Consider the following 57,420-nt stretch of genomic DNA (forward strand, 5'->3'; position numbering starts at 1 on the left):
GAGGGTATGGGGCGGGTACTGCGCTCCTTGTCGTTCTGGTCGGTCGTGGCTGGCTTGCCGTTGATCAGCGGCGCGGCCCGCCAGACACGCGCATCGGCTTCGCGCATGCCCTTGGCAAGCGCGTCCAGTTCGCGCACGTCCGACAGATCGATGCCCTTGGCGTTCGGGCGGCGTTCGCCGTACAGGTCGTGCGGGAGCGGGATGCGTGGGTGCTGCGCGCTCGTCTGCTGCTCGGCCGCTGTGACCGGGTCGGCCACGATGTCCTCGACGGGTTCATTCTCGTCGACGAGACGATTCACGAATGAACTGTTCGCGCCATTCTCGAGCAGTCGCCGTACGAGGTAGGCCAGCAAATCCTCATGGGCGCCGACCGGTGCATAGATACGACAGGCTGCGGGCCGGTCGCCTTTCTCCACGATTTCCTCGTACAGGTCTTCGCCCATGCCATGCAGGCGCTGGAACTCGAAGTCGGTGCGGTCGCCGGCGGCCTGGCGGATGTAGCACAGGGTATGTGCGTTGTGGGTCGCGAACTGGCCGTAGAAGACGTCCGATGCCGCCAGAATATGCTGGGCGCAGGCAAGAAACGAGACGTCGGTATTATGCTTGCGCGTGAATACCGGATAGCCGTCGACTCCGGCTTCCTGGGCGCGCTTGACCTCGGTATCCCAGTACGCGCCCTTGACCAGCCGGATCATGATCCGCCGATTGTGACGGCGGCCCAGATCGGCCAGCCAGTCGATCACGTCGAGCGCGCGCTTCTGGTACGCCTGCACGGCAAGACCGAGGCCCTGCCAGTTGGCGAGATCGTCTTCCTGCGAGACGCAGGCGAACAGTTCGAGCGAGAGATCCAGCCGTGCGGCTTCTTCGGCGTCGATTGTCAGATTGATGTTGTGTTTGGCCGCCAGCCGCGCGAGCTTGAGCAGACGTGGCAGCAGCTCACGATGCACGCGCTCGCGGTGCGCCAGCTCATAGCGCGCGTGCAGTGCGGATAGTTTCACCGATACGCCCGGCGACTTCTCCGGCCCGCGGCCGCGGCTGGCTTCGCCGCAGACCTCGATGGCATGCCAGTAGTCGTCGAAGTAGCGTTGCGCATCCTTGTCGGTACGCGCCGCCTCGCCGAGCATATCGTAGGAATAGGTGTAGCCGCGTTTTTCCAGTGATCGGGCGTTGCTGATCGCTTCTTCGATCGTGCGGCCCATCACGAACTGGCGCCCCATGATGCGCATCGCCTGGCTCACCGCCTGACGAATGAACGGTTCGCCACTACGCTTGACCAGGCGTTGCAGTACGCTCCGGAAATTACGCTGCGGCGAGTCCTCGTGACGCAGTATTCGCCCGGTGAGCATCAGCCCCCAGGTCGAGGCGTTGACGAACCACGACTTCGACTCGCCCAGATGCGATTCCCAGTTGGAGCCGCCGATCTTGTCGTCGATCAATCGATCGACCGTCGTATCGTCCGGTATACGAAGCAGTGCCTCCGCCAGGCACATCAGCACCACGCCTTCCTGGCTCGACAGCTCGTACTCGTGCATGAACGCATCGATGCCGCTGCCGTGCGAGTTCTTCTTTCGTACGGCCTGCACGAGACGCGCTGCTTCCGATTCCACCCGGCGGTTGGTATGCGGCGCCAGTCGCGCGATCTCTATCAGGCGATTGACCTGATCGGCTTCGTTGCAGCGGTAGCGTTCGAGAACCGCTCGGTAGGTCTGGTCGTCGATCTGGCTGGGCCGGGAGTAATCCATACTGAAATATTGCTTGGCGGGGTTGCCATGCAATTTAGCGCGGGCCTTGGCGAGGTGTCGAACCGCATGCGGCGAAGGCAACGATTTACATAAGTATCTCGGCACTGGGATGCGGATACTCACATGCGCGTTCGGCATGCACAGTGCTTTTCAAGCAAGCGCTTAGCCGCGGGGCGGGGCGCCTGGCGCAAAGAATGCGCCGCTGAATATGCGGCGAGCGCTTATCGCTGCGCGATCCCGGGTGTGCGCTGTCCGGGAAGGTTCTCGAGATGCGTGATTGCTGCGATCCGATACGGGATCGGCTTACACAGGCGCCGGCCGGCGTGCTGGTCGATTCGGTGCACGGCATGCAGCCGTCCAGCGAATTCAAAACGTCTGCGTAAATGAGTTGGGGCGTGCAAAGCCGGAAGATGGTGGGCGGTACTAGGTTCGAACTAGTGACCCCTGCCGTGTGAAGACAGTGCTCTACCGCTGAGCTAACCGCCCGGTTCGCTTTGCGAGCGCAGAATTCTAGTGCCGCTGCTCGCCCGGGTCAACGAAAACCGATGACGTCTGGCCGGGCGTCGTTCAGCGAGCCGATGCTAGAATTCGCGCGATTAATTTAACGAAGCCTTTGAACCGGGAGTCCGGATGCAACTCATCGACCTGCAAGCCCAGTATCAGCGCATCAAGCCGGATGTGGATGCACGAATCCAGGCGGTACTGGACCACGGCCGTTATGTGATGGGGCCCGAAGTCGAGGCGCTCGAGGCGCGCCTGGCCGAGTATGTGGGCGTCGAGCACTGCATTGCGCTTTCGAGCGGTACCGATGCGTTGCTTGTGGCCATGATGGCGCTCGACATCGGGCCGGGCGACGAAGTGATCACCACGCCGTTCACGTTCATCGCGACCGGTGAGATGATCGGCCTGCTCGGTGCGACGCCGGTGTTCGTCGACATCGACCCGGACACCTATAACATCGACCCTGCACTCATCGAGGCGAGGATCACCGAGCGCACCAAGGCGATCGTGCCCGTCAGCCTGTTCGGCCAGATCGCGGACATGGATGCGATCAACGCGATCGCTGCGCGTCACGATGTGCCGGTGATCGAAGACGCCGCGCAGAGCTTCGGCGCCACATACAAGGGGCGCCGCTCGGGCGGGGTGTCGAGCCTGTCGGCTACGTCGTTCTTCCCGGCCAAGCCGCTGGGCTGCTACGGCGACGGCGGGGCCGCGTTCACTACCGACGCGACGCTTGCGCAGCGCATGCGCGAGCTGCGTAATCACGGTCAGAGCGCGCCGTATTATCACCCGCGCCTGGGTATCAACGGTCGGCTCGACACAATCCAGGCCGCTGTTCTGCTGGCAAAGATGGAGGTGTTCGACGACGAAGTGGCGCGCCGCGCCGCCGTTGGCGCACGTTACGAAGAGCTGCTCCAAGGCGTGGTCAAGACGCCGACGGTCGCCGACGATTGCACGAGCGTCTACGCGCAGTACACGATTCAGGTCGACGACCGAGACGCGGTGCGGGCGGCGCTAAATGACGCAGGCATACCGAACGCGGTGTACTACCCCGTACCGCTGAACCGTCAGCCGCCGCTCTACTCGGACGTGGCTATTCCCATCTCCGAACGCGCGGCCGAACGCGTGCTGAGTCTGCCCATGCATCCGTACCTCGAGGCAGCGGACCAGGAGCGCGTTGCCGAGGCCGTACGGGCGGCGGTAAAAAAATAATCGATACAGAGGTTGGCAAGGCCGTACCCAATCTCTATAATTCGCCCTCGCTGCAGATCAGGGGCCATAGCTCAGCTGGGAGAGCGCAACACTGGCAGTGTTGAGGTCGGCGGTTCGATCCCGCCTGGCTCCACCAAGACTGTCCCCATCGTCTAGAGGCCTAGGACACTGCCCTTTCACGGCAGCGACAGGGGTTCGAATCCCCTTGGGGACGCCATTACGGCAGAAGCCGCCAGCCCGCCGGGTTGGCGGCTTTTTTTATGTCTGCTCGATCGGGTGTTGGCTCGCATCATCGCGCCAGCTTGCGCATAATCTCGCGCGTTCAGAAACGATTCTCGACAGATCAGCAAGGGGTCAGTGTGCGCATCACGATTTTCGGTACCGGATATGTTGGCCTGGTGACGGGCGCGTGCCTTGCCCAGAGCGGCAATCACGTCATGTGTGTCGATATCGACGCCGACAAGATCGCGCGCCTGACACGGGGCGAGATTCCGATCTTCGAGCCGGGGCTCGAGCAGATCGTGCACGAGAACGTGCGTAGCGGTCGGCTGCGTTTCACCACCGATGCCGCCGAGGCGGTCGCGCACGGCACATTGCAGTTCATTGCGGTCGGCACGCCGCCCGACGAGGATGGCAGCGCCGATCTTCAGTATGTACTCAAGGTCGCCGAAACGATCGGCGCGCATATGGATGAATATCGCCTCGTGATTACCAAGTCGACGGTGCCGGTGGGTACCGCTGACAAGGTAAAGGCACAGCTTGCCAAGGCGGTCGCCGCGCGCGGCGTGGACGTCGAGTTCGATGTCGCTTCCAATCCCGAGTTCTTGAAGGAGGGCGCCGCGGTCGAGGATTTCATGAAGCCGGACCGTGTGGTCGTCGGCGTGGACAGTGATCGCGCGGCCGAGCATCTGCGCGCGCTGTATGCGCCGTTCAATCGTCAACACGACCGAACGATCGTGATGGACATTCGTTCCGCCGAACTGACCAAGTACGCCGCCAACATCGTGCTGGCGACCAAGATTAGCCTCATGAACGAGCTGTCCCAGGTCGCCGACCGCGTGGACGCGGATATCGAGCAGGTGCGCAAGGCGATCGGCGCGGATCACCGTATCGGCTATCACTTCATCTATCCCGGCTGTGGCTTCGGCGGCTCCTGTTTCCCCAAGGACGTGCGCGCACTCGCGCAAACGGCGGGGCAGCTGGGCTACGACACCGAGATCATCAACGCCGTCGAGCGCGTCAACAACCGCCAGAAGAACGTGCTGTTCGAGAAGCTGCAGGCGCATTTCGGCGATTTGTCCGGCAAGACGATCGCGCTCTGGGGGCTGGCGTTCAAGCCGAACACCGACGACATGCGCGAAGCGCCGAGCTGCACGCTCATGGAATCGTTGTGGGCGGCTGGCGCAACCGTGCGCGCCTTCGATCCCGAGGCCATGAACGAAACCCGGCGCATTTATGGCGAACGGGCCGACCTCACCCTATGCGAGAACGCAGAACAGGCGGCAGAAGGGGCAGATGCACTGGTGCTGGTTACGGAATGGCATATTTTCCGTACGCCGGATTTCGCGGATATCGCGAGCCGTATGAAACAGGCCGTGCTCGTCGATGGCCGCAACATCTTCAAACCGTCCTACGTCGCGAACGCCGGGTTCACGTACTACGGCATCGGGCGCTCGGCAGCCAGTGGCGCCACGCGCGGCGTCGTATAAAATACGCGCCGTTGCCGATTCCCGAGGGGGTTTGCCATGCCCATTTATGAATATGTCTGCCGCAGCTGCGGCCATGAACTCGAACAACTCCAGCGCCTTTCCGACGATCCGCTGACCCAGTGCCCCGAATGCGCCGAGCCGCAACTCAAGCGCAAGATCTCTGCGGCCGGTTTCCGGCTGTCTGGCGGTGGCTGGTACGAGACGGATTTCAAGTCCGACGGCAAGCGCAATCTGGCCGGCTCGGACGATAAATCCGGTACCGCGGGCAGTGCGTCCAAGAAAGAGGGCGCCAGTACCTCGAAGGCTTCCGACACGGCGAGCAAGAAAGCCGACAAGCCCAAGGAAAAGAAGGCAGCGAAAGCCGACAGCAAGCCGGCTTCGAACACGAACAGCTAACGCCGCGCCCCGGCGCCTGTACTCATAGGCGCCGGGTGCATCGGTCTACGCCAGGGCGATTACCGGCAGGCCAGCGGGTCTTGCTAGACTCGCGCTCTTTTGCAACTCCCTCGAAAGGCGAAAGCCATGATGCGATCCCACTACTGCGGCGACGTGAATGCCGCCGCGATCGACAGCGAAATCACCGTCTGCGGCTGGGTGCATCGCCGCCGCGACCACGGTGGCGTGATCTTCGTCGATCTGCGTGATCGCAGTGGACTGCTCCAGGTCGTGTTCGACCCAGACGAGCCGTCGATCTTCGAAACCGCCGAGCGCCTGCGCGGCGAGTTCGTGATTCAGGTGACCGGTCGGGTGCGGGCGCGCCCGGAAGGCACGGTCAATGCCAATCTCGCCTCTGGGGAGGTCGAGGTCTACACGACGTCGCTTACGGTGCTCAACGCATCCGAAACGCCGCCACTGCAACTGGACGAGACCGAAAACGTCGGTGATGCGGCGCGCCTGCGCTATCGCTATGTCGAACTTCGCAAACCGCGCATGCAGCGCCACATGCAGCTGCGCGCGCAGGTGACGCGTGCGGTGCGCAACGCGCTGGACGATCTGGGTTTTCTCGATATCGAGACGCCGATTCTCACACGGGCCACGCCGGAAGGCGCGCGCGACTATCTGGTGCCGAGCCGCACCCAGCCCGGCCATTTCTTCGCGCTGCCGCAGTCGCCACAGCTGTTCAAGCAGCTGCTCATGGTGTCCGGCATGGATCGCTACTACCAGATTGCGCGCTGCTTTCGCGACGAGGATCTGCGCGCCGACCGCCAGCCGGAATTCACCCAGATCGATATCGAGGCGTCCTTTGTCGACGCCGACGACATCATGTCGATCAACGAAACCATGATCCGGTCGCTGTTTGCCGACGTGCTGGACGTCAAGTTGCCGGACCCGTTCCCGCGCATGACCTATGAAGAAGCCATGCGCCGTTTCGGTTCGGACAAGCCGGATTTGCGTATCGACCTCGAACTCGTGGACATCGCCGACCTCGTCGCGGATGCCGATTTCAAGGTGTTCTCAGGCCCCGCGAACAGCGCCACCGGCCGGGTGGCGGTCATGCGCGTGCCGAACGGCGCGAGCCTCACACGCAAGCAGATCGACGGTTATACGGAGTTCGTCGGCCGCTACGGCGCCAAGGGCCTGGCCTACGTCAAGGTGAACGACGTCGCCAAGGGCCGCGAAGGGCTGGCCTCGCCAATTCTCAAGTTCCTGTCCGACGAGGCTGTCGACGGCATCATCCAGCGCAGCGGTGCGGCCGACGGCGATCTGCTGTTCTTCGGTGCCGACAAGGCCAGCGTGGTCAACGACGCCCTCGGCGCGCTTCGCGTGCGCCTGGGTCATGATATGGATCGCGTGGAAGGCGACTGGGCGCCGCTCTGGGTCGTCGACTGGCCGATGTTCGAGTACGACCCCGAGGCCAAGCGTTGGGACGCGCTGCACCACCCGTTCACGGCGCCTGCCGTCGACGACCCGGACGCGCTGCGTGACGACCCCGAACACGCGCTATCGCAGGCCTACGACATGGTGCTCAACGGCACCGAAATCGGCGGTGGCTCGGTGCGTATCCATACGCCACAGATGCAGCAAGCCGCATTCGACGTACTCGGCATCAGCCGCGAGGACGCGGAAGAGAAGTTCGGCTTCCTGCTCGAAGCGCTCAAGTTCGGCGCGCCGCCGCATGCCGGCATCGCGTTTGGGCTCGATCGGCTGGTCATGCTCATGGCCGGCGCGGACTCGATTCGGGAAGTCATCGCGTTCCCCAAGACGCAGACGGCGACCGATCTGCTCACCGGCGCGCCTGGTCTGGCTGACAATGCGCAGCTCAGGGAACTGGGTATTCGCTTGCGCGCAACCGATAAGAGCGAGAGCCCCGGGAAAAACTGATCGCGGCGCTCGTCATCGGGCAGCCCCTTCTGCTAAAAGCCGGCGCCGTTTCCCGCGGTCGCCGGTTTTGTTGTACCTGACATCCGCTTTTGACGCCGCACGCGCAACCAGAGAATCTCTGGTGACAGGCATTGGGATAAAAGTCCTAATTGCGGGAGGCGCGCCCATCGCGCTCAATAGAAGGGGTAAATCATATGAAGATTTCGAGTTCGAAAGGAGCTCGACTGCGCCAGCAGGTGCGCATCGCGCTTCTTGGTACGACCTTGGCCGTCACGGCGCCTGGCGCCATGGCTGCGACGATCACCGTCAACTCAACGGGCGATATGTCAGGCGAAGGCCAATGCACGCTCCGCGATGCGATCACGGCTGCGAACGGCAATACGGCGACCGCCGGTTGCACGGCTGGGGATGATAACAACGACACCATCATGTTCGGCGAGAGCGTGGCAGGCAGCACGATCACGCTCGGCGGCACCGCGCTGCCCACGATCATGTCCGGCTCCACGCTCGTGATCGACGCGATGGCGAGCGAAGACGACGACAGCACTGCCGGCGTCACAATCGACGCGAATGAGCAGAGCCGGATTTTCATCAATCAGGGCGAACTCACTCTGAACGACCTGACGCTGATCAACGGTGTGGCCGATACGGCAGACGACGACGACACTAACGGCGATGCCCGCTTCGACCGCTCAGGCGGCGCGATCCTCAACCTTGGCGGTACGCTCATTGTTAGCGGCGGCGCCATGAACAACAATACCGCAGATCGCGCGGGCGGCGCGATCGAAGTGGCTACCGGTGGTACCGTTGAAGGTGACGATTCGGCGATCGATAATCTCCGAGTGACCCTCGACAACGTCAATTTCTCCGGTAACAACGCAGGCGTGAACCCCGGCAATGGCGGCGCGCTGCACGTGTCCGGCGCTGGCGATATTCAAGTCAACGGCGGCACGTTCAGCAATAACATCTCCGAAGAAGGCGGCGCGCTGTGGAACAATCAGGGCACGATGACCGTTTCCGATGCGACCTTCACTGCGAACGTCGCTAACGGCGCGGCCCCCGCTTCAACGCCAGCAGAGGGTGGCCTCGGTGGCGGCGCGATCTTCGGCCAGGTTGACGGTGCCAACGGCACGATCGTGATCACAGGCTCCATGTTCACCGGTAATATGGCCGGTAACGAGGAAGACGGCGAGGGCGACAGCTCAGCTTCCGGTGGCGCGATTCTTGCCGGCGACGGCACCACGCTTGATGTCACGAACTCGGTGTTTCGCGACAACAGTGCGCGTCGTGCCGGTGGCGCGATCGAAGTGCTTCCAGGCAGCACCACCACGCTGGACAACGTCACCGGGACCGGCAACGACGCTGGTCAAAACCCGGGTAACGGCGGCTTCCTTCATGTAACGGGCGACGGCAACGTGGCGGTTACCGGCGGCAGCTACGCACGTAATACCGCGGTTGAAGGCGGCGCGTTCTGGAATAACCAGGGCGAGATGACGCTCACCGGCGTGTCGATCGTCAATAACGAGGCGACCGGCGCGGAGGCGACCCAGGGCGGCGGCGGTATCTACGCCGAAGGTAACGCCGAGGGCGATAGTGGCACGCTGACGATCAGCGACAGCCGTATTGCCATGAACAAGGCATCCGGTACCTCCGGCAGTGGTGGCGGTATTCTGGTCAGCCCGAATGCGACCGCGAACATTACCAACACCCGTATCGAGGCCAATCAGGCCAATCGTGCCGGTGGCGGGATCGAGAATGCCGGCGGTACGGTCACGCTCGACGGCGTGACGCTGGGCGGCGAGAGCGACGCGCAGGGTAACGTCATCGCCCCGAATCCGAATCCGGGCAACGGCGGCGGCCTGCATATCGGCGGCGCGGGTTCGACCACCATCACCAATACCGCGGTCGGCTACAACCAGGCCGTCGAAGGTGGCGGTTTGTGGAACTCGGCCGGTGGCGCGCTGAGCGTGACGAATACCACCGTGTCCGACAACAGCGCCGATACCGGCGCCGGTGTCTATCAGGACGGTGGTGACGGCGGCAGCGTAACGGGTGAAGGCATCTCCCTGAGCTACGCCTCGGTGGTCAACAACAACGGCGTGGGTGTGGATGCCGGCAACGACGCCGCGCCCGAAGACGCGTATACGATCACCAACAGCCTTATTGCCGCTAACGACACCAACCTGGGCGAGGGTATCGATGCGTCTGACGAGGACGGCAACGTCGTCGGTGACGCCTCGCTCCTCGATGGCATGTATCGCCTGTATGGCGGCCCGACCGCTACCCAGCCGCTGGCTATGGACAGCGACGCCGTGGACACGAACGGCGCCTGTAGTTCGACGGATACGGACCAGCGCGGCGCCGATCGTGATTTCGATGTGCCGGATGTCGACAACGGCGGGACCTGCGACTCGGGCGCCTATGAACTCACCGACGACCCGGTCGTACAGGTGGCCATGCTCGATCTCGGCGATGTCGTGCTCGGCGAAGACGACACCGAGGCTGCTGTGCTCGGCTTCACGCTCACCAACAACGGTGAAGAAAGCGTGACCGTCGGCGGAATTTCGGGCTATGTCGATCGTGACGACATGCTGCCCGCGGGCGTGGATCTGACCGAGTTCGACCTCACCGTCTATGCCGACAGCAATGACAACGGCAGCTACGACAGCGGTAGCGACATGAGCGTCGGCAGCGGTTCGCTTGACGACAACGGCTCCACCTTCACCATCGACTTCAACGGTGGCGCGGGTGAGTCCATCGGCGCCGGCGACAGTGTGAGCTACTTCCTCGTGGCGAGCCCGAGCGGCGACAGCCAGGCGCCGGCAACGGTCGGCGTGACGGCCCTCGATGGCGATGCACTCAAGGCAGTCTATGCCGGCGGTGCGCTGCTGGCCCTGCTGAGCCTCGTATCGGTGGGCGGCATGCGGCGTCGTACCCAACTGCTGCTGATCGTGGCCGCGCTTGCGCTCACGCTCACCGCCTGCAGCGATAGCGACAGCGACGACGATCGCAACGTCAATATCGGCCAGCCGGACAACGATGCGATGGGGCAAGGGCAGGTGAGCTTCACGCTGCGCCAGCTCAACGTCGTGGCCGGTGGCACCGGAATCGTGATCGGTGACGGACTGCCGGTGTCCGGCCCGGTGGTGTCTTTCGAGATGCCCTCGGACGACGACTCGATGTCCGACGACGGCTGATCCCGGGCGCTATAGCCACAGCCATGCCGGACCGGGCTTCACGCCCGGTCCGGTTTTTTTGCTTGTTCATCCAGCTTTGTGCGACGTCTTGAGGCACGAGTCGCCCTTAGACATTCAGCGCGGTTTCGTTTTTGTCCAAGACGCACGCTCCGCGCGTTCAGTAGCGTCGTCGGCCTGACGCCGATCGCGCATTGCCTTGCCACGCAATAGCACTGTGGCCCACGTTCGCGCATCGACGTCGACACGTGCCGTGGGCCGCTGCGACGACTTCGTGCGCCTTGGCCGTGGCGCAGCGCTGCGGCGTGGCCGCTGATCCAACGCTCTGCCCCGGCTCGAATGTACGGGCGCCACGCCGCAGCCGTGGACGGCGCGACGCATCCTGGGGCGCAGCGCCATTGCCGGCGCTGCTCGATCAATCGATAAGCTGCACGCGGGTCGCGGTGTTGATCTCGCCGCCGTTCGCCGGCCCGGTGATCGTTACGCGCTGGCCGCGGGTCGCCCGCGCCGCGAAGGCGGTGGCGTTAATCTTCTCGCCGTTGGCACCGTAGTACAGGGTTCGACCGGTCTGCGTGCGTGCCGTGATGCCCGCGATGACGACGGTAGGATTGGGCGCCGCACCGACCACGCGTTCGACGGGGCCGATGAGGGCCGCGTCGATTCCGTCGTCGGAACGGGCACGCTGAAGAGCACGCGCGGTCAGTCGCTCACCGCTATCAAAGATATCGAGGCGTACGATATCGCCGACCGCGAGGTCGTCGATGCGTAAAGACCGATCGCCGGACGTACCGGAGGCTGCGGCTCGGAGCGGCCGATACCGCGTGTCCGGGGGCACGTCGACGGTCACGCCGAGTAGGGATATACGGTCATTGTCGGCATCGACCGTGTCGATCGGCCCCTGGATCGTGGCGCTTGAGGGCGTCTCGGCCTCGAGCGTACTGGCCTGAATACGGCCGTTGTCGAACGTGCCGCGCACGCTGACCATGACGCCGGGCCCGAGGCCGAGCGCGCCGTCGTCCACTCGCTCGGCGTCGCGGGCGTCGATGCGCCAGCCGCCGGCAATGAAATTGTCGAGGCCGTTGTAATCGCGTATCGCGGCTTCAACGAACATGCGCCGGCCGTCTTCGGTCGTCTTCACGTCGAGTACATTGATCTCGTCAGCGATCAACGGGTCGCCACGATCGGCACCGCGTGATCCGAACGCCTCGATCGCCTGACCGGCCCGGAGCGCGGTCCGGTTCGGGCTGACGCGTGCATTATCGAAGCGTATTAACTGGTTGCCGACAGTCAGCTGCGTACCGTCGACGGTATCGATGTCGCCCTCGATTTCCAGACGTGAGCCGTTAGGAACGAAGCCGTCATCGTTGCGACGGATCGATTCGGCGTGAAAGAGATTTGAATCGATGACGAAACCGCTCACGGCAATCAGATCGCCGGGGTTGAGCGCGTCGGCGGATAGATTGACGAATGTGGTGTCTTCGTCGAAGCGCACGGTCTGCTCGAGCGCGACCAGTTCGCCGCGCTCGCCGTTCATTTCGATCGACTCGACCGGGCCATCGAGCGTGCGTTCGAACACGATACGGCGCGCGCTGGCACGATCGTCATTGTCGACCGTTCCGCTCACGCTCACGATATCGCCAACGCTGAGAGCCGATTCGTCGACGATGTCGCCGACGAACAGAATCTCGGCGTTCGTGGTCTCGAACTCGATGCCGTCCACGTAGACACTGCCAAAGCCCGATACGATGCCGGTGCCTTCGATGCCTGCCGTGCGGCCGTCGTCCCCGCCGCCGGAGCCGCATGCAACCAGTGCCGCGGTGCCCAGCGTTATGGAGAAACCGCTCAGCCAGCGCTTTGCCGTGTGGCTACGCCTCATCGTTTTTGTCCCCCGGATGCGCTGCATCCTCGAAATAGTAAATGCCGACACCGGCTCGCGAAGCCGGCGCCTGCGGGTTGTCGTCATCGATCTCGTGGCGCTCGAGCCAGTCGTCGAAGACTTCCAGCAGGTGTTGGGCCTGCTGCGAAACCAGGCGATGGAATACGGGCAACACGCGCGGATCGACGCGCGTATTGAACACCGAGCGTTGGAAGTAGGGGCGCGCGTCACCGGTGCGCGACACGTTGTGTTCGAGCGTGGACAGCAGATCGTGCGCCGCGGAGCCGAGCATGCGCACGCGCTCGGGATCCCCCACGCCGGGCACGTAGGCGCGGTTGAGTACGCTCACCGTGCCATCGGGTTCTCGGCGTACCGAGTGGACGCGTTCGAGCTCGTCGAGAATCGCCACCGTGGGGATATCGCCACTGTAGCGGCGTACCAGCTGTGTGAACTCGCTCTTGTCGCCGTCGAGCGTGAGACGGCGGGGGGCGCCTTCGGCGTCGGTGAAATCCGGGTCACGATGCCAGCCCGAGAGCACGCGCGTGGCGCGATTCGCGCCGCCCCAACCGGTTTTGTCGTAGACGCCGTCGGCTTCCTCGCGCAGACGCTTGACTTCCTTGCGTGTCAGGCCGGTCACGATCGCCACATGCGAATCGGTGGGGCGCTTGCCGGCCGGCGCGAAGGACTCGCGCGCGACCTCGGCATAAACGGCGCGCACGACCGCGTCGAAGTCCTTGTGGGCGACACCGTGGCGCAGCATGATGCGCACCAGCGGCCGCAGCAGGCGGTGACAGGCGCGGGCAAGCCACTGGTGGTCGTTTCCCTTCATGGATACATTATATCCCCTGTGGGCGCGGCAGGGCTCGATCGCGCGGGTGATGTGCGGGTTTGTGGTACATTTTCCGGACTATTCGCCGACGCTTAGCTCCATGTCTGCAACCGCACTCGCCTTGCAGGATTTCGCCCGCTACGACGACGCCACCTGCGATGCGCGCATCCGCGCCGCCAAGGCGGCGCTCGGCTCGCGCTGCGCGATTCTCGGTCATCATTATCAGCGCGATGAAGTCTTCGCGCATGCCGATTTCTCGGGCGATTCGCTCAAGTTATCGGCACAGGCCGCAAAGTCTGATGCCGAGTTCATCGTCTTCTGTGGCGTGCACTTCATGGCCGAAGTCGCCGATATCCTGTCGCGCGACGACCAGACCGTGATCCTGCCCGACATGGCGGCCGGCTGTTCGATGGCCGACATGGCGAACCTGCGCAACGTGGAGCGCGCCTGGCGCGAACTGTCCGAGGTGCTCGAGCCGGACGAACAGGTCACGCCGGTGACCTATATCAATTCCGCGGCCGACCTCAAGGCGTTCTGTGGCCGACATGGCGGCATCGTGTGCACGTCGTCGAACGCGCGCGGTGTGCTGGACTGGTCGTTCTCCCGGCGCGAAAAGGTGCTGTTCTTTCCCGATCAGCATCTCGGGCGCAATACGGGCTACGACATGGGTATCCCGCTCGAGGACATGGTCGTGTGGGATTACGACAAGCCCATGGGCGGCCTGACCGCGGAGCAGATCCGTGGCGCGAAGATGATTCTGTGGAAGGGGTTCTGTTCGGTCCACCAGATGTTTCACCCGAACCACATCAAGAAATTCCGGGAGGAGAACCCGCACGGCAAGGTGATCTCGCATCCCGAGAATGCGTTCGAGGTCTGCCAGGCGTCGGATGTCGTGGGTTCCACCGAAACCATCCTCAAGCACGTGCGGGCCAGCGAGCCCGGCAGCCACTGGCTGGTGGGCACCGAACTCAACCTCGTGAACCGGCTGCACCATGAAATGGCGCCCAAGGGCGTGAAGGTTCAGTTCATGTCGCCCGTGGTGTGCATGTGTTCGACCATGTTCCGCACTGACCCGCAGCATCTGGCCTGGGTCACGGAAAACCTGGTGGAAGGGCACGTGGTCAATCAGATCAAGGTCGAGCCGGAGGAGGCGCGCGAGGCCAAGGCCGCGCTGGACCTCATGCTCGAGATCACGGCCTAGCCGGGACGAACCTCGGTATCTTGCCGGGGTTCGCGACCGGTCTGCGCTACACTATGCGCCCTTACAAGCTTCGAAAACGTGTCGGCGAGCGCGACGCGCGACGCCGACGCTGTGCCTTTTTCGTACTTCAACCCGAGCATTCGAACATGTTTGATTCTGCCCAGCGCATCGCCGAATTCGACCCGGAGCTGGCCGCGGCCATTGCCGACGAAGACCAGCGCCAGGAAGACCATATCGAACTGATCGCGTCCGAGAACTACACCAGCCCGCGCGTCATGGAGGCGCAGGGCAGCCTGCTGACCAACAAGTACGCCGAGGGGTATCCGGGCAAGCGTTTCTACGGCGGCTGCGAATTCGTGGACGTGGCCGAACAGCTGGCCATCGACCGCGCCTGCAAGCTGTTCAATTGCGACTATGCCAACGTCCAGCCGCATTCCGGCGCCCAGGCCAACGCCGCGGTCTATCTCGCGCTGGTCAAGCCGGGTGACACGATTCTCGGCATGAGCCTCGACGCGGGCGGGCATCTGACCCACGGCGCGGCGCCCAACTTCTCGGGCAAGAACTACAACGCCGTGCAATATGGGCTCGACCCGGAAACCGGGGAACTCGATTACGACGAAATCCAGCGTCTGGCCAGCGAACACAAGCCGAAGATGGTCGTCGGCGGGTTCTCGGCTTACTCGCGCCATATCGACTGGGCGCGCATGCGCAAGATCGCCGATTCCGTCGGCGCATGGCTGCTTGTGGATATGGCGCATGTGGCCGGCCTGGTCGCCACCGGCGCGTACCCGAGCCCGCTGCCGCACGCGCACGTGGTCACCACGACCACGCACAAGACGCTCCGCGGTCCGCGCGGCGGTCTGATTGTCTCGGCGGCCGGCGACGAGAAGCTTTACAAGAAGCTCAACAGCGCCGTGTTCCCCGGCACCCAGGGCGGGCCGCTCATGCACGTGATCGCGGCCAAGGCGGTCGCCTTCAAGGAAGCGCTCGAGGCGGATTTCAAGACCTATGCGCACAAGGTCGTGGATAACGCCCGCGCCATGGCGCAGGTGTTCGTGGACCGCGGCTACGAGGTCGTCTCCGGTGGCACCGACAACCATCTGATGCTCGTCAGCCTGGTCAAGCAGGACATCACCGGCAAGGATGCGGAAGCCTGGCTCGGCAAGGCGCACATGACGGCCAACAAGAACGCCGTGCCCGACGATCCGCGCTCGCCGTTCGTGACCTCGGGGCTGCGTATCGGCACGCCCGCGGCCACGACGCGCGGTTTCAACGAGGACGACATGCGTCAGGTCGCGACATGGATCTGCGACGTACTCGACGCGCTCGCCCACGATGGCGATATCGAATCCGAAGTGGCGCGCGTTCGCGCTGCCGTCAACGAGCTATGCCAGCGTCATCCCGTGTATCGCGCGGCGGCACGCGGCGCCGCGTGATCGCGGCCTGCGAGTAATCGACGATGCAGTGCCCGTTCTGCGACGAGCGCGCGACGCGCGTCGTCGACTCGCGCCTGGCCGCCGAGGGCAGCCAGGTGCGGCGGCGGCGCGAATGCCCGGCCTGTGCGGCGCGTTTCACCACGTTCGAGGCCGCGGAGCTGGTGCTGCCGCGCATCGTCAAGAATGACGGGACGCCGGAGCCGTTCGATGAACACAAGCTGCGCCAGGGCATAACGCGCGCGCTGTACAAGCGCCCCGTCGCGGCGGAGGCCATCGACACCGCGATCAGCCATATCCTCCAGCGTCTTCGTACCGACGCCGAGCGTGAAGTCGCCTCCCGCCAGCTCGGTGAGTGGGTGATGGAAGAGCTGCGAGAGCTCGATCAGGTCGCGTTCGTGCGTTTCGCGTCGGTGTATCGACGCTTCGAGGACGTGCAGGCGTTCCGCGAGGAGATCGAGCGCCTCGAGGCGACGCCAGGGCGCAGCAGCGCGCAGTTGTCTCTCATCGACGCCGCGCACGGCCATGACAGCAGCCAGGAAAATAGCCAGGGAAGCAGCGAAACGTGAGCGAAGCGTCCGCGCGCCGAGCGGTGCACGCCTATTTCATGCAGCGCGCGATCGAGATCGCCCGCAACGGCTGGTACACGACACGTCCGAACCCGCGTGTCGGCTGCGTGTTCGTTCGCGACGAGACTGTGATCGGCGAAGGCTGGCATGTGCGTACCGGCGAGGACCATGCCGAAAAAGTCGCGCTTGCCGATATCGACCGGCGCGGCGGTGTCGCCCGGGGTGCTACCGCCTACGTCACCCTCGAACCCTGCAGCCATACCGGTCGGACCGCGCCCTGCGTGGATGCGCTGATCGAGGCCGGGGTCGCACGAGTCGTCGTCGGCGCGACCGACCCGAACCCGCAGGTCGACGGCCGCGGCATCGCGCGTCTGCGCGACGCCGGCATCGAGGTGATCACGGATATTCTCGCCGACCGCTGCGAGGCGCTGAATCCCGGTTTCAACCAGCGAATGCGTGCTGGGCGTCCCCGTGTGCGGGTGAAGCTCGCGATGACGCTCGATGGCCGCACCGCAGCCGCCGACGGCAGCAGCCAGTGGATTACCGGCGAGCCGGCGCGCAACGATGTGCATCGCCTGCGTGCCGAAAGTGGCGCGGTGTTGATCGGCCGCGGCACGCTGCAGGCGGACGACCCATCGCTCAACGTACGCTTGCCCGGCGAGTGGCCGCAGCCGACGCGCGTGGTACTGGACAGCCAGCTCGAGATCACGCCCCAGGCGCGGCTGCTGGCGCTGGCCGGCCACACGATCGTCTATACCGCGAGTGCCGATCGCGCCCGGGCCGATCGAATTGCCGAGGCCGGTGCCGAGATTGTGCAGGTCGGGGTTCAAGGCGCGGGTCTGGATCTCGCCGCCGTGCTGGCCGACCTGGGCGCGCGCGAAATAAACGATGTGCTCGTCGAGGCGGGCCCGACGCTGGCTGGCGCGCTGGCCGGGCTTGAGCTCGTCGACGAGTACGTAATCTATCTCGCGCCGAAGCTGCTGGGCGATGCCGGGCGCGGGCTGCTCAAGCTACCCGGGATCACGGGAATCGCCGATGCCCGCGAACTGGTAATCGACAGCATCGAGCCGTGCGGGCCGGACTGGCGCATCACCGCGCGACCGGCGAGACATAGAAAGGACTGACCATGTTCACCGGCATCATCAAGGGCCTCGGGACCGTGGCCGAACTCGAAAGCCGCGGCGGCGATACGCGTATCGTCATCGACGCGGGCGACACCGAGCTGGGCAGCGTCGCGCTCGGCGACAGCATTGCGGTCAGTGGCGTGTGCCTGACCGCGGTCGAGCTCGATGGCAGCCGGTTCGCGGCGGACGTGTCGCAGGAGACGCTGTCGCTGACCACGCTCGGTGCGCTGGAAGTCGGGTCCCGCGTCAATCTGGAAGGTGCGCTGCGCGCCGGCGAGCCGCTGGGCGGGCATCTCGTATCCGGTCATGTCGATGGCTTCGGTGTGCTCGAATCCCGCGAGCCGGATGCCCGATCCTGGCGGCTGGTGTTTTCCGTGCCGAGTGCGCTCAAGCGGTTCTTCGCGCCGAAGGGTTCGGTCTGCGTGGACGGCATCAGCCTGACCGTGAACGAGGTCGAGGGCGACCGTTTCGGCGTCAACATCGTGCCGCATACGATGGAACACACCACCCTCGGCGAGCGCGCCGTCGGTGATCGCGTGAACCTGGAGATCGACGTGATCGCGCGTTATCTCGCGCGCCTGAACGCGGTGCACTGAACAGACGTCCGGCGCCTGCGGTGCCGGTGCTAGACTCGCCCGCGGCTTCGTGCATCATGCGGCCATCGCGCGCCGTATTCAGCGTTTTGAAGGAATCATCTATGGCCATCAGCCCGATCGAAGAGGTCGTGGATGACATGCGCAACGGGCGCATGGTCATCATGCTCGACGATGCCAACCGCGAGAACGAGGGTGACCTCATCATGGCCGCGGAATGCGTGCGGCCCGAGGACATCAATTTCATGGCGCGCTACGGCCGCGGCCTGATCTGCCTGACGCTCACGCGCGAGCGCTGTCGTCAGCTGCATCTGCCGTTGATGGTGGCAGCCAGCGATGCCGAACAGTCGACCAATTTCACCGTGTCGATCGAGGCCGCGGAAGGGGTGACCACCGGCATCTCCGCGCATGATCGCGCCCAGACCGTGCGTGCCGCGGTCAAGCGCGACGCCGCGCCGTCCGATCTGGTCCAGCCGGGCCATATCTTTCCGCTGATGTCCCAGCCCGGGGGGACGCTCGCGCGCGCCGGACACACGGAAGCCGGGTGTGATCTTGCGCGCCTGGCCGGGCTCGAGCCGTCGTCGGTTATCGTCGAAATCCTCAACGAGGACGGCACCATGGCGCGGCTGCCCGATCTGGAGGCATTCGCGGCCGAGCACGACATCAAGCTGGGCACCATCGCCGACCTGATTCGTTACCGCATCGAGAACGAACGCACGGTGGTGCGGGTGACCGAGTCACGGGTGGACACCGAGTTCGGCCCGTTCACGCTTTATTCGTTCGAGGACGAAGTCGACAAGGTGCTGCACTTCGCCATGGTGCGCGGCGAGATCGACCCGGAAAAACCCACGCTGGTGCGGGTACACGTGCGCAACACGCTCGCCGACATGCTGGGCGTTCGTCATGGCGACTTCGGCTGGCCGCTGCGCGATACGCTGGCCCGCGTCGCGGAGGAGGGCTGCGGTGTGGTGGTGGTACTGCGCAAGCCCGAGACCGCGCGCGAGCTGATCGAGCGTATTCGCATCGTGGAAGGCGAGGCCCCCGAGCACGCCGCCGACGGCGCGGGCGACGAGAGCCGCATCCTGCGTACCTACGGTGTCGGCGCGCAGATACTGACCGACCTCGGTGTGCGCCGCATGCGGGTGCTGTCGGCGCCGATGCGCATGCAGGCCATCTCCGGCTTTGGTCTTGAAGTTGTCGAATACGTCCAGGGCGAGGAACCGGCCGACGATTGAGCACGGCCGGGTGGTCCGCTCGTGCGATAATGCGTTCATAGCAAACACAGCAAGGCAGCGATCATGCGCAGCATTCAAGGAGAATTCGAAGGCGACGGGCTCCGTATCGCCATCGTCTGCACCCGCTGGAATGACGACATCGTCGATCGTCTGGTCGATGGCGCGCTCGACGTGCTCACCGACTGCGGCACCGATGAAGACGACATCACCGTCGTACGCGTGCCCGGCGCGTTCGAGCTGCCGCTGGCCGCGGACCGGCTTGCCGAAAGCGACGATTACGACGGCATCATCGCGCTGGGCGCGGTGATTCGCGGCGACACGCCGCATTTCGATTTCGTCGCCGGTGAATGCGCCAAGGGCCTGTCGGCCACCGCGCTGGAGTACGGCGTGCCCGTGGGTTTCGGCGTCATCACCGCCGACACCGCGGAACAGGCCGACGCGCGCGCCCAGCCGGACGAAGACCACAACAAGGGCGCGGAAGCGGCCAGCGCGGTCGTGGAAATGGCCAACCTTCTGCGTACCCTCGGCGAATAGCAGGCAGACGGCACCACACGTGATCATCAGCGACGACCAGATCCAGTACCAGCCGGCGGACGGCGACGACGGCGCGGACGACGAAACGCTGCCGACGCCGGCCCGCGTGCCCGGTGGGGCGCGTATTCGCGCCCGCATGGCCGCGGTTCAGGCGATCTATCAGTGGCGCATGAGCGGAACCGATATCGGCGAGCTCATTCTGCAGTTCGCGCAGGCGGGCCGGCTGCGCGCGCTCGATCGCGAGTATTTCGAGGCGCTGCTGCGCGGCGTCGCTTACGACGTGAATACACTGGAAGCCGCTTTCGACGCCCACCTGAGCCGGCCTGCATCCCAGCTCGATCCCGTCGAACACGCGATTCTGCTGCTCGCCACGTTCGAACTGCGTGAGCGTATCGAAATCCCGTTCGCCGCGGTGATCAACGAGGCGACCAACCTCGCGAAAGTCTTCGGCGCGACCGATGGCCATCGTTTCATCAACGGCGTACTGGATGCGACCGCGCGCTCGCTGCGCGCCGACGAGATCCGCGCACGCCGCTAGCGCGCACGCGCCATGCGTGAGTTCGCGCTTATCGATCGCCTTGCGGCGCGCCTGGCTTCGCGTCGGCCCGATACCCGTATCGGCATCGGCGACGACGCCGCGCTGATCGCGCCGCCGGCGGGCGAGGAACTCACCATCACCACCGATACGCTGATCGCCGGGCGACACTTCCCACACGACACGCCGGCCCGCGACGTCGGTTACAAGGCGGTTGCCGTCAATCTGAGCGATCTCGCGGCCATGGGCGCGACGCCGGCCTGGATCACCATCGCGCTCGCCGCGCCGGCGCTCGAGGCGCAGTGGTGTGACGCATTCGTGGATGGCGCCTGTGACGCGATCGGCGCGAGTGCGGTCGATATCGTCGGCGGGGATACAACGCGCGGCGATCTGTCGATCACGATCACGGCGATCGGGCATCTGCCGGTCGGCACGGCGCTGCGCCGCAGCGCGGCCCAGGCGGGGGATCTGATCGCGGTGACCGGCACGCTTGGCGATGCGGCCCATGGACTGCGCCGGTGGCCGATGCGCGCACGGGCAACAGCAGACGAACGCTACTGCATCTCCCGCCTCGCGCGCCCGCAATGGCGCGACGGGGCCGCGTTGCGGGGGATCGCACACGCGGCGATCGATGTATCGGACGGGCTGCTGGCTGATCTCGGCCATGTGCTGGCGGCCAGCGCATGCGGGGCGCGTGTCGATGTCGATGCGTTGCCCGCCTCGGCGGCGCTGCGGCGCTGCACGGCGCGCGAGCCGCGTCGTGAATACCAGTTGACGGGTGGCGACGACTACGAACTTTGCATCACGCTCGCGCCGGAGGCGCTCGATCGCGCACGCGCCGCACTCGATTGCCCGCTGACGGTCATCGGCGAAATCGAGGCGGAGACGGGGCTGAGGCTATTCGACGCCCATGGCTCGAGCGTGTGCGCATCCGGGCCGGGCGGTTGGGATCATTTCCACGGCTACTAGCGGCCTGCGGCGCAAAACGAGATCGGGCTGGTGCACATTACCGACCGCAGGCGGGCTGGAAACCGAGCGTGCAGGCGCGCGCGAAGTGACCGCTGGCTTGAGACGGTTCGCCGAGCCCGGTTCGGCTTTCGGCCAGTAGATACAGCGCCCGCGCATTGTCGGGTTCACTGGCGAGCAACGCCTCCAGCGCGGTGACGGCCCGCGCATAGTGGCCGCCATCTACATACAGGCGTGCCAGCGCCTCGCGCGCCTCGTTGTTGTTCGCGTCGAGCGATAGCGCCTGGCGCAGGTCGAGTTCGGCATCGTGATGGCTGCCCTGGGCGGCGAACGCGAGGCCGCGACGGTAATAGGCCTGGCTGGCGTCGGCATCGAGCGCGATCGCGGCGCTGAATTCGTTGACGGCCGCCTCGTAGTTGTCGTCGTTATAGGCACGCTTGCCCCGCGCCAGGGCGGCTGCGGCCGCATAGCGCCGGTAACCCGTCGCGCCGTTTGCGGTCAGCAGTTCGGCGATATCGCGGCGTCCCGCGTCGAGCGCCAGCGCGAGCGGCGCGGTGCCGGCGGCCTCGGCGTTCGGGTCTGCGCCGCGGGCGAGCAGCAGGCGCACGGTATCGGCGTGACCGCCGGCGACGGCCTGGAAAAGGGCTTGTCGGCCCTGGTCGTTACGCGCGGTGAGATCGGCGCCGAGGTCGAGCAGATAGCCGATCATCGGACGGTGGCCGGCACGGGCGGCCATGATGAGCGGCGTGTTCTGCTTGTGATCGGTATGGGTGATATCCGCGCCCGCGGCGACGAGGATATGCGCGATTTCGGTATTGCCCTGGTCTGCTTGCCACGCAGCGATCCAGAGCGGGGTCTGTCGCCACTTGTTTTCGGCATCGACCTTCGCGCCGGCGGCGATCAGCGCGCGCGCGACCGCGGGGTGATAGCGCTTGGCCGCCCAGTGCAGCGCCGTGAAGCCGTTGCGTCCGTCACGGGATTCCAGTTCCACATTGCGTCGAATCAGGGCGCGCACGACGTCGAGGCTGCCGTATTCGGCAGCGATGTTGAGCGCGGTCTGACCGTCCGGTGTACGTGCCGAGGTCGACAGCCCGTTGTCGAGCGCGGCTGCGACCGCGTCGACGTCGTCGCGCGGGGCGGCGTAATGGAGACATTGCCAGCCGTCGCGCTGTTCGCTGGCCATGTCGCGCGCCTTGGTGATCGCGCAGCCGATATCCATGTGCGGGTCCATGGCCAGAACGCCCAAAGCGCCCGCGACGGCGACGAGGGCTATCGCGAATACCGTTTTCATGCCGCCATCATAATCCAAGGCCGCGATGGCGGGGCGGTGCGTGTCTTGCGCTTATCGGTAAACTGTGCGGCCTGTTTCGCCCCGAATGAACTCCGCGTTGCCCATGATCCAACTGCACGACAGTCTCAGCGGTCGGCGTCAGCCGCTCGAAACCCTCGAACCGGGCCATGTGCGGCTCTATGTGTGCGGCGTCACCGTCTACGACTACTGCCACCTCGGGCACGCGCGCGTGATGATCGTATTCGACATGTTCGTGCGCTATCTGCGCGCGCGGGGCTGGCGGGTGACCTATGTGCGCAACGTCACCGATATCGACGACAAGATCATCAACCGCGCGGCCGAAACCGGCGAGACGCCGGAGGCGATCGCCGAACGCTTTGCCGAGGCGATGCGTGAAGACGAGGCGGCGCTGGGCCTGGAGCCCCCGAGCCGGGAGCCCACGGCGACCGCCCATGTCGAACAGATCATCGCGATGATCGAACGCTTGGTCGACAACGGCGCCGCCTATGTCGGCCAGGCCGCGGAGGCGCCGGGCGACGTCTATTACGACGTGAGTACGTTCGAGCGCTACGGCGCATTGTCGGGCCGCCGCACGGCGGATTTGCGCGCCGGCGCGCGTATTGCGGTCGACGAATCGAAGACCGATCCACTCGATTTCGTACTCTGGAAAGCGGCCAAGCCGCAAGAACCGAGCTGGGATTCGCCATGGGGCCCGGGCCGCCCGGGCTGGCATATCGAATGCTCGGCGATGTCGACCCACTGCCTGGGCAACAGTTTCGACATTCACGGTGGGGGGCTGGACTTGCAGTTTCCGCACCACGAAAACGAAATCGCCCAGAGCGAGGCGGCGACGGGCGAGCCCTATGCCACCACCTGGATGCACAATGGCTTCGTCACCGTGGACGACGAAAAGATGTCCAAGTCGTTGGGCAACTTTCTGACCATTCGTGACGTGCTCGATCGCTACGATGCCGAAACCGTGCGCTATTTCGTGCTGTCGACTCACTACCGCAGCCCGCTGGCCTATACGGCCGACGCGATGGACGCCGCCACCAGCGCGCTGAGTCGTCTCTACACGGCATTGCGCGACGTGCCCGCCACCGATGACGTGAGCGAAATGGCCGATGGCTTCGAAGCCCGTTTCACGCAGGCCATGGCGGACGACCTCAATACGCCGGCGGCGATCTCGGTGCTGTTCGAGATGGCCCGCGAGAGCAATCGACTCAAGAGCGACCGCGGCGGGGAGGCCGGTGCGATCGCGGCGCGCCTGGCGACACTGGGCCGCCAGATCGGCCTGTTGACGCAGCCACCCGAGCGCTTCCTGCAGGGCGGTCAGCCGACCGATCCAGATGCCCTGGACGCTTCCATGGTGGAGGACATGCTCCGTCAACGCCGCGAGGCGCGGGCCGCGAAGGATTTCGCCCGGGCCGACGCGATCCGCGACGAACTGACGGCCAAAGGCATCGCGTTGGAGGACGGCCCCAACGGCACGCTCTGGCGCCGCGTCTAGCGGCGTCGGCGCATCACGCGGTACGCGCCTCGCGCAGTTCGGCGGCGCGCAGGGTGTTGCTCATGAGCATGGCTACGGTCATCGGCCCGACACCTCCGGGTACCGGCGTGATCCACGCGGCGCGTTCGGCGGCGGCCTCGAACTCGATATCGCCGACCAGTTTGCCGGACGCCAGTCGATTCATGCCCACATCGATGACCGTGGCGTCCTCTCGAATCCACTCGCCCTTGATCAGCCCCGGCTTGCCGACACCCACGACCAGTATCTCGGCCTGACCGACCTCGTAGGCGAGATCACGCGTGAACCGATGGCAGACCGTGGTTGTCGCGCCCTTGAGCAATAGCTCCAGCGCCATCGGGCGGCCCACGATGTTCGACGCGCCCACGACCACCGCCTGCCGGCCATGAAACGGCTCCTCGATGGCCTCCAGCAGGCGCACGATGCCCAGCGGCGTACAGGCACGCAGCTGTGGCACGCGTTGGGCGAGACGGCCGATGTTGTAGGGATGAAACCCGTCGACATCCTTGTCCGGCCGTACGCGCTCGATCACCACGCTGGCGTCGATATGCGCGGGTAGCGGCAGCTGCACGAGAATGCCGTCGACGCTGTCGTCCGCGTTGAAACGGTCGATGATCGCGAGCAGATCCGACTGCGAGATATCCGCGTCGGGGTAGACGGCCTGGGAAACCAGCCCGGCCTGCTGGCAGGCCTCGATCTTCTTGCCGACATAGATCTGCGACGCGGGATCGCTGCCCACCAGAACGACCGCCAGTCCCGGTGCGCGCTTGCCCTCGTCGAGCCGCTGCGCAATCGCGTCGCGTACCGCGTGTCGATAATCCTGTGCGATCTGCTTGCCATCGATGAGACGGGCGGCCATGGACACCAAACCGGTTCGAAAAAAGAGCGCGGATTTTCGCATGGCGGACACAGGCGGACAATTTCGCGGCGCATGCCGTGCTCGCGTGCGCGACGCTGAGCAGATAGAATCCGCCGCGTCGTCGGTGATGCTGCGACCGGTCGATGATGAGATGGGCAGGTGGGGTCACTTGGCGAAGCGCGGGTGAGATCGATGACCGACAGCCCGCGGCGCAGGTAGATAAGGTTTGAAGGTCGGAATACGGCGTTCGACACGCTTCAAGCACATATCGGGGTATGGCGCAGTCTGGTAGCGCACCTGCTTTGGGAGCAGGTGGTCGCAGGTTCAAATCCTGCTGCCCCGACCATTATTGCCGGCCGTTACGATCGCCTGTCGTGCCACTCTCGACGGCAAATCGTGCCGTATCGCAGCCCCGCATCTTTTCGCGCCCGTAGCTCAGGGGATAGAGCAATGGCCTTCTAAGCCATCGGTCGCTGGTTCGAATCCAGCCGGGCGCGCCATCACTAAAGGCCGCCGCAGCGCGGCCTTTAGTGATGGCTTATCCATCTAGTATTCGAACCAGCGACAATGATTAAGTATGGTTCGACGGATGCGCGCAGCGCATCCGAACAGTGCGGCGTCAGCCGCACTGGCCCGAAGGGTGAGCCGGCGCAGCCGGCGAATAATCCAGCCGGGCGCGCCATCACTAAAGGCGGCCGCAGCGCGGCCTTTAGTGATGGCCTATCCATCTAGTATTCGAACCAGCGACAATAATTAAGCATGGTTCGACGGATGCGCGCAGCGCATCCGAACAGTGCGGCGCCAGCCGCACTGGCCCGAAGGGTGAGCAGGCGTGGCCTGCGAATAATCCAGCTGGGCCTATCGATCTTGCATTCGAACCAGCGACAATGAACACGCATGGTTCGACGAATGCGCGCCACGCGTCCAAACGGGGCAGCGAGAGTCGCACCAGCCCGCAGGGTGAGCGTTGCGGCCGGGCGTGCGTCAGCCCGAGTGCGTGCCACGCTGGCGTCCAGCACGCCGGTGCCCGTCGAGTGAAACGCAATTGAAACGCAATGCGAAACAAGGGGTGGCATCCGGCCTCGAAGATGACTAGAATACCCGGCCTGCGCGGCGGGCCAGCCCGATGGGCGGGCAGCAAGCCTGGCGCAGATCGCTTTCGATGGTGGGCGTAGCTCAGTTGGTAGAGCCCCGGATTGTGATTCCGGTCGTCGTGGGTTCGAGTCCCATCGTCCACCCCATTCCCGACCCGGGGCTGGATCGAAAGCGTCGGGGCGATTATCATTGCCCGGCGCGATTACGGTATCGCGCCATCAGGGCGGCAACTTGCCGCTTTCGGATGGGCCGTTAGCTCAATGGTAGAGCAGTTGACTCTTAATCAATTGGTTGTAAGTTCGAGTCTTACACGGCCCACCATTTTTTCCTGATCTTTCCTTTGGTCTTCGCGCGGAGCTGGCTTGCGCTTTCCAGCGGAGGCCACCCGTCTGAATCACTTGGACCTTCGTCGTATATAGCGTCGCCTCGTTCGGCCGCTATATCCGTTACGGGGGATACTGAAGGTGACTGGATGGGTTCCCGATCGATCTATCTCGATGTCGCGGCGTTGCTGAGAACACCGCGTATCGGGTTCTGGCAGCGCTATCGGCTACGCAAGCTTGTGTCCGATGCCCGTGATCCCTTGCTTTCGAGCCTGGTTCGAGAACTGGTGTCCGCCCACGCGTCGCCAGCACAGGACAAGGCTGATCGGGAAGGTCCCCGCGTTGCGCTGGACCGCTATTGCCACGCCCGGCTTCTGGGTTCGAGGCGCCCACAGGCTGATGCTCGCGCGTGCCCGCATCATGGCGCTGTGATGGCAAAGTAGCGCCGATTTGGCGCAGCGGCGCACACGAGCGCTTCGGTCGGCGCCTAATTCCTGGCGCTTCATTCGTAAAAGCGCTGAATGTCACCGCTCGCAATGGTTGAATGCACCGCGTACGGACCCATCTCCTGCAGCTGTACACACACCGTATTCTAGAGTCAGGCGATGGAAACGCTCGATCTCGACAACCGCGGCCTGCAAACCTCGCGTATCGGTCTGGGAACCTGGGCCATTGGCGGCTGGATGTGGGGCGGTACAGACGAAGCCGAGTCGATCCGCACGATTCAGAGCGCCCCCGATCACGGCATCACGCTGATCGACACCGCGCCGGTCTACGGTTTTGGCCGGTCCGAAGAAATCGTCGGCAAGGCCGTCAAGCATGGCGGAATGCGCGATCAAGTCGCGCTGGCCACGAAATGCGCTCTTGAGTGGGATGCCAAGGAGCGCGTGGCGCGCAACGCCACCAAGCAGCGTATTTTTAAGGAAGCCGACGATTCGCTACGGCGCCTGCAGACGGACGTGATCGATCTGCTGCAGGTGCACTGGCCTGACCCGAATGTCGACGTGCGCGAGACCGCCGAAGCGATGGCGCGCCTGCAGCAAGACGGCAAGATCCGCGCAATCGGCGTATCCAACTTCACGCCGGAACAGTTGGACGCGTTCAGCGAAGTCGCCACCGTCGATGTTGCACAAAATCCCTACAACCTGTTCGAGCGTCAGATCGACGATGACGTGTTGCCGTGGGCGCAGGCGCATGATGCGCGCCTGCTGGCCTATGGCGCGCTCTGCCGCGGGCTGCTGTCCGGGCGTATGCACGCCGACCGCGAGTTCCCGGGTGACGATCTGCGCAACAACGACCCGAAGTTCCAGCAGCCGCGCTTTGGTCAGTATCTGGCCGCCGTGGACGCGCTGGAGCAATTCGCTCAGGACAACTACGGCAAGCACGTGCTCGATCTCGCGATTCGCTGGGTGCTGGATCAGTACCCGCACAGCGTGGCGCTCTGGGGGGCGCGCAAGCCCGATCAGCTCGAGGCGGTCGACAACGTCTGGGGCTGGCAGCTCGACGACAGTGCTCGCGAACAGATCAAGGAAATCGTCGATGCCCACGTGACCGACCCGGTCGGTCCGGAATTCATGGCGCCGCCGGCGAGGGCATAGGCCGGGGCGCGCCATTTCGCAGGTCGGCTGTGCAGGCTTGATATACTTGCCGGTCGACAATCGCAAACGCAGGCGCCACGAAATAATCGCGGCGCCGTTCATACTGACAAGATCGCATAGAGGTAGTTAATGGACGTTTCTGTTGAGAATCCCGGTGGGCTGGCCCGTCGCCTCAAGGTTCAGATCCCGGCCGAACGGGTCACCGAGGCGGTCGATGCCAAGGTCAAGCGCGTCGGTCAGCACGCCAAGATTCCGGGGTTTCGTCCGGGCAAGGCGCCGCTGAAGGTTCTTTACCAGCGCTATGGCGCCCAGGCGCGTCAGGAAGCGGCCGGCGAGCTGATCCAGAGCGTCTATCCCGAAGCGATCGAGCAGGCCGAGCTCAAGCCGGCCGGCCAGCCGCAGATCGAGCTGGGCGATTTCAAGGAAAACGAGCCGCTCGAGTTCACGGCGAGCTTTGACGTTTATCCCGAGGTCGAGCTCACCGGCCTCGACGGCATCAAGGTCGAGAAACCGGTCGTGGAGGTCGCCGATGCTGATGTCGACAAGACCATCGAGCGCATCCGTGAGCAGAACAAGGCGTATGAAGCCGTAGAGCGTGAATCGCAGGACGGTGATCAGGTCGTGGTCGATTATGTCGGCCGTATCGATGGCGAAGCCTTCGAAGGCGGTACGGGCAACGATATCGAGGTCAATCTCGGCGAGCAGCAGTTCCTGCCGGATCTCGAGCGTGCATTGGTCGGCCGCAAGGCGGACGAGCAATTCGATGTCGACGTGTCCTTCCCGGAGGACTACGGCGCGAAGGACCTCGCCGGCAAGACGGCGAACTTCGATGTCACCGTCAAGACGGTCAAGGAAGCCAAGCTGCCGGAAATCGACGACGAGTTCCTCAAGCAGATGGGCGTCGAGGAAGGCGGCGTCGATGCGCTCAAGGAAAAGGTTCGTGAGTCGCTCGAGCAGGAAGCAAAGCACGCAGTCGACACCAGCGTGAAGACGCAGGTGATGGACGGCGTGCATGCGGCCAACCCCATCGAGGTGCCCGAATCCATGGTCGCGCAGGAAATCGACCGCATGCGCAAGGAAGCATTGCAGCGCATGCCCCAGGAAATGCAGGGCGATGAGGAGCAGGCCAAGAAGCTGCTGCCCGACGAAGTGCTGCGCGAAAACGCCGAGCGCCGGGTGGCGCTGGGTCTGCTGATCGCTGAAGTGATCTCCGAAAAGGAGCTCGAGCTCGATCAGGAGCGCGTCACCAACAAGATGGAAGAAGTGGCTTCCGGTTACGGTGATCAGGCCGAGCAGGTCAAGGCTTACTATCAGCAGAACCCGCAGCTCATGCAGGGGCTGCAGGCGATGGTCATGGAAGAGCAGGTGGTCGACAAGCTGCTGGAAGGCGCGACCGTGACCGAGAAGGAAACCGAGCTCGACGAACTACTCAACGCCCAGCGTCAGAACGGTTGATCCCGACCGTTCGACGCATTTGAAGCGGCAAGGAAAACCCAAGCTTATGGCAGACAACAGTCAGAATACGCCGGCCCAGAATCTGGGCCTGATCCCGATGGTCATCGAGCAGACGGCGCGTGGCGAGCGTTCGTTCGATATCTACTCGCGCCTGCTCAAGGAGCGCGTGATCTTCGTCGTCGGCCCGATCGACGACCACATGGCCAATCTCATTGTCGCCCAGCTGCTGTTCCTCGAGTCCGACAACCCGGACAAGGATATCCAGCTCTACATCAACTCGCCGGGCGGCGTGATCACGGCGGGCATGTCGATCTACGACACGATGCAGTTCATCAAGCCCGACGTGGCCACCATGTGTCTCGGCCAGGCGGCCAGCATGGGCGCGGTGCTTCTGGCCGGCGGCGCCGAGAACAAGCGCTACTGCCTGCCGAACTCGCGCATCATGATCCATCAGCCGCTGGGCGGCTTCCAGGGTCAGGCCACGGATATCGAAATCCATGCCCGTGAGATTCTGCACGCGCGTGAACGCCTCAACGAGGTGCTCGCGCACCACACGGGCCAGCCGCTGGACAAGATCAAGAACGATACCGAGCGCGACTTTTTCATGAGTTCGAAGGAAGCCACCGAGTACGGCGTCATCGACGATGTGCTCACGTCGCGCGCGGCGCTTTCGGGCCAGGGTGCCGGCAAGGAGAAATAAACGCCTTGTTTCATGACACGGTGGTTTAAAAACCGTGACAAGCGTTTATCCGGTATGCCATACAGGACGTATGGCAGGCCCAGACTGAAGAGGTCCTAAGACAATGGCGGAAGACTCCAACAGCACCGGCGGCTCGAACGGCAACTCCGGCCGCACCCTCTACTGCTCGTTCTGCGGAAAGAGCGAGCACGAGGTTCGCAAGCTGATCGCTGGTCCGTCGGTATTCATCTGCGACGAGTGCGTGGATCTGTGCAACGACATCATGCGCGAGGAACTCGCGAGCAAGCCGGCCAAGAAAGGCCTGCCGAGCCCGCAGGAAATCAAGCATGTGCTGGACGATTACGTGATTGGCCAGGAGTCGGCCAAGAAGATCCTCGCCGTGGCGGTGTATAACCACTACAAGCGCCTCAACGCCGAAACCGGTGAGGGCGAGGTCGAACTGCAGAAATCCAACATCCTGATGATCGGGCCGACGGGTTGCGGCAAGACGCTGCTCGCCGAGACGCTTGCCCGGATGCTGGACGTGCCGTTCGCGATCGCTGACGCGACCACGCTGACCGAAGCGGGTTATGTCGGCGAGGATGTCGAGAACATCATCCAGAAGCTGCTGCAGAAGTGCGATTACGATGTCGACAAGGCCCAGCGCGGCATTGTCTACATCGACGAGATCGACAAGATCTCGCGCAAGTCGGAAAACCCGTCGATCACGCGTGACGTGTCCGGCGAGGGCGTGCAGCAGGCGCTGCTCAAGCTCATCGAGGGCACCACGGCCAGCGTGCCGCCGCAGGGTGGTCGCAAGCATCCGCAGCAGGAATTCCTGCAGGTGGACACCGGCGGCATCCTGTTCATCGTCGGCGGCGCGTTCGCCGGCCTGGACAAGACTATTTCGAGCCGTGAAGGGCGCTCGGGCATCGGCTTCTCCGCCGAGGTCAAGGGTCAGGACGACCAGCGCTCGCTGGGCGATATGCTCGCGACCGTCGAGCCGGAGGATCTGGTCAAGTATGGCCTGATTCCCGAGTTCGTCGGCCGCCTGCCGGTGATCGCCACGCTCGAGGAGCTCGACGAGACGGCGCTTATCTCGATCCTGCGCGAACCCAAGAACGCATTGACCAAGCAGTACGCCAAGCTCTTCGAGATGGAGGACTGCGAACTCGAGCTGCGCGAGGACGCGCTGCGGGCGATCGCCAACCGCGCGATGGAGCGCAAGACCGGCGCCCGTGGCCTGCGCACGATTCTCGAGTCGATTCTGCTCGACGTGATGTACGAACTGCCGGCGATGGAAAACGTATCGAAGGTCGTCGTGGACGAAGCGGTGGTCAAGGGCGATGCCCAGCCATATATCGTCTACGAGAACGCGGACGCCACACGCGCCGGCGCCTGACCCGCCCGGCGCCGAACAGGGCGCCGGGCTCGATTGCGGCACGCGTGATTGAAAACCGCAGGCGTACCCGCAATCTTCAGGTGAAATCCACGGTGGCCGGCGTTCTGCCGGCCGCTTTTTACGCGAGGGTCCAATGACGGACAACACCCTGGTACCTGTACTGCCGCTACGGGACGTCGTCGTCTTCCCGCACATGGCAATCCCGCTTTTCGTTGGCCGCGAGAAGTCGATCACCGCGCTGGAAGCGGCGATGGCGGAGGACAAGAAGATTCTTCTGGTCGCCCAGAAATCGGCGGATATCGACGACCCGGGGGCCGACGACATCTACGAAGTCGGTACGCTGGCCTCCATCCTGCAGCTGCTCAAGCTGCCCGACGGCACGGTCAAGGTGCTCGTGGAGGGCGCCGATCGCGCGCGTCTGAACAATCTGCACGAGGCCGACGGCAGCCTGGTCGCCAGCTGGGACGTCATCGAGGACGGCGAGGACGACAGCGCCGAGGCGGATGCGCTCATGCGCTCGGCGATCTCGACGTTCGAGTCCTACGTCAAGCTCAACAAGAAGGTGCCGGCCGAACTGCTGCCGTCGCTGTCGAGCATGGACTCGATCGGGCGCCTGGCCGACACGATCGCGGCGCATCTCAATCTCAAGCTCGACGAGCGCCAGGACGTGCTCGAGATCGCGGACGCGCAGGCGCGCCTGGAGCATATCGTCGCCAAGACGGATGCCGAGATCGAGGTGCTGCAGATCGAGAAGAAGATCCGCGGCCGCGTTAAGCAGCAGATGGAGAAGTCGCAGCGCGAGTACTACCTCAACGAACAGATGAAGGCCATCCAGAAGGAACTGGGTGAGATCGACGACGCGCCGAACGACCTGGACGAACTCGAGGAGAAGATCGAAAAGGTCGGCATGCCCAAGGAGGTCAAGAAAAAGGCCACCACGGAGTTCAACAAGCTCAAGAGCATGTCGCCGATGTCGGCGGAAGCCACGGTGGTGCGCAACTACCTGGATTGGCTGGTCGACGTGCCGTGGAAGAAGCGTTCCAAGACCAAGATCGACCTCAAGCAGGCCCAGGAAACGCTGGATGCGGACCACTACGGCCTCGAGCGGGTCAAGGAACGTATCGTCGAGAATCTGGCGGTGCAGAGCCGCGTGAAGAAGATCAAGGGACCGATCGTCTGTCTCGTTGGCCCACCCGGTGTCGGCAAGACGTCGCTCGGCCGCTCCATCGCGCGCGCCACGAACCGCGAGTTCGTGCGCATGAGCCTGGGCGGCGTACGTGACGAAGCCGAGATCCGGGGGCACCGGCGCACCTATATCGGTTCGCTGCCCGGCAAGATCATCCAGAACATGGCCAAGGTCGGCGTGCGCAATCCGCTGTTCCTGCTCGACGAAGTCGACAAGATGGCCATGGACTTTCGCGGCGATCCCGCGTCGGCGCTGCTCGAGGTGCTCGACCCGGAGCAGAACAACACTTTCGCGGATCACTATCTTGAAGTGGACTACGACCTGTCGCAGGTCATGTTCGTTTGCACCGCGAACACGCTCAATATTCCGGCGCCGCTGCTGGATCGCATGGAAGTGATCCGGCTGTCCGGCTATACCGAAGACGAGAAGGTCAACATCGCCGAGCGCTACCTTGTGCCCAAGGCGATGAAGGAAAACGGACTCGAGGAGGAAGAGCTTGCGATCTCCGACAACGCGTTGACCGACGTCATCCGTCGCTACACGCGCGAAGCGGGGGTCCGAAACCTCGAACGCGACATCTCCAAGATCTGCCGCAAGGTCGTCAAGGAACTGGTCAGCAAGGAGAAGGACGGTTCCGTCCAGGTCTCCAAGCGCAATCTCGACAAGTATCTGGGCGTGCCCAAGTTCCGTTATGGTCGCGCCGAGGAGAGCGACAGCGTCGGGCAGGTGACCGGTCTCGCATGGACCGAGGTCGGCGGCGAACTGCTGTCGATCGAGTCCGCAGCGGTGCCGGGCAAGGGCAAGCCGCTGAACACCGGCTCGCTTGGCGACGTGATGCAGGAATCCATTCAGGCGGCGCTCACGGTGATCCGTTCGCGCGCCGCCGCGCTGGGTCTCGAGCGCGATTTCATGCAGAAGTCCGACCTGCATGTGCACGTACCGGAGGGCGCAACGCCCAAGGACGGGCCGAGTGCCGGCATCGGCATGTGTACGGCGATGATCTCGTCGCTGACGCAGATTCCTGTGCGGGCCGATGTGGCGATGACCGGCGAGATCACGCTCAGAGGCGATGTGTTGCCGATTGGCGGGCTGAAGGAAAAGCTGCTGGCGGCGCACCGTGGCGGTATCAAGATCGTCGTCATACCGCATGAAAACACCAAGGATCTCGCGGAGATACCGGCGAACATCAAGAATCGACTCGATATTCGTCCGGTGCGCAAGATCGACGAGGTGCTCGATATTGCCCTGACTCGCAAGCCGCGACCGCTCAACGAGGAGCAGGCCGGAGCGGACAATCCGGGCAAGAACGACCCGACCGGTCTGCGGGCGCATTAGCCGCGCCGTGGCCGTCACGCGGATCGTGGTGTAAGCCTTTGTTGACGGTAGAAAGAGGCGCTTGGTATAACAGCGGCTTATGTTCGCCGCCCGGCATTTGAAAGCCGGGCCGCGAACGCGCATGGTCGGCGATGCGTTCGCGATCGGGCGCATACCACCGAGGCTCCCCGCGGGCCTCACAGATCACTTGTTTCATTCCTCAGGGGAATCTTGCTATGAACAAAACCGAACTAGTCGACGCGGTCGCTGATGATGCCGACCTGTCCAAGGCCGACGCCTCGCGTGCCGTGGACGCCATGATCGACGCCGTGACCGACGCCCTGAAGAAAGGCGACAAGGTATCTCTCGTGGGCTTCGGCGTGTTCTCCGTGCGCGAGCGTGCCGCCCGCCAGGGTCGCAACCCGAAGACCGGCCAGTCGATCACCATCCCGGCCGGTAAAACTCCCGGTTTCAAGGCTGGTAAAGCGTTGAAAGACGCTGTAAACTAGCGCGCCTTCGCTGGGTGAACGGCAACGCCGGCCACGCCAGAGAGGGTGCTTAGCTCAGTTGGTAGAGCGTCGCCCTTACAAGGCGAATGTCGGCGGTTCGAATCCGTCAGCACCCACCATTAAGGTTTTTCGGAGCGGTAGTTCAGCTGGTTAGAATGCCGGCCTGTCACGCCGGAGGTCGCGGGTTCGAGTCCCGTCCGCTCCGCCAAGTCTCTATCGATGCTTGCATCGGTTCGGGCGAAGGAAAGGCCCTCCCCGGAGGGTCTTTTTTTGTTTTCGTTTGTTGGACAGAGTTGCGGTGTTGCGCGACGCGCAATCTGTAGTCGGTCCGGCGAGCAAGTTTTCGGAGCGGTAGTTCAGCTGGTTAGAATGCCGGCCTGTCACGCCGGAGGTCGCGGGTTCGAGTCCCGTCCGCTCCGCCAGTCTTTGTCGATGCATGCATCGACTCGGACACTGAAAAGCCCTCTTCGGAGGGCTTTTTTTTGGCTGCGATTCGCCCGTCGCCAGTGGCTGCGTGATACATCGCTCACTGCCATGCGCGCCACGTCTGCGGCACAATGGCGGCTTCGCGCGCGGCGTCACCAGCGACGTCGCGACGCACGAGCAAAAGAACCAACGCGGGAGCGCGATCAATGCTGCAGAGAATTCGCGACAACGCCAGCGGCCCGCTGGCCTATGTCGTCGTCGCCGTCATCACCCTGGTATTCGGTGTCTGGGGCATCGGCTCCTATTTCACGCCATCCGCGGATCCGGTCGTCGCCAATGTCGGTGGCACGGATATCACGCGCAATCAGCTCCAGCGCGCCTACGACCAGCGTTACCAGCGCCTGCGCCAGATGATGGGGGACAATTTCGACCCGAGCGTGATCTCGTCGGAGCAGCTGCGGCGTACCGTGCTGCAGTCGATGATCAATAACGAGGTGCTCGATCAGTACGCGCAGGATGCGGGCTACCGCGTGACCGATGCCGCGTTGCTCGGCGCGATTCGCAGCAACCCGCAGTTCCAGGCGAACGGCGAGTTTTCGGCGCAGCGCTATCGCGGTCTTCTGGCCCAGGCGGGGATTGCGCCGGCGCAGTACGAGGCGAGCCTGCGCAGCGATCTGAAGGGACAGCAGCTGCGCGGCGAGATTTCGCAAAGCGCGTTCGCATCGCCTGCGGAGGTCGATCAGGCCTGGCAGCTGGCGAACCAGCAGCGCCGTGTGCGCTATCTCGCTTTCGATCCGGCGAATTATCGCGATGCGGTCGATGTCAGCGACGACGAGATCGAATCCTATTATCAGGACAACAACGACGCGTTCCAGGCGCCGGAGCGCGTGAAGCTGTCCTACGTGTCGCTGGACCGGGCCAGCGCCCAGGCCGATGCCACCGCCCCGGACACGCAGACATTGCGTGAGCTGTTCGACCAGAATCGTTCGCAGTTCGGTGAAGCCGAACGCCGCAGCGGCGGTCAGCTGCGTGTCGCGATCGAAGGCGATGGCAGCGCGGCCCGCGAGACGATCCAGCAGTTGGCCGCGGCCGAGGGTGATCTCGAAACGCGCGCCGAACAGGCCGAGGGCGCGGAGTATCGGCCGATCGACGAAGCGCAGCAGGGTGACCTGCCCTCGGCCGTGGGCCAATCCCTGTTCGAACTCGGCGAAGGCGAGACGTCGACGCCGGTCAAGGGCGACGATGGCTGGTACCTGGTCGCTCTGGAAAGCGTGACACCCGCGACAACGCCAGAATTCGATGATCCTGATGTACAGGCCCAGCTGAAGGCCATCGCGAGCGCACAGCAGGCGCAGCAGGCGTTCGCGGACAAGTCCGAGCGTCTCGAGTCGCTGGCCTACGAGGCGCCGAACGATCTGAAGACACTTGCCGATGAACTCCGGCTTGAAATCCAGACCACCGACTGGATCACGCGGGAGCAGGGCCCGGGTATCGGCCAGTACGATGCGATTCGCAAGGCCGCGTTCTCGGATGCGGTGATCAAGGACGAGCTCAACAGCACGCCGATCCAGCTGGGTGCGGAGCGCCGCGTGGTCCTGCGTGTTGCCGAGCACGAGCCGGCCAAGCGCAAGCCGCTCGAAGCGGTACGCGACGAGGTGCGCGAGCGGCTCATCGCGCGCAAGGCCAGCCAGAAGGCACGCGAGGCCGCGCAAGCGGCGCTGACGCAGGCGAAGTCCGGCGACGAGCTCGATCGACTGGCCGCGGACGGCGGGCCGTCGGTCGAGGACGCGGGATATGTACGCCGGTCCAGTCGCGATATCGACGCCCGGATCAGCGAAGCCGCGTTCAATGTGTCGCAGCCGAGCGAGGACGAACCACGCTATCGCGTAACGGCGACCGGCGATGGCCGGATCGCGCTGGTCGCGGTCGATGGCGTGCGCGAAGCCTCGGGCGAGGATGTCCAGACGCCGCGGGCGCAGTTTGCACAGCAGCAGCAGCGCTATATTTCGCGTCTCGAGTACGCAACGCTCAGCGATTACCTGCGCAGTCAGACGGACGTCGAGATCAACGAGGATCGCCTCAACTAGCGGGCGTACCCGATCGCGCCGCGACAGCAGGCGGCGCGGTCGGTGCCCGCTCGTTTGTCATTGGCAAGCGGAAAAAAAAAGCGGCCCGCGGGCCGCTTTTTCATCCACGAAACATGGCCTGTGTCGGTTAGGCGTCTTCGGCGCCGGCCGTGGCGCCCATGATCTGGTAGCCGGCATCGACATACAGCACCTCGCCCGTGATGCCCGACGCGAGGTCCGAGCCGAGGAATGCCGCGGCGTTGCCGACTTCTTCCTGGGTCACGTTACGGCGCAGCGGCGCGCCGTCGCGGGCATGCGAGAGCATGTCGCGGAAACCGCGGATCCCGGCGGCAGCCAGCGTCTTGATTGGCCCGGCGGAGATTGCGTTCACGCGCACGCCCTGGGCGCCGAGCTCGGCTGCCATGAAGCGCATGCTCGACTCGAGGCTGGCTTTCGCTGGACCCATGATGTTGTAGCCGGGCATGACCTTGCTGGCGCCCAGGTAGGTGAGCGTGACCAGGGATGCGCGATCGGACAACATGTGGCGGCCGGCCTTGGCCAGCGCCGCGAAACTGTAGGCGCTGATGTCGTGGCTGATGCTGGCCGCTTCGCGCGTGAGCGTGTCCAGATAGCTGCCGTTGAGCGCCTCGCGCGGGGCGAAGCCGATGGCATGCACGAGAATGTCGAGCTGCGACCAGTGTTCAGCGAGAGACGTAAACAGCCCCTCGATCTGCTCGTCCTGTGCAACGTCCAGGGGCAGCACGATGGAGGCGCCGAGCGACTCGGCCATTTTCTCGACCCGTGGCTTGAGCTTTTCGCCCTGGTAGGTCAGAGCGATTTCGGCCCCCTGATCCCGCATCGACTGGGCGATGCCGTACGCGATCGAGCGCTCGCTCGCGAGGCCGGTAATCAGCGCTTTCTTGCCTTCGAGAAATCCCATGTCTGCTCCTGTTGGATAACCGCCGACGACAGCCTCTAACCCGAGGACACGGGCGGCTGGAGCCGCAGCCGTTGTCCTGGACGAATAGTGCTGCCAGACGACATGTCGTTCAAGCTGCGCAGGGTGGTTACCTGCATCGAAAAACGGGTCGCGATCGACCACAGCGAATCGCCGCGCTCGACCTCGTAAAAATCGGGTAGCGGGGCCGGGCCGTCGATCGCCAGCGTCTGTCCCGGCTGCAAGAGCGTGTTCGCGCCCAGCCGGTTCCAGCGGCGCAGATCGGCGATCGAGACATCGTTGGCGTGCGCGATCTTCGACAGGGAATCGCCGCTGCGCACGATATGCGTGCTCGGCGCGGGCGGCGTGGCCGAGCCGGGAATCCGTAACGCCTGGCCGGGACGAATCGACGAGCCGACGCCGCGGTTGGCCCGTTGCAGGGTCGACACGCTCACGTTGTAGCGGTTGGCGATTTCCCACATGGAATCACCGGCCTGCACGATATAGGTCTCGCTCGGCTCGGCGGTCGGGTTCGGGCGGCCGGGGCCGCCGGTTCGCGGAATTTGCAGGTTCTGACCAATCCGAATGCGATCGCCGCGCAGATGGTTGGCCTGGCGCAATGCCGCGACGCTGACGCCGTATTGCTCGGCAATCCGGCCGAGCACGTCGCCGCGCCGCACCGTGTGCGTATTGCGACGTATGAGCGTGGCGGGGGCGGCGCTTGCGAGCTCGCGCCGGAACGCCGCGGCCTTGGCCGCAGGCACGAGCAGGCGTACGCCGTCGCCTGGCGCGCTCGCCCAGCGCTGCATGGCCGGGTTCAGACGCCGCAGTTCCTCTTCCGACATGTCGAGCATGCGCGCAGCGACGGCGAGCTCGGTCTGGCCGGGCAGCTTGACGGTGCGAGTGCGTGGCGTGTTGTCGAGGGTCGGCCAGTCGATGCCGAAGCGGTTCGGCGTTGCCATGATGCGGCGCAGTGCCAGCAGTTTCGGCACGTAGTCGGTGGTTTCCAGCGGCAGATCGAGATCCCAGTAGGCGCTGTCGCCGCCTTCGCGCCGTGCGCGGGCCAGGGCGGCGTCGACACGGCCGGGCCCGGCGTTGTACGCCGCCAGTGCCAGCAGCCAGTCGCCATCGTAGCGACGCTGCAATGTATCGAGGTAGTCGAGCGCGGCATCGGTGGAGGCGATTACGTCGTTGCGCCCGTCGTACCACCAGTCGCGCGACAGACCCATGTGGTCGGCGGTGCCGGGCATGAACTGCCACAGGCCGCTCGCGCCCATGTAGGAGCGTGCCGAGGCGTCGTAGCCGCTTTCGACGATCGGCAGAAGCGCGATCTCGGTGGGCATGTCCCGTTCGTCGATTCGCTGCATGATATGCCAGAGAAACGGCCGGGCCCGCTCGAGCGATGTCTTCAAATGGCGCTGGTGGGTGGCGAACTGCTGCGTCCAGCGGCGCACGCGTCGCCGGTCGCTGTTGGCATCGATCTGGAAACCGTTGCGGATCTGCGACCAGAGATCCTGCTCCGGATCTGGCCAGTCGTAGTCGTCCGCGGTGGCCGGCTCGGCTGTGTCCGGGCGTTCGACTTCAACATCCTCGCTGGCTTCGGCCACGGATGTGTCCACCGACAGGCTGCGATCCACCGGCGCGGGCGGCGCGGATGTCGATGTCCCGGCGGGCGATGTCGCCGGCTTTTGCGTGGCGCAACCGGCGAGGGTCAGTCCGATGCAGGCGATGAGCGCGACCCGCGCGCCATGCGCCCTAGGAGGCATCCTTCCATTCACGCAGCGTTGCGAAAATCTCGCCGGCATCCGACAGGGCATGTCCGGCACGACGTTCCGCGGCGGCGACCACATCCGGATGGTCCCAGCGCAGGAAGGGATTGATCTCGCGTTCTTCGGCAATCGTGCCGGGCAGGCTGGGGCGGTCGTCGGCACGCAGCGTGTCGACCTCGTTGATCACTGCCGCGATCGCGGCATTGTCGGGCTCGACCGTACGCGCGAAGGCGAGATTCTTCTGCGTGTATTCATGCCCACCGTAGACCTGCGTGGATTCGGGCAGGTCGCGCAGTTTGGCCAGCGACGCCTGCATCTGGGCGTGCGTGCCTTCGAACACGCGGCCACAGCCGGCGCGGAACAGCGCATCGCCGGCGAGCAGCGCGCCGGGCGTCACGTAGGCGATATGGCCGAGCGTGTGCCCCGGTACGTCGATCACCTCGAATTCGGCATCGAGAAAGGCGAGCGAAAATTGGTCGCCTTCCGCTACCGTATCCGTGATGCCAGGAATGCGCTCGGCTTCGTCTCGTGGGCCGTAGACCGGGGCCGGATGATCGGCAAGCAGCGTATCGAGACCGCCGACATGATCGCCGTGGTGATGGGTGATCAGATAAGCGCCCACGGCAAGTCCGTGATCGGAAAGATATTGCTGCACCGGGGCAGCTTCACCGGGATCGACGACCGCAACCGTGGGCTCGCCCCCGTTTGCGATCACCCAGATATAATTGTCGGACAAAGCCGATAGCGCGGTGATCTCGAGCATCCGCGAATGTTGCCAACCGCCTGAGACAAAATCAATTGTTTCGCTTCCTAGCTGGCAAGTACACAGAATCGACGGCGTGGCTGGCCACGCCCAGGGCGCGACTGTTCCAGCAGTACGAGCGGCGCGTGCTGCAGCGGATTCTGCCGCGCATGACCGGCTACCGCTGCGTGCAGATTGGCAGCTGGGGTAACGATCGCTGTGCGCTGCAAAGCGCCGGGACCCTGTGCCACTGGCAGCTCGGTTTCGGTGACGAGAGTCCGGCGGATATTCGCTTCGATGGCCGTCATCTTCCGCTTGCCAGTGCCAGCGTCGATGCCATTGTCGTGGCCCATGGGCTGGAGCGCGTGGCCCAGCCCCATGCACTGTTGCGCGAATGTGCGCGTGTGCTCAATGCCCGCGGTCAGCTGGTGATCCTGGCATTCAATCCGCTGTCGCTGTGGGCGCTGCGTCAGGGCATGCCCTCGCACCGTCATCCGACGTTTCGTCCCTGCTCGGCGCCGCCGAGTGCTTCGCGGCTGTGCGACTGGCTGCGGTTGCTGGAATTCGAGCCCGAGCAACTCTGGCGATACGGGCTGGGGTTTCCCTTCTTCGGCGGCGCGCACGAGGTCGCGCAGGGCAGCCGCTGGGCGCGCTGCGTGGGCTGGAGTGCGCAGTCCTACGCGGTCGTGGCCCGACGCCACGTCGCCCCGCGTACGCGTATCGGCCGTCCGGTGCGGGCTCGGCACACACGGCCGGCCGCGGGCTTGGCACGACATTCCAGTGGTCGCGTAATATGCCGCCGATGAACGAACCCGTGACCATCCATACCGACGGCGCCTGTCGCGGCAATCCCGGCCCGGGCGGCTGGGGCGCACTGCTCGAATACGACGGCAAGAAGCGCGAGCTCTATGGCGGCGAGTCGAACACCACGAACAACCGCATGGAGCTGACCGCCGCGATCGAGGCGCTGACCGCACTCAAGCGCAGTTGCCGCGTGGAGCTTTATACCGACTCCACCTATGTGCGCCAGGGCATCATGCAGTGGATGCACAACTGGAAGCGCAATGGCTGGAAGACCGCGGCCCGCAAGCCGGTGAAGAATGCCGATCTCTGGCGTGCCTTGGATGCCGCCTGCGAACGTCACGACATCAACTGGCACTGGGTGAAGGGGCATAGCGGGGATGTCGGCAACGAAGCCGCCGACGCGCTCGCCAACCGCGGCATCGACGAGCGGGCCTAGCCGCGCCAACGCCCAACGCCGACCCACTGATCAGCAACGGACGCCACCCATGCGACAGATCGTGCTCGATACCGAAACCACCGGCCTGGAACCCACGCAGGGCCATCGCATCATCGAGGTGGGCTGCGTGGAACTGGCCAACCGCCGGCTGACCGGCAATGACCTGCATCTTTATATCCATCCGGATCGCGACATCGACCAGGGCGCGATCGACGTCCACGGCATCACGCTCGAATTTCTCGATGACAAGCCGCGTTTTGCCGAAATCGCCCAGACGCTGGCGGACTATCTGGACGGCGCCGAGCTGATCATCCACAACGCGCCGTTCGATCTGGGCTTTCTCAACCACGAATTCCGTCAGGTGAACGCCTCACATACGGCGCTCGAAAGCCGCCAGCCGGTGATCGACACGCTGGTCGAGGCGCGCCAGCTCTATCCCGGCCAGCGCAACAGTCTCGATGCCTTGTGCAAGCGCTTCGAGATCGACAACTCGAACCGCGAGCTGCACGGTGCGCTGCTCGACGCCCAGTTGCTCGGCGACGTCTACCTGGCGATGACCGGTGGCCAGATCGATATCGGGCTCGCCGGCGACGACAACGCCGAAAGCGGCGCGCTTGCAACCGCCGATCTCGCGGATCATCTCGCGCGCGCCGGCCGGCGTCCGCGGGTCATGCGCGCCAGCGAAGCGGAGCGGACGGCCCACGCGGCGTATCTGGAGATGCTCGCCGACGCTTCGGGCGGGCGCTGTCTCTGGCAGAGCCTCGACGACGCCTGAACCCGGCGCGCACTTACTGCTCTTTCGGCGGCCCGGTTACAGCGTTGTTCTAGTAGTAAATAACCAGATAGACCGCCAGCAGCACCGCCACCCATAACACCATCCAGCCGGTGCTCCAGGTGCGCGACATCACGCCCCGCGCGTCATAGCGCAGACGCAGCCGGCCCATGCCGGTCTCCGACAGGCTGCTCAACCCGCCGCCGAGCTTTGCAACACTTGCGTGGTAGACGCGTTCGGCCACATAGCCGAAACGCGGCAGCAGCATGCGATAAACCCAGTCCGTATCCAGATGCACGGCGCGCTTCGGGCGCGGGTAGAGGCCCGCGCGCCAGGCCAGCCAGAAGGCGAGCGCGGAAAACGCGAGCAGCTGCAGCTGGGTGATGATATGGCTGGCCGTGTACGGGTTGTAGTCCACCGGATAGGGCAGGATCGAATACAGCAGCCCGGGCACGAGGCCGAGCGCGATGCAGGCGGCCGCGGTCAGCCCCATGGCGATCCGCATGTTGAGCGGCGGCTCCTCGCACTCGATCTGATCGTTGGGGGCAAAGAACGCGAAATAGGGGATCTTGATGCCGACATACAGCAGGGCGCCGGCCGAGGCGGCGGTGAGCGTCACCCATGTGCCGGCCCAGTGCTCGTGCGCGACCGCCGCGAGAATGAGCGATTTGCTCACGAAGCCCGCCATTAGCGGGAACGCGCTAATCGACGCGGCGCCGATCACGCAGAAGGCGGCTGTCCAGGGCATCTGCCGCGCGAGACCGCCCAGTTCGGTCGCGCGCACATGGCCGGTCTGGCGCAGTACCGCGCCGATGGTCATGAACAGCAGCGCCTTGTAGAGGATATGGGTCACGGCATGGGCCGCCGCGCCGTTGATCGCCAGCTCCGTGCCGATGCCCACCGCCACCACCATGAAGCCGAGCTGCACGTTCAGGCTGTAGGACAGTACCCGGCGCAGGTCGTTGGCGAGCATGGCGTAGATGATGGGGAATATCGTCATCACCGCGCCGATCGGGATCAGCAGATCGGTGCCGGCGTAGCCGCGCGCCAGCGCATAGATCGCCATCTTGGTGGTGAAGGCGGACAGCACCACGGTGCCGGTCGGGCTGGCCGAGGGATAAGCGTCCTGCAGCCAGTTGTGCAGCAGCGGGAACGCGGCCTTGATGCCGAAGGCAAGCAGGATCAGCCAGCTGCCGGGCGCGTCGAGGCCGAGATGCCCGAAGGTCAGATCCCCGGTCGCGTGGATATAGATCGCCGCACCGCCCATCAGGAACAGTCCAGACCCGATCTGCACCAGCAGATAACGGCGCGCCACGATCATCGCGTCGCGCAGGCCGCGGATGACCAGCAGCAGGGCGGAGGCGATCGCGGTGACCTCCCAGAACATGAACAGCGTGATCAGATCGCCGGCCAGCACCGCGCCGAGTGCAGAGCCGGCATAGATCAGCGCAGCCGCGGGTTCGAGGCGGCTGTGCGTATGCCACATGTAGAGGCCGGACAGAAACGCGGCCACGTTGAAGATCACCCCGAAGGTGAACGCGAGCCCGTCCACGCGCAACGGCGTGAGCGTGTACTGCAGCAGCGTCATTTCGGTGGTGGTGCCGAGCGGGATCTGCCACAGCCAGGCGAGGCTCGCGATCGGCGCGCCCAGCAATACCGCCATGCGCAGGCGATACGGCAACAGCGGGATCACGCAGCCTGCGACGATCAGCAGCATGCCGGGATTGTTCAGCCACACGGGCATTACAGGCTCCCCCGTCCGATCGTCTCGGCGCCGGTCATGGCGCCGTGCTTGCCTCGTCGCCCCGCGGCCGGGATGACTTGGCGAGCGCGTACGCGCGCCAGCCCGGGTGCGGGTGCAAGCCGCGCAGGCGTAAAGCGCGCATCAGCCCCGGCAACGGCCGCCGGCGCGAAACGGTGCCGGCAAGGGCGCGTAATTGCGGTTCGCAGACGCTTCACGTGCGGTGCTCGTAATAGTCTTCGGAGCGGATGATGACCCGCCGTACCACGATCGCCACCAGGACCAGCACACAGCCGGTCACGAAGGCGAGCAGGGCGTGAAACCCCGGAATCTCGGTAAAACCGAATTCGCCGTGTGGATGTATGAACAGGCTCGGCACGAGCGTGAGCGCACACAGCACATACAGCAGCCGCGCCGAACGCAGGCGTGCGAGAGTGCTGGGCCGTCGGTATTTCTGTGGGTTGCGTTCGATCAGCATCGGTGACCTCACGTTATTGCGGCGCCCAGGGCGCAAGCAGTTGCAAGAACGGCAGCGGATACAGGAACCAGACGATCGACCCCGCGGCCGTGATCGACAGCGGAATCACGCAGGCCCAGGGCGCTTCCTGCCAGCGGCGCGGCGTATCCGGTCGCGGGTTGTGGAAGAAGGCGCGCGTCGGAATCTCGAGCAGGTAGACGATATTGAGCAGCGAACTGATCGCAAGCACCACGATGAGCGCGCTCTGGCCGGCGTCGGCCGCGCCTTCCATGAGATACCACTTGCTCCAGATGCCGCCCATGGGCGGGATGCCGACCAGCGACAGCGAAGCGATAAAGAATGCCGAGAAGGTGATCGGCATCGCATAGCCGAGGCCGTCGAGTTCGCTGACGTATTTGCGATGCGTCGCGGTGTAGATGGCGCCGGCACAGAAGAACAGAGTGATCTTGGCAAAGGCATGCATGGCGATATGCATGCCGCCGCCGAGAATGCCGAGGCTGGACGCCATGGTCGCGCCCAGCACGATATACGACAGCTGGCTGACGGTTGAATAGGCCAGTCGTGCCTTGAGGTTGTCGCGCGTCATCGCGATCAGCGACGCACCGAGCACCGTGACCGCCGCGACCCACATCATCAGCTGCGAGGCGCCCGTCTCGGCGAGGTAATCGACGCCGAAGACGTACACGGTGAGCTTGAGCACGATAAACACGCCGGCCTTAACCACCGCCACCGCGTGCAACAGCGCCGACACCGGCGTGGGCGCGACCATCGCCGCGGGTAGCCAGCGGTGAAACGGCATCAGCGCGGCCTTGCCCGTACCGTAGAGGAACAGCACATAGAGCGCACCGGCGCCGAGCACGCTCAGACCGGCGTTCCCGAACAGGCCGCCGGCCGTGAACGTGATGCTGCCGCTGACCAGATAGGTGATGATAATCGCCGGCAGGAAGAAACCGATCGACGTCGTCAGCAGGATGCCCAGATAGACCCGGCCGCCGTTGCGTGACTCGGTATCGCCGTGATGGGTCACCAGCGGGTAGGTCGAGAGCGTGAGCATCTCGTAGAAGATAAACAGCGTCAGCAGGTTGCCCGCGAACGCGATACCGATTGCCGCCGAGATGGCGAGCGCGAAACACACGAAGAACCGGGTCTGGGCGTGCTCCTCGTTGCCGCGCATGTAGCCGGCCGCATAGAGGGTGGTCAGCGACCACAGCCCGGACGCGACAAGCGCGAACAGCAGCCCGAGCGGTTCGAGGGTGAAGGTCAGCCCGATCCCGGGCAGCACTTCGAGCAGGGTCACGCTCGGTCGCGCACCGGCCGTCACCGGGCCGATGAAACTGGCCACGCCCGCGAACAGTGCGATGGACGTGGCGATGCTCACGGTCTCGCGCAGGTTCGGCCACCGGCCGCTCGCCGCGACCGCGAGGCTCATCACGGCCGGGAAGCCGACCAGCAGCGCCAGCCAGATCTCGTTCATGCGCCACCTCCGAGCAGGGCGGTGGCCGCTCGTTCGGCCGCGCCGACCAGCGGCGTGGCATGAACGCCGATTGCGATGTTGGCCAGCACCAGTGTCCAGGTCGCGACGAGCATGATCGGCGGCGCCTCGCCGGGTACTGCCTGGCCTTCGGTGCGTTCACGGAAATACAGCGATTCGACCACCCGCCCGATATAGATTAGTGCCATCAGCGAACTCACGAGAATGGCCACGGCCAGCCAGTAATGGCCCGGTTCGATGACCGCCTCGAGCAGCACCCACTTGCTGATGAAACCGCCGGTCGCCGGAACGCCGATCAGCGACAGCCCGGCGAGCACGAACGCCGCCGAAGTCCACGGCATGTGCTTGCCGAGCCCGGCGATATCGTTGAGCGAGATCGTGCGCAGGCGCCAGAACAGCGCACCGGCGGCCATGAACAGCGCGCCCTTGATAATGCCGTGGTTGACCATGTGGGTCACTGAGGCCGTGATCCCGGCCGAACTGGCAAGCGCGAAGCCCATCACGATGTAGCCGATCTGCGCGATGCTCGACCAGGCCAGCAGGCGCTTCAGGTCTGTCTGGAAAATGGCCGCCATGGAGCCCGACAGCATGGCGACCACGGCGAGTACCATCAGCACTTCGCCCAGCGGCAGCTCGTCGAAGGCATAGGCCGCGCCGAATACCGTGAACAGGAAGCGCATCAGCGCATACACCGCCACCTTGGTCGCCGTGGCGGCGATGAAGGCGCTCACGCTCGACGGCGCATAGGTGTAGGCGTTGGGCAGCCACACATGCAGCGGGAAGAGAGCGAACTTCAGGCTCGCCCCGACCACGATGAAGGCCAGCCCCGCCTCGACCGTGCGGGTGTCGGCCACGGCCGGCAGGCGCTCGGCGATGTCGGCCATGTTGAGGCTGCCGGTCATCATGTAGAGAAAGCCGATGCCGATCAGCATGAAGGTGCCGCCGATCGTGCCCATGATCAGATACTGGAACGCCGACAGCAGCGCACGCCGCTTGGCGCCCATGGCGATCAGCCCGTAGGACGATAGCGATGAGATCTCGAGAAATACGAACAGATTGAACGCATCGCCCGTGACCGTGATGCCCGCCAGGCCGCACAGACACAGGAGCATGGCCGCATAGAACAGATACGCACGCTCGCGCGCGATCTCCGCGGCCACGCTGGCCTTGGCGTAGAGGCTGCAGATCGCGCCGATACCGGTAACCAGCAACAGAACCACGGTATTGAAGCTGTCGAGCACGAGCTCGATGCCGAAGGGCGGCGGCCAGCCGCCCATGGCGTAGCTGATCGGTCCGCCGATCTTGACCTGCACGAACAGCAGGAACGCCAGCCCGAAACAGGCCCAGGCGGTGATCAGGTAGACGAACCAGGCCAGCGCGGCGCGATGCAGCAGCACGCACATAGGCGCCGCCAGCAGCGGCAGCACGATAACCAGCGCCGGCATCTGGGCAAAGAACTGCTCGATCAAGACCGCGGCTCCTTGTCTTCGTTGTCGGCCGCGCGCTGTTCGGGCGAGCGCGGGTCTTCACTGCCGTCGTCGTATTCCTCATCGGCCTCGGCTTCGGCGTGGCGCGCGTCGGCACGCGCCTTGCGCTGCGCCTCGGTTTCGCTTTCGGCTTCCTGCGTTTCGAAGTCCGCGGCGAGCACGTCGTCCTCCTCGATGCTGCCGTAGGCCTCGTTGATGCGTACCACCAGCGCCAGGCCGAGCGCGGTCGTGGATACGCCGACCACGATCGCGGTCAGAATCAGGACATGGGGCAGCGGGTGGGCGTAGAGCACGTCTTCACTGCCGGGCCCGTGCATGAGAATCGGCGCGGTCGAACCCGCGATCTTGCCCATGCTGATGTAGAACACGAACACCGCGGTCTGGAACAGGTTCAGCCCGATCAGTTTCTTGACCAGGTTGTCGTGCGAGATGACGGTGTAGAAACCGATCATCATCAGCACGATCACGACCCAGTAGTTGAACAGGCCGAAGAAGTTGTCGGCAATCTCGGCCATGCTCACGTCTCGTGCTCGTTCGTGCGCCGGCCGCGACCCGCGAAGACGTAGAAGATCGAGGTGATCGTCGATACCACCGTCAGGCCAACGCCGAATTCGACCAGCAGCAGCCCGTAATGCTGACCGTGAATCGCATCATGGGCGAGGTAGTCGTAATCCAGGAAATTCCCGCCCTGGAGCATGGCGTACACGCCGGTGCCGGCGAACAGCAGCACACCGAGTGCGGCAGTGATGCGCAGCACGTCGGGCGACACCGCGCGTCGTGCCTCGGCCAGCCCGAAGATCAGGGCATAGAGAATGATGGCCGCAGCGAACACCACGCCGGCCTGGAAGCCGCCGCCCGGGCTGTAGTCGCCGTGGAACTGCACGTACAGGGCGAAGATGATGATCGGGGCGATCAACAGTTTGGTGATCACCCGAAGAACGGTATGTTCACGCATCAGCGATCCGACTCCTTGTGCTTGTCGGGGCGGCGCCACGCCACGCCCAGCAGCATGAGCACACCGATGCCGGCCGTGAGGATCACCGTCACCTCACCGAGCGTGTCGTAACCGCGGTAGCTGCCGAGCACGGCCGTCACCGTGTTCGGGACGTCGATCTCTTCATTCACGGTGGAGAGATAGCGCTCGCGCAGCGGATGATCCTGCACCGGCGTGTTGCGATCGCCGAAATGCGGCATGTCGAGGCTGGCATAGAACAGGGCCGCGCCGGTAAGCACCGTCACGACGAGGCCGATGACCGTGCGCGAACGCGCGACCGGTTTCTCCCGTGCCCGGGTGAGGCCGAAGGTCGCCAGAAACAGCACCGTGGTCACGCCGGCGCCGACCGCGGCTTCGGTCAGCGCCACGTCGACAGCGTCCAGCAGCGTGAACAGGCTCGCCGACAGCAGGCTGTAGAGCCCGGTGAGCATGGCCACCGGAAACAGGTTGCGCAGACGTGCGATTGCCAGCCCCGTAATGGCCATGAGGCTCAGCAGCACGATGTTGAGCACGATATCCGTGGTCACGGGGCGATCCTTTCGATATGGGGCCGCGGCACGGCGACCGGGTGGATCGCGCGGCGCCGGAACGGGTCTTTCATGCTACACGAGCGAGCGCTGCGCCGCGTCGCTGCATGGCGCAGGCGATATTGACGACTGCCCGTTGCCGCGCAACGGGCGCTGGGGTCACGCGCGGCGGCCACGCTAGCGCTCGTCGTGATCGATCTGCGGCGCGACGCCGTCGTGCAGGGCCGCGCGCGCCAGGGCATGGGTCGCGGTCGGGCTGGTGATCAGCAGGAACAGCATCACGAAGACCAGCTTGGCGGTGACCAGGCTCAGGCCCGCCTGCAGCATGAGCCCGCCGAGCATGAGAATCATGCCGGCGGTATCGGTAATGGAGGCGGCGTGCATGCGCGTGTAGAAATCGGGCATGCGCAGCATGCCGATGCCGCCGATCACGCTGAACAGCGCGCCGCCGAGCAACAGAATCCAGCTTGCGGTATCGATCAGTCCGTTCATGCGGCCGCCCGATGCAGGTTCTGGGCCTCGTTACACATCGGGCTTCTCCTTGCTGGCTTCTTCCCAGCCGAGATCGCCGTACTGCATGAACTTCAAGACCGTCACCGTGCCGATGAAATTGATCAGTGCGTAGATCAGGCCGAGATCCAGGAATTCCGGGCGGCCGTTCAGAAACCCCAGCACGGCCACGAAGAGCACGGTCTTCGTACCGAACAGATTGATGGCCAGAATCCGGTCGTAAACCGTCGGCCCGAGCAGGGCCCGGATGAGAATCAGCAGCATGGTCACGACGACCGCGGCGATGGCAACGACGAACATCATGTGTCGCCCGCCGCGTCACGACGCTGGCCCTCGAGTGCGCGTACGCGCCGGTCCATATCGCCACCGTCCATGTCCTGCGCATTCGCGCGGGTTATGGCGTGCACTTCGGCCTCGCCATTGCGCAGCGCGACCGTGACCGTGCCCGGCGTGAGGGTGATCGAGTTGGCAAAGATCGCCTGTCCGAGCTCGCTGGACTGGCGGGCCCGCAGGCGCACCATCGTGGGTGAAATATGTCGGCCCGGACGCACGATGCGCTTGGCGACATCCCAGTTCGAGCGTGCGATCTCGGTACCCAGCCAGGCGGCGTAGCCGGGCAGGCGCGGCAACAGATGCAGCGGCACGCTTTCGTTGTCGACGATGCCCATGCGATGACAGACATAGGCGCAGAACAGACACGATGCTGCGCCCAGGCCAAGAACCATGGGCGTGTAGTGACCCGACAAGAGCAGCCACAGCACGGCGGCGCCGACGATCAGCCCGAGCAGATAACGCACATGGTCCCCGATGAGTGAAGTTAGTCGAAGGCTACAAAGCGCACCGGGGTGCGTCAATTCGCCGAGCGCTCGGCGCGCGCGGCCAGCTTCTTGCGCCGGCGATGGGCGAAGAACGCGATGATGGCGCTGGCAACGAGCAGACCGCCGGAGATGAGCAACTGCTTGGTGTCGATGAGTTGCTCGGGCGAGAACTCCTGCTGCGAGAGCAGATCCGGCAGATTCACCGTGGCGCCGAAACTCACGAACGTGATCATGGGCGGCAGCATGCCGATGATGCTGGCGAAGAAGTACGGCACCCACGGCACGCGCAACAGCCCGCAGGCGTAATTGACCAGGTCGAATGGCAGGAAGGAGGCGCGCAGCACGACCGTCGTGGGAAAGGCCTGTTCCACGAGCAGACGCCGGAAGGCGGCGATTCGCGGGTTGCGGTCCTCCGCCTGGCCGCCGTCGTCACGCCGGAAGAAGCGCGCCAGCGCATAGGCGATATTGGCCGACAGATTTTCGCCGATCAGGGCGTATATCAGCCCCGGACCAAAGCCGAACAGGCTGCCGGCTGCGATGGTCAGCCACATCGCCGGGAAGAAGGTCAGCGAGCGCAGGCCGTAGATGATGATGTAGATCAGCGGCGCAATGGGGTTGTCGACCACGTAGTCGTAGACGATGCGCATGATCTCGCGGATCGACAGCCCCTGGACATAGATCCAGATCAGCGCCGCGGCCAGCAGCAGACCCCATATTGCGGCGGCGATCAGCCGCGACAGACGGCGTGTGGATGAGGCGTCGCTCATGGTTTGCCCGCACTGGCGGTGATGAGACGGAAATAGGGCGGCTGCGGTTCGCGGGCCCGCTCGGCGCAATCGATCACCTCGAGCCCGGCCTGCGCGAGCCATCCCCGCAGTTCGTCGACCTCGAAGCCGAGATTGACGTGATCGTAGGCGGCAACGGTCGACTCGTGCTCGTGCCGGCCGATGGTCGCCAGGGTCAGGCGGCCGTCAGGGCGCAGCACGCGCGCGGCTTCGCGCAGGGCGGTCAACGGCGTGTCGCTGTAGCTGAGGGCGTGCAGCAGGAATACCTGATCGAAGCTCGCGTTCTCGAAGGGCAGCGCGTGCATGTCGCCGATCTCGAATACGACATTGTGTTCGTCGGCCAGCCGGCGTGTGGCCGCCTCGATCACGGCCGCGCTGCGATCGAGACAGGTCACACGCCGCGCTCGGCGGCAGAGCAGTTCAGCGAGTACGCCGTCGCCCGAGGCGATATCGAGCACGTCGCCGAGATCGAGCAGCTCGATCAGGGCCCGGCTCATGGCTTCCCAGGTGCGGCCCGGCGAATACTGGCGTTCCATGCTGCCGGCAACCGATTCCACCCAGCTGCTGCGCGCGGCGCGCTGGCGAACGATGGCCGCGGCATGTTCGCGGTCGCGATGGACGACGGCATCGTCGAGTGTATCGAGCAGGGCGCCCCATAGCGGGCGTACGTCGTGATGCCAGCGTTTGACGTCGACGCTGTAAAAACGCGCGTTCGCGACCGCCCGATCCTGTACCAGCTCGGCCTCGCGCAGCCGCCCGAGATGACTGGACACCCGACTCTGCGTGAGCTGCGTGACGGTGGTGAGTTCAGCCACCGTCATCGGCTGATCGATAAGCAGGAGCAGCAGGCGCAGGCGCGTGGGCTCGGCCAGCAGGCGCAGAAGCTGTGTGCTGTCAGCAAGATCGAGCATGCAGGTGAACCGGAATCAAGGAAGGAATAACCGTCGAGCGCAGCGTAGCCTACCCGATCTGGGCGGTGGAGATACGCTAGCGGGCACCAACGCGCCTGTCGGCCATACTCTCGTTCGCGGGTTTCGACGTGCGCGTGGCTTGGATCGCGGGTACGGTGCCATCTCACGCTCGGGCGATGGCGCGTCTGGCAGACCGCAACGTTGCGCTGGCCGGGCGTGAAGGCCGGCGTTGGGCGAGTCGCGGCGCGGTCTGTCGCTCGGCCCATGAAAAAGGCCGCCCCAACGGAGCGGCCTGTCCAACGTTGGTGTACCCGCCTCAGGTGTTCGTCGAGTTGCTGCCGCTCGTGCCGTCGCTGCCGCCGGACGTGTTCGAGCTGCCGCTGGCCGGGCTGCTGCCGGAACTCGAACCGGTGTTCGACGTGCTGCTGGGGCTCTTGCGCGTACTCGGACTTTTACGCGTGCTCGTGCTGCGTTTGCGCGTGGTCGAGGCCTTGCGGGTGCCGCTTTTTGCGGTGCCGCCCGTACTGCTGGACTTGCTCGTGCTGCGCTTGCGGGTCGTCGACCCCGTGCTGGCAGACGCGCTGCGCTTTGCGGTACCGCTCTTCGTGGAGCCGCCGCTCTTGGTGGCGGTACTGGTGCCTTTGCGGGCGGTGCTCTTGCGGGTCGTCGTCGACTTGCCCGTTGCCTTGGTCGCTGCGGTTTCCGCCGCGGCCTGACCGGCGGATGCGGCCGCACTCGCTTCGCTCTTCGCCTTGGACTTGGCCGCGCTGGCGTTCTGGTTGACCTTGCGCTTGGCCTGGGTCTTGCGCGTCTTGGTCGTCTTTTTGGCCTGCGTCTTCACCGTCTTCGCTTCGGCCTTGGTCTGGACCGCGGCATCCTTGGCCACTGCTTCGCTGCCCTCGAGATTCCGGCGGATCTCTTCATTGATGCGGCTGCGGGTGCTGTCGAGGATCGCCATGCTCTCGCGCGCGTTCGACATGATGCGGTCGATGGTGTCCTGGATCAGCTGCAGCTGAGCCACGGCCAGTTCTCGCGGTGCGCCGCCCTTGCGCAATGTCTTGAGGCTGGAGATCGCCTGCTCGTAATGCGTCTTGATGGCGGCGAGCTCGTGCTCGGCGAGCTGCTCGATGCCGTCGTACACGGCCCGGTTGGCGGATGTGAATGCGCCGGTGTAGTTCTTGCGCAGCTTTTCGACGTCCTTGCGCAGTTTCGTAATGCGATTGTCGGATTTCGCCATGACCTGAAGTCTGCCTTGCCGGAGATGGAAAAATGTAGATAAGCACGCGTCGCCTGGCCTGTCAAAACGGCATACGACGCCATCAGAACGTCATGAAACGCCGGTATGGGAGGCGGCAGGGCGCGCGCGGTCATCGATTGTGGCGATCGGGACAGTACGCTACCGTATCGGCCCGAGTTCAAGGGCGTAGCCGCCAATGCGACTATGCGAACGTTCATCATCAATGGAGTCAGCATCCATGCTTTATGAGGGATCAAAACTGTCGGTCGAAGTCACCGACGGGATCGCCGTGCTGTGTTTCGATGCACGCGAAGCGTCGGTCAACAAGTTCGACCAGGCCACCATCGACGATCTCAACCAGGCCGCGCAGGCGCTGGCCCATGCCGATGACGTCAAGGGCCTGCTGGTGAAATCGGCCAAGCCGGCATTCATCGTCGGCGCCGACATCATGGAGTTCGGCGAGCGCTTCAAGGCCTCCGAAGACGAGATGCGTGAGTGGATGGCGGACGCCAACCGCATGTTCTCGACCATCGAGGACCTGAATTTCCCGAGCGTGACCGCGATCAACGGCATGGCGCTCGGCGGCGGCCTGGAAATGTGTCTGTCTACCGACTATCGCGTGATGGGCGAGAAGGCGCAGATCGGCTTTCCGGAAACCAAGCTCGGTATCTATCCCGGCTTCGGCGGCACGGTACGCACGCCGCGCCTGATAGGTGCCGACAACGCCATCGAATGGATTGCGGACGGCAACCCGCGGCGCGCCGACAAGGCGTTCAAGGCCGGCATGGTCGACGCGGTTGTCGCCGAGGACGAACTCGAAGCCGCTGCCCGCGATCTGCTGAAACGCGCCATCGCCGGTGAGTTCGACTGGCAGGCCCGCAAGGCCGAGAAGAAGGCGCCGCTCAAGCTCAACAAGACCGAAGCGGCGATGACCTTCCAGACGTCCAAGGGTTTCGTGCTCGGTCAGACCAAGGGCATGTATCCCGCGCCGATCGAGGCGATCGATCGCATGGCCAAGGCAGCCGGCATGGACCGCGATGCGGCCATCAAGGAAGAAACCGAAGGCTTCATCAAGCTGGCCAAGACCACCGAGGCCGCGGCCCTGATCCAGCTGTTCCTCAACGATCAGCTGATCAAGAAGAAGGGCAAGAAGTACGGCAAGATCGCACATACCATCGAGCAGGCGGCGGTGCTCGGCGCCGGCATCATGGGTGGTGGTATCGCCTACCAGTCCGCCTACAAGGGCGTGCCGATCCTGATGAAGGACATCAAGGAAGAGGCCATCGACCAGGGTCTGGAGGAGGCCGCCAAGCATTTCTCCAAGGGCGTCGAGCGCGGCAAGATGGATACCGCGAAGATGGCCGAAGGGATGTCGCGCATTCGTCCCACGCTCACCTACGGCGATTTCGGCAACGTCGACGCGGTGATCGAAGCTGTCGTCGAGAACCCCAAGATCAAGAAATCGGTTCTGGCCGAGACGGAAGAAAAAGTCTCGGATAAAACGATAGTTGCGTCGAATACTTCGAGTATTTCCATCGACTCGCTGGCCGCTGACCTGAAGCGCCCCGAGAACTTTCTCGGTATGCACTTTTTCAACCCCGTGCACAAGATGCCGCTGGTCGAGGTCATCAAGGGCGAGAAGAGCTCGGAAGAGGCCATCGCCACGATCGTCGACTATGCCCATCGGCTCGGCAAGACGCCGATCGTGGTCAACGACTGCCCCGGTTTTCTGGTCAACCGGATCCTGTTCCCGTATTTCTTCGGCTTCCAGCAGCTGATTACCGACGGCGCGGACTTCGCCAAGATCGACAAGGTGATGGAGAAGTTCGGCTGGCCGATGGGCCCAGCCTATCTATCGGACGTGGTCGGTATGGACACCTCGCAGCACGTCGAGGAAGTGCTCGCCGAAGGCTATCCGGACCGCATGGCGCAGGACGGCACCTCGTCGCTGGACGTGATGGTGGAGAACGGCCGCCTCGGTCAGAAAAGTGGCTCGGGCTACTACAAGTACGAGAAGGACAAGAAGGGCCGCCCGAAGAAGACTCAAGACGACAAGGCCTACGAGCTGGTCGCCTCCGTCCAGAAGGACGGCCAGAAAGACATCGAGGCGGACGAGATCATCGACCGCATGATGATCCCGATGATTATCGAGGCCGCCCGCGCGCTCGAGGAAGGCATTGCCGAAACCCCGAACGAGGTGGATATGGGCCTGATCATGGGGCTCGGCTTTCCGCCGTTCCGTGGCGGCGCGCTCAAGTACGCCGACGCGCAGGGCCTGGCCACGGTCTGCGACAAGGCCGACCAGTACAGCCACCTCGGCAAGCTCTACGAGCCTACCGAGCGCATGCGTGAAATGGCGGCCAACGGCGAAACTTACTACGGCCAGTAGGGCGCGCGCCTCACGGATTGCTTAAGAACATCATGCAAGCCATTGATATGGAAAACTCGTCATGAAAGACATTGTTATCGTTGACGCGGTACGCACCGCGATGGGCCGCTCCAAGGGCGGCATGTTCCGTAACACCCGTGCCGAAGAGCTGTCCGCGGCGCTGATGAAGGCGCTGCTGGAACGCAATTCGGCGATCAACCCGGAAAACGTCGAGGACGTGATCTGGGGCTGCGTACAGCAGACCAAGGAACAGGGCCTCAACATCGGCCGCAACGCTGCGCTGCTCGCCGGCCTGCCGCACGCGGTCGCGGGCCAGACCGTGAACCGGCTCTGCGGTTCGTCCATGCAGTCGATCCATACCGCGGTCGGCCAAATCGCGGCCGGTATTGACGGCATCTTCATCTGTGGCGGCGTCGAGCACATGGGCCACGTGCCCATGGACTACAACGTCGATATCGCACCGCAGCTGTCCAAGTACGTGGCCAAGCCGGCCGCAATGATGGGCCTGACGGCCGAAATGCTGGCCAACATCCACGGCATCCAGCGCGAGGCGCAGGATACGTTCGCCCTGAACTCGCATAAGCGTGCCCACAAGGCCAATGTCGGCGGCGATTTCGACAGCGAGATCGTGCCGGTCAAGGCCTATGACGCCGACGGCCATATGTTCATGGCCAGGCAGGACGAAGTCGTGCGTGCCGATGCGAGCATGGAAGGGCTCGGCTCGCTGCGCCCGGCGTTCAATCCGCGGGGTGGCACCGTCACCGCCGGCAACTCGTCCGCCATTTCCGACGGCGCGGCCGCGGTGCTGGTGATGTCGGCCGACAAGGCGCAGGAGCTCGGCCTGAAGCCGATGGCGCGGATTCGCGGCATGGCCGTGGCGGGCTGCGATCCGTCGGTCATGGGGCGCGGGCCGGTGCCGGCGAGCAAGAAAGCACTCGAACGGGCGGGCGTAAGTCTCTCGGACATCGACTATTTCGAGCTCAATGAAGCCTTCGCCGCACAAAGCCTGGCCGTGCTCAAGGAGCTGGGTATCGAGGATCGCCAGGACGTGATCAACGTTCGCGGCGGCGCCATCGCACTCGGCCACCCGCTGGGTACGTCGGGCGCCCGTATTACCGGTGCGCTGGCGCATATCCTCGAAGACAAGGACGCCACCATGGGCCTGGCGACGATGTGTATCGGCATGGGCCAGGGCATCGCGACCGTCATCGAACGGGTGCGCTAGACGCGCTCCATACCGAGGCGTTCTGAGAGCCGGTGCGCGCACCGGCTCTTTTTTGGGGCG

49 protein-coding genes and 10 tRNA genes are annotated in these 57,420 nt (G+C 64.5%); 37 read left to right on the top strand and 22 right to left on the bottom strand.

Annotated elements, in window-relative coordinates; genetic code table 11:
* Positions 1-1,742, bottom strand: a 1,742-nt coding sequence (gene putA / locus J7355_RS12575) for a bifunctional proline dehydrogenase/L-glutamate gamma-semialdehyde dehydrogenase PutA (RefSeq protein ID WP_209063248.1), incomplete at its 3' end; no start/stop codon positions are given.
* A gap of 411 nt (positions 1,743-2,153) precedes the next feature.
* Positions 2,154-2,228 (bottom strand) — tRNA-Val (locus tag J7355_RS12580).
* Between the two features lie 144 nt (positions 2,229-2,372).
* Here J7355_RS12580 and J7355_RS12585 point away from each other — a divergent pair.
* The 7 genes from J7355_RS12585 (at position 2,373) to J7355_RS12615 (ending at position 10,683) form a co-directional block, all read left to right on the top strand.
* On the top strand, positions 2,373-3,455 hold the full coding sequence (locus tag J7355_RS12585) for a DegT/DnrJ/EryC1/StrS family aminotransferase (protein ID WP_209063250.1): 1,083 nt from the start codon (positions 2,373-2,375) through the stop codon (positions 3,453-3,455).
* A gap of 60 nt (positions 3,456-3,515) precedes the next feature.
* A tRNA-Ala gene (locus tag J7355_RS12590) sits at positions 3,516-3,591 on the top strand.
* A gap of 5 nt (positions 3,592-3,596) precedes the next feature.
* Positions 3,597-3,672: transfer RNA gene (locus J7355_RS12595), tRNA-Glu, on the top strand.
* 142 nt (positions 3,673-3,814) lie between these two features.
* Positions 3,815-5,164 carry a UDP-glucose/GDP-mannose dehydrogenase family protein gene (locus tag J7355_RS12600; protein WP_209063252.1) on the top strand — a complete coding sequence of 450 codons (1,350 nt, stop codon included), beginning with the start codon at positions 3,815-3,817 and terminating at the stop codon, positions 5,162-5,164.
* 36 nt (positions 5,165-5,200) lie between these two features.
* Positions 5,201-5,560 (top strand): zinc ribbon domain-containing protein, encoded by a 360-nt coding sequence (locus J7355_RS18055; protein WP_209063254.1) that lies wholly within the window; start codon positions 5,201-5,203, stop codon positions 5,558-5,560.
* A gap of 129 nt (positions 5,561-5,689) precedes the next feature.
* Positions 5,690-7,486: an aspartate--tRNA ligase gene (aspS, locus tag J7355_RS12610; RefSeq protein ID WP_209063414.1), complete on the top strand. Its 1,797-nt coding sequence runs from the start codon at positions 5,690-5,692 to the stop codon at positions 7,484-7,486.
* Between the two features lie 287 nt (positions 7,487-7,773).
* Positions 7,774-10,683, top strand: a complete 2,910-nt coding sequence (locus J7355_RS12615) for a CSLREA domain-containing protein (RefSeq protein WP_209063256.1) — start codon at positions 7,774-7,776, stop codon at positions 10,681-10,683.
* A 412-nt stretch (positions 10,684-11,095) separates the two neighbouring features.
* Here J7355_RS12615 and J7355_RS12620 read toward each other — a convergent pair whose 3' ends face one another.
* Positions 11,096-12,556, bottom strand: a complete 1,461-nt coding sequence (locus J7355_RS12620) for a DUF5666 domain-containing protein (RefSeq protein WP_209063258.1) — start codon at positions 12,554-12,556, stop codon at positions 11,096-11,098.
* Positions 12,546-13,385: a DUF6502 family protein gene (locus tag J7355_RS12625; protein ID WP_209063260.1), complete on the bottom strand. Its 840-nt coding sequence runs from the start codon at positions 13,383-13,385 to the stop codon at positions 12,546-12,548. The genes J7355_RS12620 and J7355_RS12625 overlap by 11 nt, the downstream gene beginning before the upstream one ends.
* A gap of 100 nt (positions 13,386-13,485) precedes the next feature.
* Here J7355_RS12625 and nadA point away from each other — a divergent pair, with 100 nt between their 5' ends.
* The 9 genes from nadA (at position 13,486) to thiL (ending at position 21,578) form a co-directional block, all read left to right on the top strand.
* Complete coding sequence (nadA, locus tag J7355_RS12630) at positions 13,486-14,586, top strand: quinolinate synthase NadA (protein ID WP_209063262.1); 1,101 nt, start codon at positions 13,486-13,488, stop codon at positions 14,584-14,586.
* A 146-nt stretch (positions 14,587-14,732) separates the two neighbouring features.
* On the top strand, positions 14,733-16,022 hold the full coding sequence (gene glyA, locus J7355_RS12635) for a serine hydroxymethyltransferase (RefSeq protein WP_209063264.1): 1,290 nt from the start codon (positions 14,733-14,735) through the stop codon (positions 16,020-16,022).
* A gap of 23 nt (positions 16,023-16,045) precedes the next feature.
* Positions 16,046-16,588, top strand: a complete 543-nt coding sequence (gene nrdR / locus J7355_RS12640) for a transcriptional regulator NrdR (protein ID WP_209063266.1) — start codon at positions 16,046-16,048, stop codon at positions 16,586-16,588.
* Entirely contained in the window at positions 16,585-17,712 is a 1,128-nt protein-coding gene (ribD, locus tag J7355_RS12645) for a bifunctional diaminohydroxyphosphoribosylaminopyrimidine deaminase/5-amino-6-(5-phosphoribosylamino)uracil reductase RibD (RefSeq protein WP_348523035.1), read from the top strand. The genes nrdR and ribD overlap by 4 nt, the downstream gene beginning before the upstream one ends.
* A gap of 2 nt (positions 17,713-17,714) precedes the next feature.
* The gene (locus J7355_RS12650; RefSeq protein ID WP_209063268.1) at positions 17,715-18,308 is read left to right on the top strand and encodes a riboflavin synthase; all 594 of its coding nucleotides are present in this window, start codon (positions 17,715-17,717) and stop codon (positions 18,306-18,308) included.
* 101 nt (positions 18,309-18,409) lie between these two features.
* A complete protein-coding gene (gene ribBA / locus J7355_RS12655; protein ID WP_209063269.1) occupies positions 18,410-19,540 on the top strand; it encodes a bifunctional 3,4-dihydroxy-2-butanone-4-phosphate synthase/GTP cyclohydrolase II in 1,131 nt (376 codons plus the stop codon).
* Positions 19,541-19,603: 63 nt separating this feature from the next.
* Positions 19,604-20,074 (top strand): 6,7-dimethyl-8-ribityllumazine synthase, encoded by a 471-nt coding sequence (gene ribH / locus J7355_RS12660; RefSeq protein ID WP_209063271.1) that lies wholly within the window; start codon positions 19,604-19,606, stop codon positions 20,072-20,074.
* A 19-nt stretch (positions 20,075-20,093) separates the two neighbouring features.
* Positions 20,094-20,612, top strand: coding sequence for a transcription antitermination factor NusB (gene nusB, locus J7355_RS12665; RefSeq protein WP_209063273.1), 519 nt, complete (start codon positions 20,094-20,096; stop codon positions 20,610-20,612).
* 12 nt (positions 20,613-20,624) lie between these two features.
* Complete coding sequence (gene thiL, locus J7355_RS12670) at positions 20,625-21,578, top strand: thiamine-phosphate kinase (protein WP_209063275.1); 954 nt, start codon at positions 20,625-20,627, stop codon at positions 21,576-21,578.
* A gap of 37 nt (positions 21,579-21,615) precedes the next feature.
* Here thiL and J7355_RS12675 read toward each other — a convergent pair whose 3' ends face one another.
* Positions 21,616-22,866, bottom strand: coding sequence for an ankyrin repeat domain-containing protein (locus J7355_RS12675; RefSeq protein WP_209063278.1), 1,251 nt, complete (start codon positions 22,864-22,866; stop codon positions 21,616-21,618).
* A 106-nt stretch (positions 22,867-22,972) separates the two neighbouring features.
* Between J7355_RS12675 and cysS the strand changes: the two genes are divergently transcribed.
* Complete coding sequence (gene cysS, locus J7355_RS12680) at positions 22,973-24,376, top strand: cysteine--tRNA ligase (RefSeq protein ID WP_348523038.1); 1,404 nt, start codon at positions 22,973-22,975, stop codon at positions 24,374-24,376.
* A 13-nt stretch (positions 24,377-24,389) separates the two neighbouring features.
* Here cysS and folD read toward each other — a convergent pair whose 3' ends face one another.
* Positions 24,390-25,253 carry a bifunctional methylenetetrahydrofolate dehydrogenase/methenyltetrahydrofolate cyclohydrolase FolD gene (gene folD, locus J7355_RS12685; RefSeq protein WP_209063282.1) on the bottom strand — a complete coding sequence of 288 codons (864 nt, stop codon included), beginning with the start codon at positions 25,251-25,253 and terminating at the stop codon, positions 24,390-24,392.
* Between folD and J7355_RS12690 the strand changes: the two genes are divergently transcribed.
* From J7355_RS12690 to J7355_RS12760, 15 genes are all read left to right on the top strand, one after another.
* Positions 25,252-25,440: a hypothetical protein gene (locus J7355_RS12690; RefSeq protein WP_209063284.1), complete on the top strand. Its 189-nt coding sequence runs from the start codon at positions 25,252-25,254 to the stop codon at positions 25,438-25,440. The two genes, folD and J7355_RS12690, sit on opposite strands and share 2 nt — an antisense overlap.
* Positions 25,441-25,522: 82 nt before the next feature.
* Positions 25,523-25,599 (top strand) — tRNA-Pro (locus tag J7355_RS12695).
* 78 nt (positions 25,600-25,677) lie between these two features.
* Positions 25,678-25,753 (top strand) — tRNA-Arg (locus tag J7355_RS12700).
* A 665-nt stretch (positions 25,754-26,418) separates the two neighbouring features.
* Positions 26,419-26,494, top strand: a tRNA-His gene (locus J7355_RS12705).
* A 100-nt stretch (positions 26,495-26,594) separates the two neighbouring features.
* A tRNA-Lys gene (locus J7355_RS12710) sits at positions 26,595-26,669 on the top strand.
* A gap of 607 nt (positions 26,670-27,276) precedes the next feature.
* Positions 27,277-28,269, top strand: coding sequence for an aldo/keto reductase (locus J7355_RS12715; RefSeq protein WP_209063286.1), 993 nt, complete (start codon positions 27,277-27,279; stop codon positions 28,267-28,269).
* Positions 28,270-28,398: 129 nt separating this feature from the next.
* Positions 28,399-29,724, top strand: a complete 1,326-nt coding sequence (gene tig, locus J7355_RS12720; RefSeq protein ID WP_209063288.1) for a trigger factor — start codon at positions 28,399-28,401, stop codon at positions 29,722-29,724.
* Between the two features lie 46 nt (positions 29,725-29,770).
* Positions 29,771-30,424, top strand: a complete 654-nt coding sequence (clpP, locus tag J7355_RS12725; protein WP_209063290.1) for an ATP-dependent Clp endopeptidase proteolytic subunit ClpP — start codon at positions 29,771-29,773, stop codon at positions 30,422-30,424.
* 103 nt (positions 30,425-30,527) lie between these two features.
* Positions 30,528-31,805, top strand: a complete 1,278-nt coding sequence (gene clpX, locus J7355_RS12730) for an ATP-dependent Clp protease ATP-binding subunit ClpX (protein ID WP_209063292.1) — start codon at positions 30,528-30,530, stop codon at positions 31,803-31,805.
* A gap of 133 nt (positions 31,806-31,938) precedes the next feature.
* A complete protein-coding gene (gene lon / locus J7355_RS12735; RefSeq protein ID WP_209063293.1) occupies positions 31,939-34,326 on the top strand; it encodes an endopeptidase La in 2,388 nt (795 codons plus the stop codon).
* Between the two features lie 215 nt (positions 34,327-34,541).
* A complete protein-coding gene (locus tag J7355_RS12740; RefSeq protein ID WP_006915476.1) occupies positions 34,542-34,814 on the top strand; it encodes an HU family DNA-binding protein in 273 nt (90 codons plus the stop codon).
* A gap of 43 nt (positions 34,815-34,857) precedes the next feature.
* Positions 34,858-34,933, top strand: a tRNA-Val gene (locus J7355_RS12745).
* Between the two features lie 12 nt (positions 34,934-34,945).
* Positions 34,946-35,022 (top strand) — tRNA-Asp (locus J7355_RS12750).
* A gap of 137 nt (positions 35,023-35,159) precedes the next feature.
* Positions 35,160-35,236 (top strand) — tRNA-Asp (locus J7355_RS12755).
* Positions 35,237-35,446: 210 nt separating this feature from the next.
* Positions 35,447-37,327, top strand: coding sequence for a SurA N-terminal domain-containing protein (locus tag J7355_RS12760; RefSeq protein WP_209063296.1), 1,881 nt, complete (start codon positions 35,447-35,449; stop codon positions 37,325-37,327).
* Between the two features lie 127 nt (positions 37,328-37,454).
* Here the strand turns inward: J7355_RS12760 and J7355_RS12765 are convergent, their stop codons facing one another.
* Genes J7355_RS12765 through gloB form a run of 3 tightly spaced genes read right to left on the bottom strand, consistent with a single transcriptional unit; the run spans position 37,455 to position 40,775 of the window.
* On the bottom strand, positions 37,455-38,246 hold the full coding sequence (locus J7355_RS12765) for an enoyl-ACP reductase (protein WP_209063298.1): 792 nt from the start codon (positions 38,244-38,246) through the stop codon (positions 37,455-37,457).
* A gap of 35 nt (positions 38,247-38,281) precedes the next feature.
* The gene (locus J7355_RS12770; RefSeq protein ID WP_209063300.1) at positions 38,282-40,009 is read right to left on the bottom strand and encodes a LysM peptidoglycan-binding domain-containing protein; all 1,728 of its coding nucleotides are present in this window, start codon (positions 40,007-40,009) and stop codon (positions 38,282-38,284) included.
* A complete protein-coding gene (gene gloB / locus J7355_RS12775; protein WP_209063302.1) occupies positions 39,999-40,775 on the bottom strand; it encodes a hydroxyacylglutathione hydrolase in 777 nt (258 codons plus the stop codon). Before gloB ends, J7355_RS12770 begins: the two co-directional genes overlap by 11 nt.
* A gap of 35 nt (positions 40,776-40,810) precedes the next feature.
* On the opposite strand from gloB, the gene J7355_RS12780 reads away from it, so the two are divergent.
* From J7355_RS12780 to dnaQ, 3 genes are read left to right on the top strand one after another with little or no spacing between them, the layout of a single operon-like run.
* Positions 40,811-41,560 (top strand): methyltransferase domain-containing protein, encoded by a 750-nt coding sequence (locus tag J7355_RS12780; protein ID WP_209063304.1) that lies wholly within the window; start codon positions 40,811-40,813, stop codon positions 41,558-41,560.
* On the top strand, positions 41,557-41,994 hold the full coding sequence (rnhA, locus tag J7355_RS12785) for a ribonuclease HI (RefSeq protein ID WP_209063306.1): 438 nt from the start codon (positions 41,557-41,559) through the stop codon (positions 41,992-41,994). Before J7355_RS12780 ends, rnhA begins: the two co-directional genes overlap by 4 nt.
* A gap of 49 nt (positions 41,995-42,043) precedes the next feature.
* Positions 42,044-42,769: a DNA polymerase III subunit epsilon gene (gene dnaQ, locus J7355_RS12790; RefSeq protein ID WP_209063308.1), complete on the top strand. Its 726-nt coding sequence runs from the start codon at positions 42,044-42,046 to the stop codon at positions 42,767-42,769.
* A 49-nt stretch (positions 42,770-42,818) separates the two neighbouring features.
* Here the strand turns inward: dnaQ and J7355_RS12795 are convergent, their stop codons facing one another.
* The 13 genes from J7355_RS12795 to J7355_RS12850 all read right to left on the bottom strand — a co-directional run bounded on the left by J7355_RS12795 (position 42,819) and on the right by J7355_RS12850 (position 53,746).
* A complete protein-coding gene (locus tag J7355_RS12795; RefSeq protein ID WP_247739973.1) occupies positions 42,819-44,510 on the bottom strand; it encodes a Na(+)/H(+) antiporter subunit D in 1,692 nt (563 codons plus the stop codon).
* 211 nt (positions 44,511-44,721) lie between these two features.
* Positions 44,722-44,985: a hypothetical protein gene (locus tag J7355_RS12800; protein WP_209063310.1), complete on the bottom strand. Its 264-nt coding sequence runs from the start codon at positions 44,983-44,985 to the stop codon at positions 44,722-44,724.
* A gap of 13 nt (positions 44,986-44,998) precedes the next feature.
* Positions 44,999-46,459, bottom strand: a complete 1,461-nt coding sequence (locus tag J7355_RS12805; protein WP_209063312.1) for a monovalent cation/H+ antiporter subunit D family protein — start codon at positions 46,457-46,459, stop codon at positions 44,999-45,001.
* Complete coding sequence (locus J7355_RS12810; protein WP_247739974.1) at positions 46,456-47,946, bottom strand: monovalent cation/H+ antiporter subunit D family protein; 1,491 nt, start codon at positions 47,944-47,946, stop codon at positions 46,456-46,458. Before J7355_RS12810 ends, J7355_RS12805 begins: the two co-directional genes overlap by 4 nt.
* Positions 47,943-48,479 (bottom strand): cation:proton antiporter subunit C, encoded by a 537-nt coding sequence (locus tag J7355_RS12815; protein WP_209063313.1) that lies wholly within the window; start codon positions 48,477-48,479, stop codon positions 47,943-47,945. The genes J7355_RS12810 and J7355_RS12815 overlap by 4 nt, the downstream gene beginning before the upstream one ends.
* Before the next feature lie 2 nt (positions 48,480-48,481).
* Positions 48,482-48,919 (bottom strand): Na(+)/H(+) antiporter subunit B, encoded by a 438-nt coding sequence (locus J7355_RS17750; protein WP_247739975.1) that lies wholly within the window; start codon positions 48,917-48,919, stop codon positions 48,482-48,484.
* On the bottom strand, positions 48,919-49,485 hold the full coding sequence (locus J7355_RS17755) for a DUF4040 domain-containing protein (RefSeq protein ID WP_348523036.1): 567 nt from the start codon (positions 49,483-49,485) through the stop codon (positions 48,919-48,921). The genes J7355_RS17750 and J7355_RS17755 overlap by 1 nt, the downstream gene beginning before the upstream one ends.
* Positions 49,486-49,662: 177 nt before the next feature.
* The gene (gene mnhG / locus J7355_RS12825) at positions 49,663-49,977 is read right to left on the bottom strand and encodes a monovalent cation/H(+) antiporter subunit G (protein WP_209063314.1); all 315 of its coding nucleotides are present in this window, start codon (positions 49,975-49,977) and stop codon (positions 49,663-49,665) included.
* Positions 49,978-50,007: 30 nt separating this feature from the next.
* Positions 50,008-50,298, bottom strand: a complete 291-nt coding sequence (locus J7355_RS12830; protein ID WP_247739976.1) for a monovalent cation/H+ antiporter complex subunit F — start codon at positions 50,296-50,298, stop codon at positions 50,008-50,010.
* Positions 50,295-50,792, bottom strand: a complete 498-nt coding sequence (locus tag J7355_RS12835) for a Na+/H+ antiporter subunit E (protein ID WP_209063315.1) — start codon at positions 50,790-50,792, stop codon at positions 50,295-50,297. The genes J7355_RS12830 and J7355_RS12835 overlap by 4 nt, the downstream gene beginning before the upstream one ends.
* 53 nt (positions 50,793-50,845) lie before the next feature.
* Positions 50,846-51,580: a VTT domain-containing protein gene (locus J7355_RS12840; RefSeq protein ID WP_209063316.1), complete on the bottom strand. Its 735-nt coding sequence runs from the start codon at positions 51,578-51,580 to the stop codon at positions 50,846-50,848.
* The gene (locus tag J7355_RS12845) at positions 51,577-52,509 is read right to left on the bottom strand and encodes an ArsR family transcriptional regulator (protein WP_209063317.1); all 933 of its coding nucleotides are present in this window, start codon (positions 52,507-52,509) and stop codon (positions 51,577-51,579) included. The genes J7355_RS12840 and J7355_RS12845 overlap by 4 nt, the downstream gene beginning before the upstream one ends.
* A 316-nt stretch (positions 52,510-52,825) precedes the next feature.
* Entirely contained in the window at positions 52,826-53,746 is a 921-nt protein-coding gene (locus J7355_RS12850; RefSeq protein WP_209063319.1) for a phasin family protein, read from the bottom strand.
* Positions 53,747-53,969: 223 nt separating this feature from the next.
* Here J7355_RS12850 and fadB point away from each other — a divergent pair, with 223 nt between their 5' ends.
* Positions 53,970-56,135 carry a fatty acid oxidation complex subunit alpha FadB gene (gene fadB / locus J7355_RS12855; protein ID WP_348523037.1) on the top strand — a complete coding sequence of 722 codons (2,166 nt, stop codon included), beginning with the start codon at positions 53,970-53,972 and terminating at the stop codon, positions 56,133-56,135.
* A 61-nt stretch (positions 56,136-56,196) separates the two neighbouring features.
* The gene (gene fadA / locus J7355_RS12860; RefSeq protein ID WP_209063321.1) at positions 56,197-57,360 is read left to right on the top strand and encodes an acetyl-CoA C-acyltransferase FadA; all 1,164 of its coding nucleotides are present in this window, start codon (positions 56,197-56,199) and stop codon (positions 57,358-57,360) included.
* The last annotated feature ends 60 nt before the right edge of the window (positions 57,361-57,420 follow it).

Source organism: Endozoicomonas sp. G2_2 (assembly GCF_017744135.1).
Lineage (GTDB): Bacteria > Pseudomonadota > Gammaproteobacteria > Nevskiales > Salinisphaeraceae > Salinisphaera.

What these genes read in the sequence shown, in the direction of transcription:
- J7355_RS12585 (WP_209063250.1), top strand. Translation starts at nt 2,373, where the DNA reads ATGCAACTCATCGACCTGCAAGCCCAGTATCAGCGCATCAAGCCGGAT.
- J7355_RS18055 (WP_209063254.1), top strand. Translation starts at nt 5,201, where the DNA reads ATGCCCATTTATGAATATGTCTGCCGCAGCTGCGGCCATGAACTCGAA.
- aspS (WP_209063414.1), top strand. Translation starts at nt 5,690, where the DNA reads ATGCGATCCCACTACTGCGGCGACGTGAATGCCGCCGCGATCGACAGC.
- J7355_RS12615 (WP_209063256.1), top strand. Translation starts at nt 7,774, where the DNA reads ATGGCTGCGACGATCACCGTCAACTCAACGGGCGATATGTCAGGCGAA.
- J7355_RS12620 (WP_209063258.1), bottom strand. Translation starts at nt 12,556, where the DNA reads ATGAGGCGTAGCCACACGGCAAAGCGCTGGCTGAGCGGTTTCTCCATA.
- J7355_RS12625 (WP_209063260.1), bottom strand. Translation starts at nt 13,385, where the DNA reads ATGAAGGGAAACGACCACCAGTGGCTTGCCCGCGCCTGTCACCGCCTG.
- nadA (WP_209063262.1), top strand. Translation starts at nt 13,486, where the DNA reads ATGTCTGCAACCGCACTCGCCTTGCAGGATTTCGCCCGCTACGACGAC.
- glyA (WP_209063264.1), top strand. Translation starts at nt 14,733, where the DNA reads ATGTTTGATTCTGCCCAGCGCATCGCCGAATTCGACCCGGAGCTGGCC.
- nrdR (WP_209063266.1), top strand. Translation starts at nt 16,046, where the DNA reads ATGCAGTGCCCGTTCTGCGACGAGCGCGCGACGCGCGTCGTCGACTCG.
- J7355_RS12650 (WP_209063268.1), top strand. Translation starts at nt 17,715, where the DNA reads ATGTTCACCGGCATCATCAAGGGCCTCGGGACCGTGGCCGAACTCGAA.
- ribBA (WP_209063269.1), top strand. Translation starts at nt 18,410, where the DNA reads ATGGCCATCAGCCCGATCGAAGAGGTCGTGGATGACATGCGCAACGGG.
- ribH (WP_209063271.1), top strand. Translation starts at nt 19,604, where the DNA reads ATGCGCAGCATTCAAGGAGAATTCGAAGGCGACGGGCTCCGTATCGCC.
- thiL (WP_209063275.1), top strand. Translation starts at nt 20,625, where the DNA reads ATGCGTGAGTTCGCGCTTATCGATCGCCTTGCGGCGCGCCTGGCTTCG.
- J7355_RS12675 (WP_209063278.1), bottom strand. Translation starts at nt 22,866, where the DNA reads ATGAAAACGGTATTCGCGATAGCCCTCGTCGCCGTCGCGGGCGCTTTG.
- J7355_RS12690 (WP_209063284.1), top strand. Translation starts at nt 25,252, where the DNA reads ATGGACACCAAACCGGTTCGAAAAAAGAGCGCGGATTTTCGCATGGCG.
- folD (WP_209063282.1), bottom strand. Translation starts at nt 25,253, where the DNA reads ATGGCCGCCCGTCTCATCGATGGCAAGCAGATCGCACAGGATTATCGA.
- J7355_RS12715 (WP_209063286.1), top strand. Translation starts at nt 27,277, where the DNA reads ATGGAAACGCTCGATCTCGACAACCGCGGCCTGCAAACCTCGCGTATC.
- tig (WP_209063288.1), top strand. Translation starts at nt 28,399, where the DNA reads ATGGACGTTTCTGTTGAGAATCCCGGTGGGCTGGCCCGTCGCCTCAAG.
- clpP (WP_209063290.1), top strand. Translation starts at nt 29,771, where the DNA reads ATGGCAGACAACAGTCAGAATACGCCGGCCCAGAATCTGGGCCTGATC.
- clpX (WP_209063292.1), top strand. Translation starts at nt 30,528, where the DNA reads ATGGCGGAAGACTCCAACAGCACCGGCGGCTCGAACGGCAACTCCGGC.
- lon (WP_209063293.1), top strand. Translation starts at nt 31,939, where the DNA reads ATGACGGACAACACCCTGGTACCTGTACTGCCGCTACGGGACGTCGTC.
- J7355_RS12740 (WP_006915476.1), top strand. Translation starts at nt 34,542, where the DNA reads ATGAACAAAACCGAACTAGTCGACGCGGTCGCTGATGATGCCGACCTG.
- J7355_RS12760 (WP_209063296.1), top strand. Translation starts at nt 35,447, where the DNA reads ATGCTGCAGAGAATTCGCGACAACGCCAGCGGCCCGCTGGCCTATGTC.
- J7355_RS12765 (WP_209063298.1), bottom strand. Translation starts at nt 38,246, where the DNA reads ATGGGATTTCTCGAAGGCAAGAAAGCGCTGATTACCGGCCTCGCGAGC.
- J7355_RS12770 (WP_209063300.1), bottom strand. Translation starts at nt 40,009, where the DNA reads ATGCCTCCTAGGGCGCATGGCGCGCGGGTCGCGCTCATCGCCTGCATC.
- gloB (WP_209063302.1), bottom strand. Translation starts at nt 40,775, where the DNA reads ATGCTCGAGATCACCGCGCTATCGGCTTTGTCCGACAATTATATCTGG.
- rnhA (WP_209063306.1), top strand. Translation starts at nt 41,557, where the DNA reads ATGAACGAACCCGTGACCATCCATACCGACGGCGCCTGTCGCGGCAAT.
- dnaQ (WP_209063308.1), top strand. Translation starts at nt 42,044, where the DNA reads ATGCGACAGATCGTGCTCGATACCGAAACCACCGGCCTGGAACCCACG.
- J7355_RS12795 (WP_247739973.1), bottom strand. Translation starts at nt 44,510, where the DNA reads ATGCCCGTGTGGCTGAACAATCCCGGCATGCTGCTGATCGTCGCAGGC.
- J7355_RS12800 (WP_209063310.1), bottom strand. Translation starts at nt 44,985, where the DNA reads ATGCTGATCGAACGCAACCCACAGAAATACCGACGGCCCAGCACTCTC.
- J7355_RS12805 (WP_209063312.1), bottom strand. Translation starts at nt 46,459, where the DNA reads ATGAACGAGATCTGGCTGGCGCTGCTGGTCGGCTTCCCGGCCGTGATG.
- J7355_RS12815 (WP_209063313.1), bottom strand. Translation starts at nt 48,479, where the DNA reads ATGGCCGAGATTGCCGACAACTTCTTCGGCCTGTTCAACTACTGGGTC.
- J7355_RS17750 (WP_247739975.1), bottom strand. Translation starts at nt 48,919, where the DNA reads ATGCGTGAACATACCGTTCTTCGGGTGATCACCAAACTGTTGATCGCC.
- mnhG (WP_209063314.1), bottom strand. Translation starts at nt 49,977, where the DNA reads ATGAACGGACTGATCGATACCGCAAGCTGGATTCTGTTGCTCGGCGGC.
- J7355_RS12830 (WP_247739976.1), bottom strand. Translation starts at nt 50,298, where the DNA reads ATGATGTTCGTCGTTGCCATCGCCGCGGTCGTCGTGACCATGCTGCTG.
- J7355_RS12840 (WP_209063316.1), bottom strand. Translation starts at nt 51,580, where the DNA reads ATGAGCGACGCCTCATCCACACGCCGTCTGTCGCGGCTGATCGCCGCC.
- J7355_RS12845 (WP_209063317.1), bottom strand. Translation starts at nt 52,509, where the DNA reads ATGCTCGATCTTGCTGACAGCACACAGCTTCTGCGCCTGCTGGCCGAG.
- J7355_RS12850 (WP_209063319.1), bottom strand. Translation starts at nt 53,746, where the DNA reads ATGGCGAAATCCGACAATCGCATTACGAAACTGCGCAAGGACGTCGAA.
- fadB (WP_348523037.1), top strand. Translation starts at nt 53,970, where the DNA reads ATGGAGTCAGCATCCATGCTTTATGAGGGATCAAAACTGTCGGTCGAA.
- fadA (WP_209063321.1), top strand. Translation starts at nt 56,197, where the DNA reads ATGAAAGACATTGTTATCGTTGACGCGGTACGCACCGCGATGGGCCGC.